60 protein-coding genes and 1 tRNA gene (2 of these 61 running past the window's edge) are annotated in these 55,759 nt (G+C 74.0%); 30 read left to right on the top strand and 31 right to left on the bottom strand.

Going from position 1 to position 55,759, the window contains the following annotated elements; all coding sequences use genetic code 11:
* Positions 1-435, top strand: the end of a protein-coding gene (locus EV188_RS00580; protein WP_133824321.1) for a protein FdrA. Its footprint begins 1,131 nt before the window's first position; 435 of the gene's 1,566 nt are visible here — the last part of the coding sequence; its start codon lies beyond the left edge, outside the window; its stop codon occupies positions 433-435.
* Positions 432-1,598 (top strand): MSMEG_0565 family glycosyltransferase, encoded by a 1,167-nt coding sequence (locus EV188_RS00575; protein ID WP_133824320.1) that lies wholly within the window; start codon positions 432-434, stop codon positions 1,596-1,598. The genes EV188_RS00580 and EV188_RS00575 overlap by 4 nt, the downstream gene beginning before the upstream one ends.
* On the opposite strand, the gene EV188_RS00570 is transcribed toward EV188_RS00575, so the two are convergent.
* From EV188_RS00570 to EV188_RS00535, 8 genes are all read right to left on the bottom strand, one after another.
* Positions 1,595-1,849: a hypothetical protein gene (locus EV188_RS00570; protein ID WP_133824319.1), complete on the bottom strand. Its 255-nt coding sequence runs from the start codon at positions 1,847-1,849 to the stop codon at positions 1,595-1,597. The two genes, EV188_RS00575 and EV188_RS00570, sit on opposite strands and share 4 nt — an antisense overlap.
* Positions 1,850-2,197 carry a DUF6247 family protein gene (locus EV188_RS00565; protein ID WP_133824318.1) on the bottom strand — a complete coding sequence of 116 codons (348 nt, stop codon included), beginning with the start codon at positions 2,195-2,197 and terminating at the stop codon, positions 1,850-1,852.
* Positions 2,198-2,247: 50 nt separating this feature from the next.
* On the bottom strand, positions 2,248-2,625 hold the full coding sequence (locus EV188_RS00560) for a nitrile hydratase accessory protein (RefSeq protein ID WP_133824317.1): 378 nt from the start codon (positions 2,623-2,625) through the stop codon (positions 2,248-2,250).
* Positions 2,622-3,215 carry a nitrile hydratase subunit alpha gene (gene nthA, locus EV188_RS00555; protein ID WP_133824316.1) on the bottom strand — a complete coding sequence of 198 codons (594 nt, stop codon included), beginning with the start codon at positions 3,213-3,215 and terminating at the stop codon, positions 2,622-2,624. The genes EV188_RS00560 and nthA overlap by 4 nt, the downstream gene beginning before the upstream one ends.
* Positions 3,212-3,901, bottom strand: a complete 690-nt coding sequence (gene nthB, locus EV188_RS00550) for a nitrile hydratase subunit beta (RefSeq protein ID WP_133824315.1) — start codon at positions 3,899-3,901, stop codon at positions 3,212-3,214. The genes nthA and nthB overlap by 4 nt, the downstream gene beginning before the upstream one ends.
* Positions 3,902-3,966: 65 nt before the next feature.
* Entirely contained in the window at positions 3,967-4,440 is a 474-nt protein-coding gene (locus EV188_RS00545) for an MSMEG_0572/Sll0783 family nitrogen starvation response protein (protein WP_243741384.1), read from the bottom strand.
* Between the two features lie 81 nt (positions 4,441-4,521).
* Positions 4,522-4,791 (bottom strand): hypothetical protein, encoded by a 270-nt coding sequence (locus EV188_RS00540; RefSeq protein ID WP_133824313.1) that lies wholly within the window; start codon positions 4,789-4,791, stop codon positions 4,522-4,524.
* A 1-nt stretch (position 4,792) separates the two neighbouring features.
* Positions 4,793-6,139, bottom strand: coding sequence for an FAD-dependent oxidoreductase (locus EV188_RS00535; RefSeq protein WP_133824312.1), 1,347 nt, complete (start codon positions 6,137-6,139; stop codon positions 4,793-4,795).
* Positions 6,140-6,278: 139 nt separating this feature from the next.
* On the opposite strand from EV188_RS00535, the gene EV188_RS00530 reads away from it, so the two are divergent.
* Entirely contained in the window at positions 6,279-6,881 is a 603-nt protein-coding gene (locus EV188_RS00530; protein ID WP_133824311.1) for a helix-turn-helix domain-containing protein, read from the top strand.
* Here the strand turns inward: EV188_RS00530 and EV188_RS00525 are convergent.
* The 7 genes from EV188_RS00525 to EV188_RS00495 are packed head-to-tail and all read right to left on the bottom strand — an operon-like array spanning position 6,812 to position 14,488.
* Positions 6,812-7,594 (bottom strand): oxamate carbamoyltransferase subunit AllH family protein, encoded by a 783-nt coding sequence (locus tag EV188_RS00525; protein ID WP_133824310.1) that lies wholly within the window; start codon positions 7,592-7,594, stop codon positions 6,812-6,814. The genes EV188_RS00530 and EV188_RS00525 overlap by 70 nt on opposite strands.
* Complete coding sequence (locus EV188_RS00520; RefSeq protein WP_133824309.1) at positions 7,591-8,988, bottom strand: YlbE family protein; 1,398 nt, start codon at positions 8,986-8,988, stop codon at positions 7,591-7,593. Before EV188_RS00520 ends, EV188_RS00525 begins: the two co-directional genes overlap by 4 nt.
* Positions 8,985-10,496 (bottom strand): argininosuccinate lyase, encoded by a 1,512-nt coding sequence (gene argH / locus EV188_RS00515; RefSeq protein WP_243741382.1) that lies wholly within the window; start codon positions 10,494-10,496, stop codon positions 8,985-8,987. Before argH ends, EV188_RS00520 begins: the two co-directional genes overlap by 4 nt.
* Positions 10,493-11,467, bottom strand: a complete 975-nt coding sequence (locus EV188_RS00510) for a 1-aminocyclopropane-1-carboxylate deaminase/D-cysteine desulfhydrase (protein WP_166659660.1) — start codon at positions 11,465-11,467, stop codon at positions 10,493-10,495. The genes argH and EV188_RS00510 overlap by 4 nt, the downstream gene beginning before the upstream one ends.
* Positions 11,464-12,795, bottom strand: coding sequence for a class-II fumarase/aspartase family protein (locus EV188_RS00505; protein WP_133824307.1), 1,332 nt, complete (start codon positions 12,793-12,795; stop codon positions 11,464-11,466). Before EV188_RS00505 ends, EV188_RS00510 begins: the two co-directional genes overlap by 4 nt.
* Positions 12,780-13,703 carry a DUF7714 family protein gene (locus EV188_RS00500; RefSeq protein WP_133824306.1) on the bottom strand — a complete coding sequence of 308 codons (924 nt, stop codon included), beginning with the start codon at positions 13,701-13,703 and terminating at the stop codon, positions 12,780-12,782. Before EV188_RS00500 ends, EV188_RS00505 begins: the two co-directional genes overlap by 16 nt.
* Positions 13,700-14,488 (bottom strand): phosphosulfolactate synthase, encoded by a 789-nt coding sequence (locus EV188_RS00495; RefSeq protein ID WP_133824305.1) that lies wholly within the window; start codon positions 14,486-14,488, stop codon positions 13,700-13,702. Before EV188_RS00495 ends, EV188_RS00500 begins: the two co-directional genes overlap by 4 nt.
* A 64-nt stretch (positions 14,489-14,552) precedes the next feature.
* Here EV188_RS00495 and EV188_RS00490 point away from each other — a divergent pair, with 64 nt between their 5' ends.
* Positions 14,553-15,530 carry an AIR synthase related protein gene (locus EV188_RS00490; RefSeq protein ID WP_166659659.1) on the top strand — a complete coding sequence of 326 codons (978 nt, stop codon included), beginning with the start codon at positions 14,553-14,555 and terminating at the stop codon, positions 15,528-15,530.
* A 5-nt stretch (positions 15,531-15,535) separates the two neighbouring features.
* On the opposite strand, the gene EV188_RS00485 is transcribed toward EV188_RS00490, so the two are convergent.
* Complete coding sequence (locus EV188_RS00485) at positions 15,536-15,856, bottom strand: hypothetical protein (protein ID WP_133824303.1); 321 nt, start codon at positions 15,854-15,856, stop codon at positions 15,536-15,538.
* An 86-nt stretch (positions 15,857-15,942) separates the two neighbouring features.
* Here EV188_RS00485 and EV188_RS00480 point away from each other — a divergent pair, with 86 nt between their 5' ends.
* Positions 15,943-16,335 carry an OsmC family protein gene (locus EV188_RS00480; RefSeq protein ID WP_133824302.1) on the top strand — a complete coding sequence of 131 codons (393 nt, stop codon included), beginning with the start codon at positions 15,943-15,945 and terminating at the stop codon, positions 16,333-16,335.
* On the opposite strand, the gene EV188_RS00475 is transcribed toward EV188_RS00480, so the two are convergent.
* Entirely contained in the window at positions 16,336-16,857 is a 522-nt protein-coding gene (locus tag EV188_RS00475; RefSeq protein WP_133824301.1) for a hypothetical protein, read from the bottom strand.
* A gap of 107 nt (positions 16,858-16,964) precedes the next feature.
* Here EV188_RS00475 and EV188_RS00470 point away from each other — a divergent pair, with 107 nt between their 5' ends.
* Positions 16,965-17,729: a bestrophin-like domain gene (locus tag EV188_RS00470; RefSeq protein ID WP_243741500.1), complete on the top strand. Its 765-nt coding sequence runs from the start codon at positions 16,965-16,967 to the stop codon at positions 17,727-17,729.
* 4 nt (positions 17,730-17,733) lie between these two features.
* Here the strand turns inward: EV188_RS00470 and EV188_RS00465 are convergent, their stop codons facing one another.
* Complete coding sequence (locus EV188_RS00465) at positions 17,734-19,287, bottom strand: thiamine pyrophosphate-binding protein (RefSeq protein WP_133824299.1); 1,554 nt, start codon at positions 19,285-19,287, stop codon at positions 17,734-17,736.
* A gap of 98 nt (positions 19,288-19,385) precedes the next feature.
* On the opposite strand from EV188_RS00465, the gene EV188_RS00460 reads away from it, so the two are divergent.
* Together EV188_RS00460 and EV188_RS00455 are read left to right on the top strand one after the other, a co-directional pair.
* Complete coding sequence (locus EV188_RS00460) at positions 19,386-19,913, top strand: pyridoxamine 5'-phosphate oxidase family protein (RefSeq protein ID WP_166659658.1); 528 nt, start codon at positions 19,386-19,388, stop codon at positions 19,911-19,913.
* Entirely contained in the window at positions 19,910-21,103 is a 1,194-nt protein-coding gene (locus EV188_RS00455) for an FAD binding domain-containing protein (RefSeq protein WP_133824297.1), read from the top strand. The genes EV188_RS00460 and EV188_RS00455 overlap by 4 nt, the downstream gene beginning before the upstream one ends.
* A 4-nt stretch (positions 21,104-21,107) precedes the next feature.
* On the opposite strand, the gene EV188_RS00450 is transcribed toward EV188_RS00455, so the two are convergent.
* Positions 21,108-21,875, bottom strand: coding sequence for an SIR2 family NAD-dependent protein deacylase (locus tag EV188_RS00450; protein WP_133824296.1), 768 nt, complete (start codon positions 21,873-21,875; stop codon positions 21,108-21,110).
* 128 nt (positions 21,876-22,003) lie between these two features.
* On the opposite strand from EV188_RS00450, the gene EV188_RS00445 reads away from it, so the two are divergent.
* Entirely contained in the window at positions 22,004-22,525 is a 522-nt protein-coding gene (locus tag EV188_RS00445) for a hypothetical protein (RefSeq protein WP_133824295.1), read from the top strand.
* On the opposite strand, the gene EV188_RS00440 is transcribed toward EV188_RS00445, so the two are convergent.
* A complete protein-coding gene (locus EV188_RS00440; RefSeq protein WP_133824294.1) occupies positions 22,522-22,956 on the bottom strand; it encodes a DUF6194 family protein in 435 nt (144 codons plus the stop codon). The two genes, EV188_RS00445 and EV188_RS00440, sit on opposite strands and share 4 nt — an antisense overlap.
* Before the next feature lie 234 nt (positions 22,957-23,190).
* Here EV188_RS00440 and EV188_RS00435 point away from each other — a divergent pair.
* Positions 23,191-23,263, top strand: a tRNA-Arg gene (locus EV188_RS00435).
* Between the two features lie 99 nt (positions 23,264-23,362).
* Here the strand turns inward: EV188_RS00435 and EV188_RS00430 are convergent.
* The 3 genes from EV188_RS00430 to EV188_RS00420 form a co-directional block, all read right to left on the bottom strand.
* Positions 23,363-24,034, bottom strand: coding sequence for a hypothetical protein (locus EV188_RS00430; protein WP_133824293.1), 672 nt, complete (start codon positions 24,032-24,034; stop codon positions 23,363-23,365).
* A gap of 126 nt (positions 24,035-24,160) precedes the next feature.
* Positions 24,161-25,198, bottom strand: a complete 1,038-nt coding sequence (locus EV188_RS00425) for a Kelch repeat-containing protein (protein ID WP_133824292.1) — start codon at positions 25,196-25,198, stop codon at positions 24,161-24,163.
* A gap of 107 nt (positions 25,199-25,305) precedes the next feature.
* A complete protein-coding gene (locus EV188_RS00420) occupies positions 25,306-26,802 on the bottom strand; it encodes an SNIPE associated domain-containing protein (protein ID WP_208113924.1) in 1,497 nt (498 codons plus the stop codon).
* A 591-nt stretch (positions 26,803-27,393) separates the two neighbouring features.
* Between EV188_RS00420 and EV188_RS00415 the strand changes: the two genes are divergently transcribed.
* From EV188_RS00415 to EV188_RS00405, 3 genes are all read left to right on the top strand, one after another.
* The gene (locus EV188_RS00415; RefSeq protein ID WP_133824291.1) at positions 27,394-28,041 is read left to right on the top strand and encodes a hypothetical protein; all 648 of its coding nucleotides are present in this window, start codon (positions 27,394-27,396) and stop codon (positions 28,039-28,041) included.
* Between the two features lie 257 nt (positions 28,042-28,298).
* Entirely contained in the window at positions 28,299-30,638 is a 2,340-nt protein-coding gene (locus EV188_RS32350) for an Hsp70 family protein (protein WP_243741379.1), read from the top strand.
* Between the two features lie 31 nt (positions 30,639-30,669).
* Complete coding sequence (locus EV188_RS00405; protein ID WP_133824290.1) at positions 30,670-31,161, top strand: protein-tyrosine phosphatase family protein; 492 nt, start codon at positions 30,670-30,672, stop codon at positions 31,159-31,161.
* On the opposite strand, the gene EV188_RS00400 is transcribed toward EV188_RS00405, so the two are convergent.
* Positions 31,130-31,993, bottom strand: a complete 864-nt coding sequence (locus EV188_RS00400; protein ID WP_133824289.1) for a PhzF family phenazine biosynthesis protein — start codon at positions 31,991-31,993, stop codon at positions 31,130-31,132. The two genes, EV188_RS00405 and EV188_RS00400, sit on opposite strands and share 32 nt — an antisense overlap.
* Positions 31,994-32,250: 257 nt before the next feature.
* Between EV188_RS00400 and EV188_RS00395 the strand changes: the two genes are divergently transcribed.
* The 6 genes from EV188_RS00395 (at position 32,251) to EV188_RS00370 (ending at position 35,100) form a co-directional block, all read left to right on the top strand.
* Positions 32,251-32,529: a hypothetical protein gene (locus EV188_RS00395; protein ID WP_133824288.1), complete on the top strand. Its 279-nt coding sequence runs from the start codon at positions 32,251-32,253 to the stop codon at positions 32,527-32,529.
* 77 nt (positions 32,530-32,606) lie between these two features.
* Positions 32,607-33,104 (top strand): type 2 periplasmic-binding domain-containing protein, encoded by a 498-nt coding sequence (locus EV188_RS00390; RefSeq protein WP_133824287.1) that lies wholly within the window; start codon positions 32,607-32,609, stop codon positions 33,102-33,104.
* On the top strand, positions 33,101-33,292 hold the full coding sequence (locus tag EV188_RS32095) for a hypothetical protein (RefSeq protein ID WP_133824286.1): 192 nt from the start codon (positions 33,101-33,103) through the stop codon (positions 33,290-33,292). Before EV188_RS00390 ends, EV188_RS32095 begins: the two co-directional genes overlap by 4 nt.
* A 109-nt stretch (positions 33,293-33,401) precedes the next feature.
* Entirely contained in the window at positions 33,402-33,581 is a 180-nt protein-coding gene (locus EV188_RS00380) for a hypothetical protein (RefSeq protein ID WP_133824285.1), read from the top strand.
* 74 nt (positions 33,582-33,655) lie between these two features.
* Positions 33,656-34,237, top strand: coding sequence for an RNA polymerase sigma factor (locus EV188_RS00375; RefSeq protein ID WP_243741377.1), 582 nt, complete (start codon positions 33,656-33,658; stop codon positions 34,235-34,237).
* A complete protein-coding gene (locus EV188_RS00370; protein ID WP_133824284.1) occupies positions 34,234-35,100 on the top strand; it encodes a hypothetical protein in 867 nt (288 codons plus the stop codon). Before EV188_RS00375 ends, EV188_RS00370 begins: the two co-directional genes overlap by 4 nt.
* Before the next feature lie 7 nt (positions 35,101-35,107).
* Here the strand turns inward: EV188_RS00370 and EV188_RS00365 are convergent, their stop codons facing one another.
* From EV188_RS00365 to EV188_RS00355, 3 genes are read right to left on the bottom strand one after another with little or no spacing between them, the layout of a single operon-like run.
* Positions 35,108-35,884, bottom strand: a complete 777-nt coding sequence (locus EV188_RS00365) for a FadR/GntR family transcriptional regulator (protein WP_133824283.1) — start codon at positions 35,882-35,884, stop codon at positions 35,108-35,110.
* Between the two features lie 35 nt (positions 35,885-35,919).
* Complete coding sequence (locus EV188_RS00360) at positions 35,920-36,699, bottom strand: SDR family NAD(P)-dependent oxidoreductase (protein ID WP_133824282.1); 780 nt, start codon at positions 36,697-36,699, stop codon at positions 35,920-35,922.
* 19 nt (positions 36,700-36,718) lie between these two features.
* Positions 36,719-38,182, bottom strand: coding sequence for an aldehyde dehydrogenase family protein (locus EV188_RS00355; RefSeq protein ID WP_133824281.1), 1,464 nt, complete (start codon positions 38,180-38,182; stop codon positions 36,719-36,721).
* 234 nt (positions 38,183-38,416) lie between these two features.
* Between EV188_RS00355 and EV188_RS00350 the strand changes: the two genes are divergently transcribed.
* The 7 genes from EV188_RS00350 to EV188_RS00320 all read left to right on the top strand — a co-directional run bounded on the left by EV188_RS00350 (position 38,417) and on the right by EV188_RS00320 (position 48,001).
* Positions 38,417-39,091 carry a GntR family transcriptional regulator gene (locus EV188_RS00350; protein WP_133824280.1) on the top strand — a complete coding sequence of 225 codons (675 nt, stop codon included), beginning with the start codon at positions 38,417-38,419 and terminating at the stop codon, positions 39,089-39,091.
* A 7-nt stretch (positions 39,092-39,098) separates the two neighbouring features.
* Positions 39,099-41,213, top strand: coding sequence for a hydantoinase/oxoprolinase family protein (locus tag EV188_RS00345; RefSeq protein ID WP_133824279.1), 2,115 nt, complete (start codon positions 39,099-39,101; stop codon positions 41,211-41,213).
* Positions 41,214-41,232: 19 nt separating this feature from the next.
* Complete coding sequence (locus EV188_RS00340) at positions 41,233-43,413, top strand: hydantoinase B/oxoprolinase family protein (protein ID WP_133824278.1); 2,181 nt, start codon at positions 41,233-41,235, stop codon at positions 43,411-43,413.
* A complete protein-coding gene (locus tag EV188_RS00335) occupies positions 43,413-44,531 on the top strand; it encodes a 3-isopropylmalate dehydrogenase (protein WP_133824277.1) in 1,119 nt (372 codons plus the stop codon). Before EV188_RS00340 ends, EV188_RS00335 begins: the two co-directional genes overlap by 1 nt.
* A gap of 167 nt (positions 44,532-44,698) precedes the next feature.
* Positions 44,699-45,751 carry a thiamine pyrophosphate-dependent enzyme gene (locus EV188_RS00330; RefSeq protein ID WP_243741376.1) on the top strand — a complete coding sequence of 351 codons (1,053 nt, stop codon included), beginning with the start codon at positions 44,699-44,701 and terminating at the stop codon, positions 45,749-45,751.
* Between the two features lie 10 nt (positions 45,752-45,761).
* On the top strand, positions 45,762-46,739 hold the full coding sequence (locus tag EV188_RS00325) for an alpha-ketoacid dehydrogenase subunit beta (protein WP_133824276.1): 978 nt from the start codon (positions 45,762-45,764) through the stop codon (positions 46,737-46,739).
* Between the two features lie 14 nt (positions 46,740-46,753).
* Positions 46,754-48,001: a dihydrolipoamide acetyltransferase family protein gene (locus EV188_RS00320; protein WP_133824275.1), complete on the top strand. Its 1,248-nt coding sequence runs from the start codon at positions 46,754-46,756 to the stop codon at positions 47,999-48,001.
* On the opposite strand, the gene EV188_RS00315 is transcribed toward EV188_RS00320, so the two are convergent.
* On the bottom strand, positions 47,987-48,487 hold the full coding sequence (locus EV188_RS00315) for an Lrp/AsnC family transcriptional regulator (protein ID WP_133824274.1): 501 nt from the start codon (positions 48,485-48,487) through the stop codon (positions 47,987-47,989). The genes EV188_RS00320 and EV188_RS00315 overlap by 15 nt on opposite strands.
* 128 nt (positions 48,488-48,615) lie before the next feature.
* Here EV188_RS00315 and EV188_RS00310 point away from each other — a divergent pair, with 128 nt between their 5' ends.
* Complete coding sequence (locus tag EV188_RS00310) at positions 48,616-49,509, top strand: CHAD domain-containing protein (RefSeq protein WP_166659657.1); 894 nt, start codon at positions 48,616-48,618, stop codon at positions 49,507-49,509.
* A gap of 10 nt (positions 49,510-49,519) precedes the next feature.
* On the opposite strand, the gene EV188_RS00305 is transcribed toward EV188_RS00310, so the two are convergent.
* Together EV188_RS00305 and EV188_RS00300 are read right to left on the bottom strand one after the other, a co-directional pair.
* Positions 49,520-50,209 carry a TetR/AcrR family transcriptional regulator gene (locus EV188_RS00305; RefSeq protein WP_133824272.1) on the bottom strand — a complete coding sequence of 230 codons (690 nt, stop codon included), beginning with the start codon at positions 50,207-50,209 and terminating at the stop codon, positions 49,520-49,522.
* Between the two features lie 29 nt (positions 50,210-50,238).
* Entirely contained in the window at positions 50,239-51,249 is a 1,011-nt protein-coding gene (locus tag EV188_RS00300; protein WP_133824271.1) for a 2,3-butanediol dehydrogenase, read from the bottom strand.
* Positions 51,250-51,457: 208 nt separating this feature from the next.
* Here EV188_RS00300 and EV188_RS00295 point away from each other — a divergent pair, with 208 nt between their 5' ends.
* The 3 genes from EV188_RS00295 to EV188_RS00285 all read left to right on the top strand — a co-directional run bounded on the left by EV188_RS00295 (position 51,458) and on the right by EV188_RS00285 (position 55,073).
* Positions 51,458-51,982, top strand: coding sequence for a DUF1097 domain-containing protein (locus EV188_RS00295; protein ID WP_133824270.1), 525 nt, complete (start codon positions 51,458-51,460; stop codon positions 51,980-51,982).
* 86 nt (positions 51,983-52,068) lie between these two features.
* The gene (locus tag EV188_RS00290) at positions 52,069-53,622 is read left to right on the top strand and encodes a class I adenylate-forming enzyme family protein (RefSeq protein WP_133824269.1); all 1,554 of its coding nucleotides are present in this window, start codon (positions 52,069-52,071) and stop codon (positions 53,620-53,622) included.
* Positions 53,622-55,073: a class I adenylate-forming enzyme family protein gene (locus tag EV188_RS00285; protein WP_133824268.1), complete on the top strand. Its 1,452-nt coding sequence runs from the start codon at positions 53,622-53,624 to the stop codon at positions 55,071-55,073. The genes EV188_RS00290 and EV188_RS00285 overlap by 1 nt, the downstream gene beginning before the upstream one ends.
* Positions 55,074-55,080: 7 nt before the next feature.
* Here the strand turns inward: EV188_RS00285 and EV188_RS00280 are convergent, their stop codons facing one another.
* A protein-coding gene (locus EV188_RS00280) for an RNA polymerase subunit sigma-70 (protein ID WP_133824267.1) crosses the window boundary here: on the bottom strand, positions 55,081-55,759 show its 3' portion. The gene runs 311 nt beyond the window's last position; only the last 679 of its 990 coding nucleotides appear in the window; its start codon lies beyond the right edge, outside the window — the gene reads right to left on this strand; its stop codon occupies positions 55,081-55,083.

The following is a 55,759-nucleotide window of genomic DNA, read 5'->3' as shown; positions in this document are numbered from 1 at the left end:
GACAAGGCGCTCGCCGTCCCCGCCCCGCCGTCGAGCCACGTGTGCCTCGACCTCGGCGAGGAGGAGTACACCCAGGGCCGGCCGCACCCGATGATCGACCCCGAGGCGCGCCTCGAGCACCTGCGCGAGCAGGGCGCCGACCCCGAGGTCGCGGCGATCGTGCTCGACGTCGTCCTCGGCTACGGCGCGCACCCCGATCCGGCAGGCGAGCTCGCCGGCGAGTGCGCCCGCATCGTCGCGGGCGGCGGTCGGGTCGTGGTCTACGTGCTGGGCACCGAGGGCGACCCGCAGGGCCTCGCGGCCCAGCGCCGCGCCTTCCTCGACGCCGGCTGCGTGGTCACCGAGACCGCCGCGCGTGCCGCCCTCGCAGCCGCGGCGATCGCGCGCCGCGACCCGTCGATCGCCGAGCTCGCACCGTTCGGGATGGCCCCGTGAGGGAGCTCGCCCTCGTCACCCACTCCACCTCGCCGCGCGGCGGGATGGTGCACACGCTCGCGCTCGCCGAGGCCCTGCAGGCCGCCGGGCAGCCGGTGCACGTCGTGAGCCAGGGCGACCCCGCGGCCGGGCTCTTCCGGCCGACGACGGTGCCGTTCACGGTGCTGCCGGCCCCGCCGTCCGGCGGCTCGCTGACCGACAAGGTGTTCGCGTCGATCGACCGGCTCACCACCGCCCTGGGCGATCTCACCGACCGGTTCGACGTCCTGCACACCCAGGACTGCATCGCCGCGCGCGCCGCCGCCCGCGTCCGCGACGCCGGCGCCGACGTGGCGGTGGTGCGCACCGTGCACCACGTCGACGACTTCACCACCCCCGCGCTGGTCGACTGCCAGCGCGCCGCGATCCGCGAGCCCGACCGGGTGCTCGTCGTCAGCGAGCAGTGGCGGCGGATCCTGCGCGACGAGTACGGGCGCGAGGCCACGGTGGTGCCCAACGGCGTCGACCCCGACCGCTTCCCGCCGGTCTCCCCCGAGCGCGTGGCCGAGCTGCGCGCGTCGATCGGCGCGCAGGACCGGTTCCTGTTCCTCGGCGTCGGCGGGGTCGAGCCGCGCAAGGGCACGCACGTGGCGTTCGAGGCCCTGGGCCGGCTGACGGCCACGATGCCGCACCCGCCGATGCTCGCCATCGTCGGCGGGCACTCGTTCCGCGACTACGCCGCCTACCGCGACGAGACCCTCGCCCGCCTCCCCGACCTGGGCCTGGAGCTGGGGCGCGACGTCGTCCTGCTCGGCACGCTGTCCGAGGCCGACCTCGGCGCCTGGTACCGCAGCGCCGACGCGCTCTGCTTCCCCTCGCTGTCCGAGGGCTGGGGCCTGGCGGTGCTCGAGGCCATGGCCGCCGACCTGCCCGTCGTCGCGGGCGACCTGCCGGTGTTCCGGGAGTACCTGCTGCACCACCACAACGCGCTCATGCCCCACTCCGGGGACAGCGTGGCGCTGGCGCGGGCGATGCAGGAGATGTACGCCGACCGCGCACTGCGCCGCCGGCTGCGCACCGGCGGACGCGAGACGCTGGCCCGCTACACGTGGGCCGCGAGCGCCCGCCGCCACCTCGCGGTCTACGACGACGTCCGCGCGGGCGTCGGCCACCCGGCGGGTTAGGCCCACCACTGCACGAGCAGCAGGTGAACCTCCTGCTGCCCCTCGAGGATCAGGTACACGAGCTGGCCGGCGTCCTCGGGACCGAAGGCCTGTCGACGCACCGCACCGTCGGGGTTGTCGCCGTGCTGGGGCTCTCCGCTCCAGGGTGATTGCACCAAGTTATCCAGGACCGCGGCGTACGCGTCGAGAGCCTCGACGGGCAGCGCGGCGACCTGCTCCCGCACCACCGGATCGGGAACGAGGCGGTACACCTACCGCCCCAGCCGCTCCCGGATGAGCGCCCGGTGGTCCTCGATCGAGGTCGCTGCCGGGTTGTGCCCGGTCCGCAGGATCTCCTCGGCCTTGGCCAGCATCGCGCGATATGCGCCGGGCGACCGGGCCTCGAGGTACACCGTGTGACGCCACTTGTTGATCAAGCCATGGACCTCGGCGAGGTCCTGGGACTCCTTCGCGCGCTCGAGCGCCGAACTCCACTCCTGGTCGAACTCCGCGGCCAGGTCGCTGCTCAGAGCCGCCCGGATCGCGTGCGGCTCCGCAGGCGGCGGACCCGGGGGCGGCGCGGACGGCGACGCCGAGGGGTCGGGCGCGGCGGAGGCCATGACTCGGATGCTACGACCCGCCCCCGACATCCTGGGGCAGTTCCGGCGGACTAGTGACCGTGCCCGTGCCCGTGCTCGTCGTCCCGGTGGTCGTGACCGGCCGGGCGCGCGGCGAGCTCCGTCGAGCGCGCCGCGACGTCGTCGCCGCCCAGCGCCCCGCCGTCGACGAGCACGTCCTCGAGGGCATCGAGCCAGCAGGCGTAGTAGCGGAACTCCGGGGCCCCCGGGCCGCCCGCGCCGTGCTCCGCCTCCCACGCCGCGATCCGGGCGACGAGACGGTCGCGGAACGCGTCCCACGTGAAGGCGCCCGCGTCGGCCAGCGACACCGCCATCCCGAACGCGCGGCTCTCCCACGGCTCGGCGAACACCAGCTCGCCGTTGGCCCGCGGCGGCGCGGCCGGGCCCGCGGTGTCGAGCACGGCGGTCACGGCGCCGCCACCACCGCGACGCCCACCATCGCGTCCCGCGTGACCAGCGGGGTGAGCGCCTCGGCGTCCCACCCGTCGGTGCCGGCGGGGCGCTGCGGGAGCACGAGGTAGCGCACCTCGGACGACGAGTCCCACACCTCGATCTTCTTGTCCGCGGGCACGTCCAGGCCCATCTCGTGCAGGACCTTGCGGGGCTCGCGGACGACGCGGGCGCGGTAGGCCGGGTCCTTGTACCAGCTCGGCGGCAGGCCGAGCACCGGCCACGGGTAGCACGAGCAGAGGGTGCAGACGACCACGTGGTGGACGTCGTCGGTCTGCTCGAGCACGACGATGTGCTCGCCCTGGGGGCCGCCGAAGCCGAACTCCTTGATCGCGGCGGTGCCCTCGGCGAGCAGGCGCTCCTTGTACTCCGGGTCGGTCCACGCCGCGGCGACGACCTTGGCACCGTTGAGCGGGCCCACGTCCTGCTCGTAGGTCTTGATGAACTTGTCCATCACCGCGGGGTCGATCAGCCCCCGCTCCACCAGCAGCGACTCCAGCGCCTCGGTGCGCTGCGCGGGCTCGGGACGACGGGTCGGGGCGTCGGTCACCGGTCGGCCTCTTTCTCGGAGATCTTGGCTAGATAGCTCTCGAACAGATCGACGTGCAGGGTGAACGGCTCCGCGTCGTCACCCCAGAGCTCGGTGGACGGGAAGCCGACGGTGTAGACGTACTGCGGGTTCTCGCCCTGGAACACCGCGTGGGTGTCGGGCAGCAGGTGGCCCGGGCGCACCGCGGTGACCGTGCCGCGGCGGCCGCGCACGTAGCCGGGGAGCTTGGACGGTCCCTGCGGGCGGGGGGTGTTCGTGGTCCGCACCGCGTCGCCCGCGGCGAAGGCCGGCGGCCCGTCGATCTCGCGCAGCGAGCCCGGCCCGGTCGGGGCGTAGTCGGGCTTCTGCGGCTCGGGGAACGCGGGCTCCTCGACGTCGTCGCCGGCGAGCGTCCGCGCCCGCGCGTCGACCGCCCCCGGCGCGAGGATGTTGCTGTCCTGCAGCATCAGCTCGGCGGCGTTGAGCCAGCGGCCGTAGTAGCCGTCGGCGAGGTACGACACCGGGTCGAGGCGTTCGAGCGCGTACCGGAACGCGTCGAGGTTGCGCCCCGAGATGCGGCCCATGGTCAGGATCGTCATCGCGAAGCTGCGGCCCTCCCACGGCTCGGAGAACGGCGGCTCGTCGGGCGTCGGGACCTTGGCCGGACCCCACCCCGGCGACCCGCCCATGTCGGCCAACGGATCCACGGGAACTCCTCACTCGCACCGGAGCCGGGGCGGCGCCGGACGCGCCGCCCCGTCGCCACCACCGGTCAGACGGTCCAGGTCTGCATCACGAGCGCACCTTCGCGCCGCGCGGTCAGCTGGGCGTCGAGGACGTCCAGCGGGTTGATCGGCTTGACGCCCTCCATCATGTCGACCTCGCGCATGCCGTAGAGCATCGCCGCCGAGAACCGACAGGCGTAGACCTTGCCGCCCTCGTTCATGAAGGTCGTCAGCTGCTTGTTGTAGCCCAGCGCCCCGGGGAACGCCTCGTCGCCGACCTTCGGGAAGCCGCGCGACGCCGACGCCATCAGCGAGCCTGGCCCGAAGAGCACGATGCTGGTGTCGAAGCCCTTCCGGTTGACCCGGGTCGCGGTCAGCATGTTGACCAGCCCGACGGAGCCCTCGAAGGGCACCGTGTGCATGAAGATGTAGGCCTTCTCGCCCGTCTCGGCCTGGATGTCGTCGAAGACCTTGTCCTCGTAGTCGACGATCGCGTCGCCGGGGCTGACACGTTCACCCACGATCTGGACCACTGGTACCCCTCGTCTCTGTCTGCGGTGGTGCTCCCGGCGGGTGGGTCCCGCCGCTGTCCGGTGGGGCCGTCAGACGGCCGGGTCGCGGGGCGCCGGCGGCGGCGCCCAGGTCTGGCGGTGGCTGCCGGGCATCGCGCGGAGGATCCGGTGGCGCAGGGGCCACGGGAGCGCGCGGTAGACCGGCGCGAACACGCGCAGCCACGCGAGCTCGAGGGGCCCGTGCGGGCGGCGCGGCCCGCGGGTGCCCGGGTAGCGCTTCGCGAGCTGCTCGTGGGCGCCGACCATGAGGTAGTGCTGGGAGTTCTCGCGCAGCCAGCGGGAGAACGACGAGCGGGCCATCTCAGAGCTTCCCGGCCTTGCGCAGCTCGTCGAGCCCGTTGGTCGCCGCGACGACGATCGGCTCGTTGAGCGCCCCGATCGCCGGCGAGTAGACGTTCTCCATCGTCGACAGGTCGTGGAACGTGAAGCCGTGCTTGACGGCCATCGCCAGGAAGTCGGCGCGCTCCTTGATGCCCTCCTGGCCCACCATCTGCGCCCCGATGAGCCGCAGGCTGCCGGGCTCGGCGAGCAGCTTGACCTTCACCGGCTTCACGCCCGGGTAGTAGCGCGCCCGCGAGATGCCCTGGGCCTGCCCGAGCACGTACGGGATGCCGAGCGCGGTCGCCGTGGTCTCGCCGAACGACGCGCCGCCGATGACCCACTTGCCCGCCGGCGTGCCCCACGGCACGTAGACGGCCTTGTAGGCCCGGGTGCCGCCGCCCGCGTTGACGCCCGCGGTCTTGCCCTGCGCGTAGGCGTGGCTGCCGGTGAGCCCCTGCAGCGGCACCCGCGTGAGCCCGTGCGGGACCTCGACGGCGTCGCCGGCGGCGAACACGCCGGGCACCGAGGTGGCCATCCGCTCGTCGACGACGATCCCGCCGGTGGAGCCGATCTTCAGGCCCGCCGCGGCGGCGAGGCGCGCGTTCGGCGTCTTGTGGGTCGCGACGACGACCAGGTCGCATGGGAGCTCGCCGTCGGAGGTCGCCACGGCGCTGACGTGGCCCTGCCCGACGAAGCCCTTCAGTGTGGTGTTGAAGTGCGCGACGACCCCGAGCTCGCGCCACGACTCCTCGACCGGCGCCATGATGTCCGCGTCGGCCATGTCGGCGAGCGGCCAGGGGTTCGGGTCGATGAGGTGGGTCTCGATGCCGCGGTGGGCCAGCGAGGTGGTCATCTCGACGCCGAGCGGGGTCGCGTGGACCACCACGGCCCGCTTCACGGAGTCGAGGACCTTGTCCCACTCCATCGCCGCGCGGATGTTCTTGACGTAGTAGAGGCCCTCGAGGTCGCCGCCCGGGACGCCCGGGTCGGCGTACTCGAACCCCGTGGCGACGATGAGGGTGTCGTAGCCGACGGTGCCCTCGCCCGTGACCTGCACGGTCCGCGCGGCGGTGTCGATGCCGGTCACCGACGTCTCGTAGTGGACGTCGATGCCGACCTGGACGTACTGCTCCTTGGTGGCCAGGAACAGCCGCTCGAAGTCCGGGATCTCCTGCCCGTGGACGTAGGGGATCCCGCAGGGGCTGTAGGCGACGTCCTCGAACTCGGTGTAGACGACGACCTCGGCGTCCGGGTCGGCGGCCTTCACCCCGCCCGCGGAGCCCAGGCCGGCGGCACCGCCGCCGATGATCACGGTCTTGTGCGGCACGCGGACCCTTTCGTCTCGACGCCCTACGATGCGTGGCTGCGAGCCGGTCGACGCCGCGCGCCGGATCCGACATGATGTCCACCAAAGTTGATGCGTGTTGACCATACTGACCGCGTCGTGCGTGTCAAGGAGTAGCGCCATGGCCCGATCAGCAGCCGAGCCCACGGGCCCTGCCGAGACGCCGCCGGTCTGGGAGACGGTCGTCGACGCGATCGGCCCGAAGGTGCGTGACCTGCGCCAACAGGCCGGTCTGTCGCTGCAGCAGCTCGCGCGCCGCGCCGATGTCTCGGCCGCCGCCATCCACAAGGTCGAGCGCGGCGACATGGTCCCGACGATCACGACGCTGCTGAAGCTCGCCGACGCCCTCGAGCGGCCCATCGCCCACTTCGTCGGCGACGAGGCGCCCACCGCCGTGGCGAGCGTGGTCGCGGCGGGGGCGGGTGCGGAGACCACCGGCGACGGCACCACGCGGACGGCGATCACCGCCGCGCCGGAGCGCTTCCGGCTCGGCGGCGCCGCGGTCGTCGTGGACGCCGGCGCCGAGGGCACGTCCGGCGGGCCGCAGGCCGGCGAGGAGCTGGTGCACCTGCTGGAGGGCGCGCTCGAGGTCGAGGTGGCCGGGGAGCGGCACGTCCTGGGTGCGGGCGACACCATCCAGTTCCCCGCCGACCGTCACACCCGGTGGCGCAACCCCGGACCGGCGTCGGCGCGCGCGGTCTGGCTGACCACCCGGGGCAGCTGACCCAGGCCCAGCGCCATCCCCGCCGCGAGGTGCCGGCCCGAGTCGGCGCCGAGGGCGTGCAGGCGCGCCAGCGCGCGCGACGCCGCGTCCCGGTCGCCGGCGGCCACCGCGCCCAGCCAGTCGTGCGCGGGCGCGACCGACTGCCCCCGGGCGGCCCAGGCCAGGAACGCCCGCGCGACCTCGGTGGTCGGCACCGACGCGCACACCGCCGTCAGACGCTCCTCCACCGCCGGCCCGCCCGCGGCCCGGTCGACGAGGACCACGCCGGCGAGGACGTCGTCGCCCGCCGGGGTCAGGCCGGGGCCGCGCCCGCCGACGGCCCCGACCAGGGCGTCGAGCCCGGAGCCGAGGGCCCGCGCCGCCGCGACGATCACCTCGCCCGGCACCAGCGCCTCCCGGACCAGCGCGTCGTCCCGGGCCGCGAGCTCGAGCGGGCCCGGCGACGTCCCCCACCACACCGCGCCCGGCCCGCGCAGCGCCCACTGCCGGCCGGCGAGCCGGCTCCCGTCGCCCGTGACCGCCTCGCCCACCCGGCACGGCGGCAGCGTCGTGCAGCGGACGTGCACCGGTCCCGGCTCGACCCCGGGCGCCACGAGCGCGACCAGGGCGTCCCCGAACCGCAGGTAGGCGGCCTTGCGGTGCACCGACACGACGCGCCCCGACACCGGCCGGCGCAGCAGCCCGGCCGCGCCGAGGCCCGCGTCGACGATCACCCGGCCAGAGCGTAGAGCGCCTCGGTGAAGCACTCCAGCGGTGCCGTCGCGACCCCCGCGCCGACCTGCCCCTGCCCCGAGGACGCCGCGAGGATCCCGGTGTTGACCTTCGGGGTCACGCCCGTCGCCACCACCTTGCGCAGGTCCACCCCGACCGGCGTCCCGGCGAACCCCGCGGCGGGCAGCGTGAACCGGCTGCTCGACCCCACGCAGATGCGCCGGAACGCGTCGGTGGCCGCGGCGGCGTCGGCCATCGAGCCGCCGAGGAACGCCGCGACGGCCGGGGAGTTCGCGGCGGCGGGCCCGCCGAGCCCGACGAGCTCGAGGACGGCGCTGTCGCCGATGTCGGGCGCGGCGTCGTCCGGGCCGAGGCCGGAGTAGTAGAGCGCGTCGCCGACCGGGGGCGCGGCCGTCGTGTACCAGCGGTCGGAGCCCGGCAGGCGGATGCCGAACGTCGTGCCGTTGCGGGCCATCGACGTGACGATCGACGAGCCCGGCACCTGCGCGGCCCACAGCGTCAGCGCCTTCGCCGCGGCCATCGCCGGGGTGAGGAAGAACAGGTGGTTGCCGGCGAGGAAGTCGGCGAAGGGGGCGCGGACGTCGTCGGGCAGGGCCGCGACGTGCCCGAGCCAAGTGCGCGCGAGCAGGTTGGTGGCCGCCTGGGTGCGCATGTGCAGGTCGTCGCCCATGGCGATGCCCTGCGCCGCGACGGCGAGCACGTCGAGCGGCCCGGTGCGTTCCAGGATCGCCGCGAGGGCGGGGCCCGCGACGTCGCGCAGCAGCCGCAGGCGGGCGATCGCCGCGTCGGTGTCGCGCCCGAACCACGGCACCTCGCCCGGGCCCTGGTTGATCGGCGCGAACGCCCGCACGGGGCCGGGGCCGTCGTCCGGGGTCAGCTCGACGACCAGCACCGGCGCCGACGGCCCGACGGCGCTGGCCATCGGCACGACCATGTCGTGGTGGTTGGCGGGCTCGAGACGGACCCCGCCGTCGGCGAGCAGGCGGTCGGCCTCGCCGACGTCGGCGGCCCACCCCTCGGCGACGGTCGCGGCGCGCATCGAGCGGCGCAGCGGGTCGCAGGCGTGCGCCCAGTCGACCGCCGGGCCGCAGTGCAGCAGCATCCGCCCCTCGACGCCGGGTACGACCTCGTCGGCGCGGCGCACGGCGGTCAGGAACGGCACGCCGGTGTCGAGGCGGCGCAGGACCTCGGCGTTCGCGGTGTCGATCGCCGGGTCGGCGTACAGGCGGGTCAGCGCGCGCACGGCGTCCGGGTCGCCGCCGGCGGGCGGGCGCCAGTCGACGTGGGTGACGGTGCCGCCCTGCGCGCGGACGGCCTCGGCGAACATCGGCAGGCCGACGTTGACCACGGCGATCTCGTCGGGCAGGACTCTCATCGGGTCTCCTCCATCGCGGGGCTCGTGGCCTGCCGGACGGTCGCCAGCAGGGCGGTCTCGGCGCCGTCGAACGCGGCGAGGCGCTCGCGGGCCCGCGCGTCGAGGTCGTCGAGGCGGGCGGTGAGGTCGGCGGTCATCCGCGCGACCGCGGCGGGCGCGGCGCCGCCCTGGGCGTCGCGGGAGAGCACGATCCGCCAGGGGTCGAGGGCGCCGGTGAGGTCGGTCCCGGCGAGGCCGAGCGCGTGGCCGGTGTGCTCGACCGCGGCCCGGTCGAGCATCTCGCCGGTGATCTCGACGCCCGGAACGCCGGCCTTGCTGGCGGCGCGCACGGCGCGCCCGACCACGAGGTAGGCGGTGCGGTAGTCGACGTCGCAGGTCTGCACGAGGTGCTCGGCGAGGTCGGTGGCCTGGCTGTACCCGCCGCGGACCTCCTCGGCGAGCCGCTCGGCGTTGACGCGCAGGGTGCGCACGACGCCCGCGGCGAGGCGGGTGATGCGCAGTGTGAGGTCCAGGGCGCGCGGGACCTCGCCGTACGCGTAGATCAGGTTGTCGCTGCGCGCCGACGGGCTCTTGCTCACCGCGAGGAACCCCGACAGGCGCCCGATGAGCACCCCGGAGGCGCCACGGATGATCGAGAGCGAGTACGGGTTGCGCTTCTGCGGCATGAGCACGCTGGCGCGGGTGAAGCCGTGGTCGAGGTCGACGTAGTCGAACTCGCTCGACGACCAGATCTCCAGGTCCTCGGCGAGCTTCGACAGGTTCGACACGAGGCTCGACGCCACCGCGAGCACCGAGATCAGGCCGTCGACCTGCCACATCGCGTCGCGCGTGTGCTCGATGACGCCGTCGAACCCGAGCGACTCGGCGACGAACGCGCGGTCCTCCAGCAGGCGGGTGCCGTTGACGCAGCCGGCGCCGCCCGGGCTCGTGTCGACCCAGTCGAGCTCGGCGAGCAGGCGCTGCCCGTCGCGCACGGTCGAGTAGACGAACGACAGCAGGTAGTGCGCGAACGTCGAGGGCTGGGCGTGCTGGAGGTACGTCTGGTCGGGCATCACCGTCTCGGTGTGCTCCTCGGCGCGCGCCACGGCGTCGCGCCCGAACCGGACGGCCTCGGTGACGAGCTCGGCGATCTGGTGGCGGACGTGGAGGCGGAGCGCGATCCGCACGGCCTCGCGACGCGGCCGCCCGGCGTGCAGCCAGCCCGCGACGTCGCCGAGCTGCGAGACGAACCAGGCCTCGCGGGAGTTGTAGGGCTCCCCCAGCTCCGGGTCGTAGGGGAACTCCTCGGCCGGCGTGGCCTGGGCGACCAGCAGCAGCTCGAGCAGCGCCCGCTGTGCCGTCGGTGGCACGAGGCCGCGGCGGGACAGGTCGAGCACGTGCGCCATGTCCGCGAGGTTCAGCCCGCGGTGCAGGAACGGGGCGTCGGCGTTCTCCAGCGCGAACCCCGACGCGACGAGCTCGGGCGCGGGGCCGCCCACCGGCGGGCCCTCGTCGCGGTAGGTGCTCACGGTGCTCCATCCGTCGTATGTGAGCGAACTTCGGTGCTATGGCCCGGAAGTTCGCTCACAGGGGAGAGGGCGGACACGAGGCCGCCGGTGAACCACAGCAGGGCGGGGTCGGTCCCTAGATGTTCGACCGCCACCGCCGCTGCCTTCGCGCCGTAGGTGTCGTCGAGGAGCACGCCCTCGGTGCGCAGGACGAGGTCGGCGGCGGCCCGGTCGGCGGGCGACGCCACCCCGAAGCCGGGGCCGCGGGCGTCGACGATCGTCAGCTGCTCCGGGCGCGGCGGCGTCGAGCCCCGGAGCGCCGCGGTCTCGTGTGCCAGTCCCAGCACCTTCGCGGTGATCTCCTCGGGCGGGCGGCTCACCGACGCCCCGAGCACCTGCCAGTCGGTGCCCGCCAGCCCCGCGAGCAGCCCGGCGACGCTGCCGCCCGAGCCGACGGGGAGGACGACGGTCGGCGCCGCGGGCTCGCTCCACTGGTCGACGACCTCCGCCGCCGCGCACGCGAACCCCAGCGCGCCCATCGGCGTCGACCCGCCGCGCGGCACCGCCAGCGGCCGCCGCCCCTGGCGCGCGAGCTCGGCGCCGAGACGCTCGACCTCGCCGTCGACGCGGCCCCGATCCGCCGAGCCGAGGGGGTGGATGCGCGCGCCGGCGGCCGTCGCCAGCGCCAGGTTCGTCGTCCCGTGCGGGTCGCCCCACACCACCAGCTCGCAGTCCAGCCCCGCGACACGCGCCGCCTGGGCCGCGGCGGCGACGAAGTTCGAGTCGGGCCCGCCGCCGGTGACGAGCACGTCGCCGCCGCGGGCGAGGGCGTCGCCGAGCAGGTGCTCGAGCGCGCGGACCTTGTTGCCCGCCACGCCGAACCCGGTGAGGTCGTCGCGCTTGGTCCACAGCGGCCCGCAGCCCAGGACCGCGCGGAGCCGGTCGGCGCGCACGAGCGGGGTGGGCAGGACGCCGAGGGGGAACCGGGTCACGACACGCCCCGCGCCACGACGGCGTCCACCATCGCCACCGCCACCCGGTCCGCCGGGCGCGCGAGCCAGCCCCGGACCTCGTCACCGCCGGCGATCCCCCGCGCGGCGAGCTCCTCGGCGAGGTCGCCGCCGCCCGCGAGGATCTCCTGCAGCAGGTCCTGCGCGGCGTGCTTGCCCAGTCGCGGGGAGAGCGCCGCGAGCACGCGCTCCGAGCCGAGCCGGTCGCCGTGGCGTGCGAGGTTCGCCGCCATCGCGTCGACGTGCACCTCCAGCCCGTCGAGCAGGCTCCGCGCCAGCGACAGCGCCGTGCCGACGAGCAGGCAGACCTCGGGCAGCGCCGCCCACTCGGCCTTCCACCCGCGCCCGTCACGCTCGTGGGCGGCGACCATGCCCTCGAGCAGCACGCCGGCCGACGACCGCGCCAGGCGCGCGAGGGTGTCGAGGTGCTCGCTGACCTCGGGGTTGCGCTTGTGCGGCATGGTGATGCTGCCGACGGCGGTGGGGGTGGTGAGTTCCCGGAGCTCGCCGATCTCCGGGCGCGCCAGCTCGTAGACCTCACCGCCGATGCGCGCCAGGGTGCCGGCGACCATCGCGAGCACGCCCCCGAACTCGGCGACCCGGTCGCGGCTCGTCGTCCACGAGATCCCCGGGTCGTCCAGCCCGAGCTCCGCGCAGAACGCGGCGCGCACGGCGAGCGGGTCGACGCCCTCGTCGTCGTGGAAGGCCAGCGCGCCCACCGCGCCGGCGAGCTGGCCCACCTCCCAGCGCGCGCGGCCCTCGACGAGGCGCTGCCCGTGCCGGCGCAGCTCGTCGGCCCATGACGCCGCCTTGAGCCCGAAGGTCACCGGCGCCCCGGGCTGCCCGTGGGTGCGCCCGGCGATCGGGGTCGCCCGGTGGGTGGCGGCGAGCTCCAGCACGCGTTCCTCGAGCACGCGCACGTCGCGGCGCGCGATCGCCCCGACGTCGCGCATCACCGCGCCGAACCAGGTGTCGGTGACGTCCTGCACGGTCGCGCCGACGTAGACGTGCTCGCGCGCGGTCCCGGGCAGCACGGCCTGCAGGCCCCGGATCAGCCCGAGCGTGGAGTGCGACGTCGCGCGGGTCTGGGCGGCGACCGCGTCCCAGTCGAGCTCCTCGACCCGCGCCCGGAGCGCGATCTGCTCGGCGGCCTCGGCGGGCACGATCCCCGCCCGCGCCTGCACGCGGGCGAGCGCGACGAGGATGTCGAGCCACGCCTGCCAGCGGGCCTCCTCGCCGAGCAGCGCGGTGAGCTCGGGCGTGGTCCAGAGGTGGGCGTAGACGGGCGAGTCGGTCAGGCGGGCGACCACCGGGGCTCCTCCCGCAGCGCGAGCCGGCCGAGCGCCTCGCGGACGTGCTCGAGCGACGACCCCCACGGCACCGACACCCACCGCGTCGTCCCGTCCGGTCCCTCGACCGTGCCCTCCGCGAGCTCCTCCTGCTGCAGGCAGCACTTGGTGAGCACCGCCCCCGGGCCCTCGGCTGCGATCGCGGTCAGCGGGCAGGTGTCCGCCCCGGGCGCCTCGCGCCCGTAGAACCACCGGTGGATCTGCCGGGAGCGCTCGCAGCCCAGGAGCGTCCAGTCGGCCTCCGGCGGCCGCTCGTCGAGGTACGACACGGCAGCCCCGGGCACCTCGCCCCCGCCGCCGCGGCACGGCAGCAGGTAGTGCTCCGCGGGGTGCGCCGCGGCGAGGTCGGCCAGGTCGACGGCGTGCGGCGTGATCGCGATCGGCGGGAGGTCCTCGGAGAGCTCGAGCACGCGGCGGGCCTGGTCGGCGAGCTTCGCGGGCCGCGGCGGCACCACCTCCCGCACGGTGACCGGCAGCGGGCGGGCGTCGAGGATGAAGTTCACGTGCTCGTAGCGGCCCTGCACGACGACCGCGCGGTACCCCGGCGCCTCGGCCGCCGCGGCGGCGAGCAGCGTGGGCACCGCGGTGTCGAGCTCGGGACGGTGCAGCAGGACCGTCTCCTCCGGCCCCGCCAGCAGCCGGACGTCGACGATCGGGCTGAACAGCTCGTCATCCCCGGCGCGGGTCACGGCGAGCAGCGCCACCGGCCCGTCGTCGGTGTCGGGCGGGCGCACCACCAGGAACCGCGTCTTCCAGTACGCCTCGCGACCGAGGTAGCGCGCGCGCAGCGTCTCCTCGTCGTAGGGCAGCGGCGCCCGGGCCACGGCGACGCCGCGGTAGCGGCCGGGGACGAGATTGGGCGAGCTCATCGGCTCAGCTCCGCCGAGATGACGGCGCCGACGGTCGCCTCGGCCGTGTCCGAGCGCAGCCCCAGACGCAGTGTCTCCAGGCCCAGGACGTCGTCGAGCGCGATGTTGCCGAGGTTCACGTCGGGACCGAAGCGACGCACGAACCACGCCTGCTGGTGCGCGCGCGGCGCCTCGAACACGAGGTGCGCGGGCCCGACCGCGTCGGCCAGGGCGTCGACGACGTCCTCGCGCACGCCGCCGTCCGCGGCGAAGATCCCGACCGTGCCGCTCTGGCGGCCCTCGGCGACGACGAGGTGCGCGCCCGCCTCCCGGTCGGCGGCGGCCTCGTCGCGCCACTGGTCGAGGGTGTGCTGCTGGTCGGGGTCCTTGGCGCCGACCTCGGTGATCACGGCGAAGCGGTCCGCGGCCTGCCGGACCAGGGCGCGCTTGTCGGCGACGGTCATGGGCACCGTCCCGCGCGAGACCTCGACGTGGCGGAACCCGACCCCGCGGGCCCACGCCAGGCACTCCTCGGCGACGCCCTGCGCCCAGGCGATCTCCAGCAGCGTGCCCCCGAGGCACGACGCGACCCCGTGCTCACCGAGCACCGCGAGCTTCTCGGCGATCCGCGGGTCGACGTAGGCGGTGCCCCAGCCGGTCTTCCAGATGTCGACGAACGCCCCGGCGCCGGCGAGCAGGTCCGCCGCCGACGCCGGGCTCACGCCCGGGTCCAGGACGTGGGTGAGCCCGACCGTGCGGGGTGCGGACGACCGCGACGGCAGCGTCAGGAAGCTCGGGGTCGCCATGAGCCGATGTTAGATCACATAATGGATGACCACACACCATCGTTGACGACGGGACGTGACCCCGGTGCCTGCTGCCGAAGCCCCTGCGCGCGACCTCACCGCGCTCGCCCACCGCGTCGCGACCCATCCCGGCACGCGGGGGAAGGCCGCGATCGGGCTGGTCAGCGAGGTCTTCGGCGGCGCGGACTGGCTGCGGGGGCCGGGTGACGACGGGGCGGTCGTGGAGACCGGCGGCGGACGGGTCGTCGCCTGCGGCGAGGCGCTGTGGCCGCCGTTCGTGGCCCGCGACCCCTGGGGCGCCGGGTTCGCGGCGGTGCTCACCAACGTCAACGACGTCGCCGCGATGGGCGCCGAGCCGCTCGGCATCGTCAACACGGTCAGCGCGTCGGAGGGTCACGCCCGCGCCGCCCTCGAGGGCATGAAGCGGGCCTGCGCGCTCTACGACGTCCCCGTCCTCGGCGGCCACCTGACGAGCCACGACGGGGAGCCGTCGGTGTCGGCGTTCGCGCTGGGCTCGGTGGACGCGCCGCTCTCGACCACGCACGTCGCAGCAGGCCAGAGCCTCGTCGTCGCCGCCGCCCTCGACGGCGCCATGCGTCCCGACTTCCCGTTCTTCCCCGCGTTCGAGCAGCGCGGCGAGCGGTGCGCGGGCGACGTGCGGGTGCTCGCGGCGCTCGCGCGGTCCGGGGCCGCCGTCGCGGCCAAGGACGTCAGCATGGCGGGCCTCGTCGGGTCGCTGGCGATGCTGCTCGAGTGGGGCACGTTCGGCGTGGAGGTGGACCTCGACGCCGTGCCCGCGCCCGCCGGTGTCGACGTCGGCGACTGGCTGACCTGCTTCCCGAGCTTCTGCTTCCTGCTCTGCACGCCCGCGGGGCGCGAGGCCGACGCGGTCGGCCCGTTCCACGAGCGCGGGCTCGAGGCCGCCGTCGTGGGACGCATCGACGACACCGGGCTGGTGCGCCTGCGCCGCGGCGACGAGGTGGCGACGGCGTTCGACCTCACGCGCGAGGGCGTCACCCGCCTGACGCGGGACGACCGGTGAGGGCCTCAGAGGGCGGCGCACCGGACCGGCGCGCCGCGCAGGGCCACGTCCGAGGCCAGGGCGAACAGGCGGATCACGCGGTCCGGACACCGCCACACGTGGTCGGACGCGAAGTCGAGCCACGCCTCCGGGGCCAGCACCTCGGCGCCCGTGTAGTCCAGCTCGCCCCAGGTCACGGCGATCTCGAACAGGTCGAGCACGGCGTCGGGGTCCGTCTCCACCGCGAGCAGCCGGTCGTGGTGGGCGCTGCGCCGCACCGACGGGGCGCAGCCGCAGTGGACGGCGCCGAGGTCGCTCGGCAGCGGAACGACGACGGAACGGGCCATGGGGACCTCCCCGACCAGGAAGCGGCTGTGACCCGAGCCACTGTGCTCCGCGGTGTTGCACCGGTGTTGCACGCCGGTGCGACGCGGTGAAACAGCGGTCCGTCGGCGCCGTCTGGGAGGGCGGCATGCGCTGCACGGTCGACGCCGGGGGCTTCCCGCTCACGGTCGACGAGCCGCCCGAGGCCGGCGGCACCGGGCAGGGTCCCCAGCCCACCGAGCTGCTGCTCGGCGCGGTCGCGTCGTGCTTCACCCTGGCCGTCGCGCACAGCGCCGCCAAGCGCGGGATCGACCTGCGCGGGCTGACGGTGACCGCGACGGGCACCTACGACGGCCCGCGCTTCACCGCGATCGCCGTCGCGGTGCACGCCGACGCCCCGCAGGGCGAGGAGCTCGAGCGCCTCGCCACTGCGGCCGAACGGGTCTGTTACGTCACCAACACCCTGCGCGGGAGCCCACCCGTCGAGGTGGTCGTGGGGTGATCAGGCGGCGAGCTTCGCCGCCTTCTTGTCCACCTTCGCCTCGGCCTGCGCCGCGCGCTTGTCGGCCTTGCGGACCGCCTTCTCGGCGCGCTTCTCCGCCTTCTTCTCCGCGCGGCGCTGACCGTTGCCCAGCACGAGCGCCGCACCGATGCCGAGCATCCAGATGTCCTTGGCGATGGGGGTGCCCTGCTGGGTCGGGCGCAGGTTGCCGTCGTGCATGCCCGGCGTGCGCAGGTAGAGCCCCAGCATCCCCGCGGAGAAGCCGGTCAGCGCGAGGCCGGCGAGGCGGCCGGGGACGAACGGCGCGAGCAGCGTGGTGCCGACGGCGATCTCCCCGGCGGCGAGGGCCTTGAGGAACGTGGGCGGGTCCATGTCCTTGAGGAAGGGGTAGGTGCCCGACGCGAAGCCGTGCAGCCCGGCTGCGGTCTCCTCGTCGCCGGACCACTTCTGGAGGCCCGAGTTGAGGATGAAGGCGCCGGTCGCGAGACGCTGCGGCACCTGGGCGAGGTCGAGAGAAGGCATGGCCTGATCGTGCGCCCGTGCCCGCGGGCGCGCAGAACCGGGGTCGGCACCGCGATCACCCGCTACGCTCCGCGCGTGCCCGCCGAGCACCTGGACCAGCGGTGACCATGCTGCCCGTCTGGCTGCTCTTCGTCCTGCTCGTCGTCGTGGGCCCGCTGCTGGTCACGGGCCTGCAGGTGCTGGTGCGCCGGCACTGGCCCCACCTCGCCGAGGGCGAGCACAACGACGTCGCCGGCTACCTGATCGCGATCGTCGGCGTCATCTACGCCGTGCTCCTGGCGTTCGTCGTCGTCGTGACGTGGCAGCAGTTCAGCCAGGCGAGCGAGGTCGTCGGCCAGGAGGCGAGCGCGCTGCGCGGTCTCTACCGCGAGAGCGTCGCGTTCCCGCCCGAGGTCCGCGCGCGGATCCAGGCCGACGTCCGCGACTACGCGACCGCGGTGATCACGCAGGAGTGGCCCGCGATGGGCCGCGGGGAGCCCGGTCACCCGGCGGTCGCCGCGGTGCTCGACCGCACCGCCGCGGACCTCGCCGCCCTGCCCACCGACACGCCGATCCAGCAGCAGTACGTCACCGTGGAGGCCGACCGGTTCGCCGAGGTCGTGTCGTACCGCTCCCAGCGCCTCGACTTCGTCGGGCAGGGCCTCCCGGGCGTCATGTGGGTGGCGCTGGTGCTCGGCGGGGTGGTCACGATCGCGTTCGGGATGATCTTCGGGCTCCGCAGCACCGCCCTGCACCTGTTCATGACCGGCAGCCTCGCGGCGACGATCGGCGTGCTGCTCTTCGTGGCCATCGCGATCGACCAGCCGTTCCTCGGCGACGTGGCGGTGCAGCCGACGCCGCTCCAGCGCGTCCTCGACGACTTCGCCCGCTGAGCCCTCACCCGCGGGTGGCGGCGAGGACGGCGGCGTAGCACCCGGGGTCGATCCGGGCGTCGACGAGCCGTGGTCCGCAGTGAGCCCCGGCCAAGACCGCGTCCAGCTCCGGGCGCGACGTGACGGTGTCCGCCGGCATCCCCATGGCGCGGGCCACGGCCGCGAAGTCGATCGCGCCGTAGCGCACCGCGTTCGCCGCGCCCTGCCCGGCGGTCTGCTTGATCTCGATCAGGCTGAGCGCAGCGTCGTCGAACACGACGACGGTGACGTCCAGGTCCAGCCGCACCACCGTCTCGAGCTCGGCGAGCGTCATCCCGAGCCCGCCGTCGCCGACGAAGCACACCACCGGCTCCCCCGGGCGGGCCAGCGCCGCCCCGATCGCGGCCGGCAGGGCGAACCCCATGGTGGCCAGCCCGTTCGAGATCAGGACGCGGCGCAGGGCCCGGGCCGGCCACAGCGGCATGGCGACGAGCATGTGCGCGCCGGCGTCGACGGTCAGCGTCGTCGCGACCGTCGCGTGCTCGGCCACGGCGCGCACCACGTCGTGCGGCGAGAACCCTGACCCGGCGGGCTCGAGGGCGTCGAGGGTGCGGCGGCGGTGCTCCGTGGCGGCCTCGGGGTCCCAGCGCGGGTCGAGGACCTCGAGCAGGGCCGGCAGGGAGCGGTCCAGCGGGCCGACGACGATCTCCGGCTCCCCGAACCACCGCCCGTCGACGGGCCCGGGGTGCAGCATCACGACCGGCGCGTCGTGGGACCAGGCGGACGGGATCGGCTCGACGGGGTCGACGCCGAGTGCGAGGACCAGGTCCGCGGCCTCGAGCAGCGGCCGCTCGAGCACCCCGCCGGTGAACAGCCCCGCGCTCGCGTCCTCGGGGACCGCGCCCTTGGCCTGGTAGGTGCCGAGCACGGGGACACGCGCCGCGAGCTCGGTGAGCCCGGGCGCGTCGACGCCCGCGGGCCCGACGAGCACCACCGGCCGGCGCGCTCCGCGGGCGAGGGCGAGCGCCCGGTCCAGGGCGGCAGCGTCGAGCTCCGGGACCGGGTCGAGCGGGGGCGGCGGCCCGCCGTCGACGGTCGGGTCGAGCTGGAGGTGCACGCCGCCCGGGCCGCGCCGTGCGAGGGCGACCGCCGCCTGCGCCACCGCCGCCGGCTCCCGCGTCCCGAGCGTGCCCGACCACAGGGCCAGCGGGCGGGTGGCCGCCTCCTGGTCCAGGCGCTGGTGGGCGACCCGCGCCGCCGTCGCGCCGGGGACGGCGTCGCTGACCAGCAGCAGCGGCGACCGGTCGAGCGTGGCCTGCGCGAGTCCCGTCGCGGCGGCCGTGACGCCCGGCCCGCGGGTGACGACGGCGGCGCCGACCGTCCCGGTGAGCAGGCCGTGGGCGCCGGCCATGATCGCCGCGGCGGTCTCGTCATGGGCGAGGACGAAGCGCAGGCCCTCCTCCTCGGCCGCGCCGACGACGTCGAGGTTCGCCCCGCCCCCGGGCACGCCGAACAGCACCGGCGTCCCCGCCTCCCGCCAGGCCCGCGCGAGGTGGACCGCCAGTGATCGTGCCGTCATGGGACTCCTGACCAGGCTCGACAGATCGTTGTGCACCCGATCACAGGAACCTACGCTCGGCCCGGAGGATCACGCCCACACCGTCGCGGGAGGCCGTCGTGGCCATCAGGGTCGCCAACATCAAGGACGTCTCCCAGGGCGTGCAGCCCGGGCAGTTCACGGTGGGTGACCGCCACGCCGTCGGACACCTCGGCGAGCTCGACGACACCTACCGCCAGCTCCTCGACCGCCCGGTCACGGCGACCGTGGCCGTCCTCGGCAGCGACGGGCTGCCCAACCTGACGCCGGTGTGGTTCGACTACGAGGGCGAGCTCGTGCTCCTCAACCTCGCGCACCACCGCAAGAAGGTGGACTGGCTGCGTGCCAACCCGCACGCGACGTTCCTGCTCATGAACCCCGACGACCCGTACCACTGGCTCTCGATCAAGACGACCGTGCACCGCGAGATCGCCGAGGACCACCCCACCGACGGGCAGCGGGTCACCGACCAGCTCAACAAGATCTGGCGCAAGTACACCGGCGACGACGGCGAGTACGGGCTGCGCGACGCCTCGGTGAACGAGAGCCGCATCCTCTTCGAGCTCTCCGTCGACAAGATCGCCACGTTCGGCGTGCCACCGACATGACGCTCCGGGTCGCCGTCGTCGGCGGCTCGATCGGCGGGATCACCGCCGCCCTGCTGCTGCGCGACCTCGGCTGCGACGTGCAGGTCTACGAGCGCTCGCGCTCCGAGCTCGACGCCCGCGGCGCGGGGATCGCGGTGCTCGACGCCACCGTGCGCTACTTCCTCGAGCGCGGCGGCGTCGACCCCGACGGGTTCTGCTCGCGCACGTCGGCGATCCGCTACCTGTGGCCGGACGGGTCGTGCCGGCACCGGATCGACCACGGCTACCGCTTCTCGTCGTGGAACGCGATCTACCGGGAGCTGCTGGCGCTCCTCGACGCCGACCGCTACCACCTCGGCCGCGAGATGACCGCGTTCACCGGCGACGACGCCGGCGCGCGGGTGACCTTCGCCGACGGCGCGACCGAGCACGTCGACCTGCTCGTCGCCGCCGACGGCATCAACTCCATCACCCGCGACCGGCTCTTCCCCGACGCGACCTCGCGCTACGCCGGCTACGTCGCCTACCGCGGCACGCTGGCCGAGGAGAAGCTGTCCGACGCGACGTTCGCCGAGCTCCGCGACGCGATCACCTACCAGGTGATCACCGACAGCCACATCCTCGTCTACCCCATCCCGGGCCCCGGCGGGACGACCGTGCCGGGCGAGCGGCTGGCGAATTTCGTCTGGTACCGCAACGTGGTCGACGGCGAGCCGCTGGACCGTCTCCTGGCCGGCCGCGACGGGCAGGAGCGCCGGGTGTCGGTGCCGCCGGGGATGCTCGCCGACGAGGCGGTCGACGAGTTCCGCGGCACCGCACGGCGCGAGCTCGCGCCGCCGATCGCCGAGGTCGTCGTCGGCGCCGAGGCGCCCTTCGTGCAGGCCGTCTACGACATCGAGGTCCCCGCGATGACCTCCGGGCGGGTCGCGGTGCTCGGCGACGCCGCGTTCGCGGTCCGGCCGCACGCCGCCGCGGGCACGGCCAAGGCCGCCGACGACGCGTGGGCGCTGGCCGACGCGCTGCGCGACCACGGCGGCGTCGATGGGGGCGACGTCACCACCGCGCTGGCGGCGTGGGAGGACGGGCGGCTCGCCGTCGGGCGCCGCCTCCTCGAGCGCTGCCGGGACATCGGCCGGCGCTCCCAGGTCGACAACACCTGGGACCCCGCCGACCCGACCCTGATCTTCGGGCTGCACGGCCCCGGCCGCTGACGCGTCAGAGCCCCTCGACGAGGCGCGGCAGGATCTCGCCGACGCCGCCGCGCAGCACCACGGTCGCGACGTCGTCGTACGGGGTCGGCTCGCCGTTGACGATGATCACCGCCGCCCCGGCCGCCGCCGCGAGGTCGACGACGCCGGCGGCCGGGTGCACCCCGAGCGAGGTGCCGACGGCGAGCAGGACGTCCGCGTCGACCGCCGCCTGCTGCGCGCGCCGGATGACGCCGGCGTCGAGGTTCTGGCCGAAGGAGATCGTCGCCGACTTGAGGATGCCGCCGCAGTGCGGGCACGGCGGGTCGTCCTCGCCGGCGGCGACGCGCTCGAGCGCCTCCCCCATCGGCGCGCGGACCCCGCAGCTCAGGCACTGCGTGTGGTGCATGGTCCCGTGCAGCTCGACGACGAGGTCGGGCGACGACCCCGCCGCCTGGTGCAGCTCGTCGATGTTCTGGGTGAGCAGGGCGGCCAGCCGCCCGGAGCGCTCGAGGTCGACCAGCGCCGCGTGCGCCGCGCCGGGGCGGGCGTCCCAGATCGGGTGCACCGCGCGCTGCCGCCACGCCTCGCGGCGGACCTCGGGGTCCTCGACGTAGGCCTGGATGGAGGAGAGGCGCTCGGCCGCCGGGTTGCGGGTCCACACGCCCTGCGGACCGCGGAAGTCCGGAATGCCCGAATCGGTCGACACCCCTGCTCCGGTCAGCACCGTCACCCGCCCGGCGCGGGCGAGGAGGGCTGCGGCACGTGCGACGTCGTCCTCGTCCTCGTGGCCCATGTCCCCACTGTCCCCCGACCGGGCGTGGGCTGTAACACGAGCTTCACTTGCCCCGAAACCACCCATGCGACGTCGCGAGCACCTCCGGGTGACGGAACCCCGGCTCCGGCGCGCAAGGGGAGGGTGTCGTGGGGACCCACCGTCAGTCGTCGTCGCGGGTCATCGGCGTGCACAGCCTGCCGACCGCCGTCATCTCGCTCATCAAGGAGCAGGCCGCCGTGCGCGGGCTCTACCGCGACCCGCTGCCCGAGGTGACGCACGCCGTGCGCACCGAGCTGGTCACGGGCACCACCGGCTGGTTCGGCCGCGGGCGCGAGAAGCGCCGGGCCACCGAGCTGCTGCTCACCCCCGACGTCCTCGTGGTCACCGACCGCGACCCCGACGCGCCGGACGCCGACGCGCAGGTCACGTTCCACCGCCTGAACCAGCTCGAGGTCGCCCGCGTCGAGCTGGGCCTCGAGCTGGTCGGCACGCCGGTCGGCGCCACCGAGCGCGGCGCGCGCGTCGTCGAGACCGACGGCGGCCCCGAGATCGACCGGTTCCACCGCGCCCTGCTCGAGGCGTCCGAGGACTCGCGGCGCGTCGACGTCCCGGCCTCGCGCTTCCCGGCCGAGTCCGAGTCGGTCTCGTACTCGCCCGAGTTCCACTAGTCCTCCCGGGACGACGTCCGACGCGGCCGGCGCGCACCCTCCCGCGCCGCCGCGTGGGCGTGGGCCTCGTCGATCAGCCCCTGCACCTGCGGCCACGTCCGGTCCGGGTTGAGGACGCAGACGAAGCCGTACGCGCCGTAGACGGGGTGCGGCATCAGCACGTCGAGCGCGGTGAGGTCGTGCTCGGCGCTCGCGTCGACGACCTCCTCGGCACGCTCCCGCGGCAGCCCGAGGTTCAGGCGGTAGACGCCGGGCCGGTCCAGGTCCGAGGCGGTGTCGTGCGCGTCGGACGTGACGATCGTGGCGAACCCGTGGCGCGGGCGCTCCTCGTAGGTGCCGTCCGGGTCGCAGATCGCGTAGACGTCGCCGTCCGCCTCGATGACCAGCGTGTCGGGGAAGCGCAGAGCGGCCGTGACGATCTCGAGGTCCATGCCCGCAGACGAGCACGTTTCCATGATCGCTCGTCCGCGTCGAGTGGTGCACGTCACACTCGCGAAGAGCGGTGACGACTCCGCCGTCGCTGGTGGCTCAACGGCCGGCGGAGCCGCCCCGACCGCCGGCCGTCGGCCAGCGGTGCCCAACCGTTTCCCGATGTGGCCACCGCACGAAACGGCCCGGCCGGGACGACGATCGCCGGGCGACCCCTGCCGTTAGGCTCCCCCTGGGCCCCCGTAGCTCAGGGGATAGAGCACGGCTCTCCTAAAGCCGGTGTCGCAGGTTCGAATCCTGCCGGGGGCGCCCAGTCCTGGCCGGCATCTGTGGCCACGTTGATGCCGCAGAGTCCGGCCTCACCCACGTACGAAGCGCGGGTTGCATGGCGGAGCGCGATGCGCCCGCTCAGTAGGTGTCGCAGCTGACGTTGACGTACTGGCCGCGGACCGTCTGCGTGTCCACCACACGATCCCCCTCGCGGATCGTGCAGGTGAGCTCGGCGCTCCCGCTGTCGACCCACCCACCGCCGGAGACCATTGCGCCCGTCCCGTCGTCGATCGTCACCGTCTGCCGCCAGGGCGAGGTCCGGTCGCGCTCGGAGTCCATCCCGCCGGTGGAGTTCGTCCAGTTGACGCTCGACAGGGAATCGAGGCCGGTGCTCGTCACCTCGAGCGTGTAGGTGCGCGGGCCGGCGACGTAGGGCTCCGACACGTTCGGCAGCCCGGCATCGGTGAACGCCCGGTCCAACTGGCGCACGTACATCTCGGTGAAGACGAAGGAGAGCACGACCCCGAGGACCGACAGGCCAAGGCCCACCGAGGCCATCACCACGCGGCTGCCGCGCCGCCGACCGACGATCACCGCGGCGATCCCGGTACCGATACCGACCAGCCCGGCGAGGATGCCGCCCTGGTTGAGCACGGGCAGCGGCGAGAGGCCCAGCGTCACCAGCCCGAGGACGAGAGCGGCGATCGCCCACCCGTTCGCCGAGGTCGGCGCCTGAGGCGACACCGGCGGCTGGCCCCAGGCACCGGGAGGCGGCGCCTGGTTCGGCGGGCCCTGGGCTGCGAGGTTCACGGTCGGGGCGTCGAGCGCATCAGCGTGCGGCGTGTGTCGGGGCCGCTCCCCGGCGTGACGGGTCACGCTGCAGACGTCGCAATTGTCCGGTCTGCCGTTACCGTCGGCCGCTTCCGACTCCTGTCGTCATGCGAGGAGTTCGCAGCTCCCGTCCTCGGCGCCGCCGACGACCAGCACGGAGTTGTCGGACAGGACCACCGCGGCGTGTCCCAGGCGTGGCCGGTTCATCGCGTCGAGCGGGCTCCACACGTCGGTGGTGACGTCGTAGGTGTAGCCGTCCGCCCGCACCCCGGTCTCGCCCTCACCGCCGATGACGAGCACGGTGGTCGAGTCGAGCGTCGTGGTCGTGTGGAGGTCGCGACGATCGGGAAGTGGCGCACGGCGGCTCCACCGTCCCGTCGACGCCGAGAAGTGCTCGACGATGTCGGTGTAGGTGTCGGTCTGGTCGCTGCCGCCGACCATCAGGGCGTCCACGTCGAGAACCGCCAGGCACTCGCCTGCGCGGTCCAGGCTGATGTGGGGGACGGCGAGCCGCCCGAGCGGTCGCCACGTTCCCTCGACCGGCTCGAACAGCTCGCAGGTCCGCGCGAGGTACTCGACGGGCACGCCTGCCGAGCCGATCGCCGTCCCGCTGCCCGAGCAGGCCAAGATCGAGCCGTCGGCGAGCGCCGCCACGAAGGCGTGCGCCCGGTCGTAGCCCGGGGTCGGCATCCGGGTCACCGAGCCGTCGGCGAGCGAGATCTGCACGAAGCGGCCCGTGCCGAGCGGGTCCAGCGGTGCGCGTGCTCCGCACACCACGTCGAGGTGGTCGGTCGAGAACCGCGCCCCGTCCGCCGCGGCCAGGTAGGGGTCAACGAGGTGTGACCGCCAGGTGGTCGTCGTGGCGTCCCAGATCTCCAGCCGGACGTCGCCGCCCGCGGGATCGCCGCCGATGAGGGCCGCGCCCTGATCGGTGGCCACCAGTTGCGGCCGCACGTGGACGCCGTGCAGCGCACCGGCGCTGGTCCACTGCCCGGTGGTCTGGTCGTACACCTCGGTGTCGAGCACTCCCGACCCGTCGGCACCCAGCCCCCCGGCGACGAGGACCCGCGCGTCGTCGAGCCTCGTCGCGCCGAACGCCCCGCGGGGAGTCAGCAGCGACCCCGTGAACGTGAATCCCGCCATGCCACGGCCCTCCCCCGGTCGACGTCGTCAGGATCATCCGGCTCGTCGGGGCGCCCCTCACACCACCGGCAGGGCGAACGACGACTCGCCCACGGCTTCCCGGCGGTTCAAGCAGCTGCGCTCGGGGTCGCGACTCTGCCGGTGAGGCGCGAGCTCTGCCGGTACTCCAGCGCCTCGGCGTCCTCCTCGAAGGTCAGGATGTCGCCGGCGAGGCTGAGGAGTTGCTCCCGGACCTCGGTCGGCGTGGCGTAGAAGAACTCGCGGCGCTGGTTGACCTGGTTCACCCGCCGCGCGGCGAAGTGGGCGTGCAGGCGGCTCTCGATCCCGACAGCGTCCTTGGAGAACTGCAGGGCGTGGACGTCGAACCGGAACGGGACCGACGCGTCCCCGAGCTCGCGCACTCGGTCCATCGGGTCGAGGCGGCGGGTCATGCCGATCTTCACGACGTCCGGGCCGAAGGCTCCGATGTTGCTGATGACGTAGACGTAGCCGGCGCGGATGTTGGCCGCCCGGTAGTCGACGTCTTCGATGGCGGCGTCGATCTCGGCGAGCTCGGCGCGCAGACGCTCGATGGCTTCCGTATCCCCTGAGTCGCCGAGCTTGCTCAGGGCGTTGAGATAGTGCTGGCGCTCCTTTTCGAGGCGCGACCGCTCGCGTTCGATCTCCTCCTGCGCCCTGCGTTCCTCGCGGAGCCGGGCCTTCTCCTCCCGCTCGAGCTCCTTCTCGCGTGCGACCTTCTCCAGGTAGTCCGCGGTGAGGGTGAGCTCCTGCAGCCGCAGTGCGTGGTACTGGGGAGTGACGCGGATGTGCACCGTCTTCCCGAGCTTCTCGATGGTCGCGACGACTTTGTTCAGCCGGTCGCACGCTGACTGGAGCTTGTAGGGCTTCAGCCCCCGAACAAGGTTGTCCGCTTCCGCGTTGTAGGCGCGCAGCATGAGCTTGGAGGTCTCACGCACCATCGCTCGGCCCTGGGCGGCCGACCCGTTTACCGTCCAGTCCGTGGCGCCGGTGACAGCGCCTCCGTCCTTCAGGTTCATGGCCTTCATCAGGTCCCGCACCTTGGCGAGCTCGGTCTTGTAGGCCAGCGCGTCGTCGAGGGGGTGGTGGTACTGGTAGACCCCCACCTCCTGAAGCAGGGCTGCCTCCCGGGTCTCGACGACCGACTGCTTCGCTTCTTGCAACTCCGCCGTGACCGTGGCCAGTTCTGCTCGGAGGGAATCGAGCTCGTCCTTGGCTCGGCGCTGCTGTGCCTCAGACTCCTGTAGTGCGCGGTCGGCCTGCTCCCGCAGCTCGACCACAGTCAAAGCACCGAGCCGGCTGAGCTCGTCTCGCAGGAAAGCATTCTCCCGCTGCGCCTCGCTCAGCGTTGAGGCCAGCTCACGAGCGTGCTTCCGCGCGCCGAACAGCGGGACCGCCGACTGCGAATCGAGCTTCGGCGATACAGCCGGCGTCGGCAGCTTCGAGCTCGCCGGTTCGTCGGCCGGCGGCGTGGACGAGGCGTGCGTCGCTGCCGACGGAGTGACTCGCGACTGCTGGACGGGCGCATGCCCTTCTGCTGACGGGTCCTGTCGGGCAGGGACCAAGGGCTCCTCGACCCAGAACACCCACCCGTGAGGAGCAGGACCCCACGACGGATCGGGCTGCCAGCCCGACGGTGGCACCCACCCGCTGGGAGGAGCCGGCCAGTTCGGCGGAACCCTGAACACCTGCGGCACCAACAGCCCCCTGACACCTCGATGACCACGCGTCTGCCACGACCGAAGCCAGCCGGCTCGAGCAGAGCCCTCGCCACGAAGATCGCCAACGACTTCCGAGACGTGACGGTCCGACCGGGTGACCCCGTCCGCAACGGTCGAACGGCCCCGGCGCAGACCGGAGGATGAAGCTGGGTCGGGGCCGCGAGAATCCGCCGCGGCGCCCCTCACTACCATCGCCACGGAGCCACGATTCCGCGCCCGAGATCAGACTTCTGTCATTCCGGGGCGAGGATGCGTGGGCAACTCCGCACCTCACCCGCAGGTGAGTGAATTGTGCCCGGGCCGGTAGCACACCCTTACTCCGCAGTCATGGTCCCGCATTTCCGGACCCGCGGACGATATTCCTGGGCCCGACCCCCGGCGACGCGATCGACGACAGCAACGTGTCCGGGGGCGGTGCGAGCGCACGGCGCGACCACCTCACACCAGGAGAGAACCATGACCAGCACGCAGTCCTCCGGCGGCCACTACTCCGGCGGCCACTATCCCGGCGGCCAGGGCGACCCCGCCTGGGGACCACCCTCACCGCCGACCGGCTATCCCCCGCCGTCCCCTCCGCCGCCTCCGCACCGGCGCAGCGCGCTCCGCGTCGTCGGCATCATCGCCGCGGTCCTGGTCGGTGTCCCCGTCCTCTTCTTCGTGATCGCGCTGGTGGTCGCGCTCGTCCGCGGCCCGTCGGTCGCTCCCGCCACGGGCCCGGGGTCGACCGGTTCGCCCGGTCCGGGGCCCGTCACGTTGCTCCAGCTCAAGAACGGCGACTGCTTCAACTCCGCACCGATCCCCGCCGACGGGTCGACCGTCGGCGTCGACGAGGTCTCTCCCGTCTCGTGCTCGAGCCCGCACACCCGCCAGGTCGTGAACACCCTCGCCTACCCGAACCTGACATGGGAGGGCGGCGCCGAGGCGCAGTCCGGTGAGCAGTGCACGAACTCCTTCCGGACCGATCTCCGCAACGACGTCCGGAACGACGATCGCTACATGCCCGCACGGATGCACGGTGTCGTGACCTCGCTGGGCAAGAACTCCGTCTACGTGGCCTGCGTCATCGCGACGGAAGCTCCCACGACGGGGTCGGCACTGAACTGAGGCCGCGGATCAGATCGAGGAGCTCGAACAGCAACTCGTTCTCCGTGTCGACGAAGCGACCAGCTCGCTACGCTTGTCGGGTTCGAATGGCCGAGAACGGTGCGATCCACGTCGACGCTCCGTGAGAGTTCGACCACGACTTGTGTAGCGGACAGGAGAACGCCGGGGAGGAGTTCGGCGCACGTCCGAATCATCTGAGGGTCCGAGCACGTCGCGCGCGGCTACAGAACTCGCGAGAGAGGCGAGGGGGAAGACCGGTGGGATACGGGCTCGGTGTCGACCTCGGCACCACGTTCACCGCCGCTGCGGTCGAGCGCCACGGGCGCGTCGAGATGGTGACGCTCGGCGACCGGTCGGCGGCGGTGCCGTCGGTGGTCCTCGTCCGCGACGACGGCACGATCCTCACCGGCGACGCCGCCGATCGCCGCGCGGTGACGGAGCCCGACCGCGTCGCCCGCGAGGTGAAGCGACGCCTCGGTGACCCGATGCCCCTGGTGCTCGGTGGGAGCCCGTACGCAGCGGCGCACCTGATGGGTCGGCAGCTGCGCGACGTGGTGACGCTGGTGAGCGAGCGCGAGGGCGGCGCCCCGGACGTGGTGACCCTCACCCACCCCGCGAACTGGGGTCCGTACAAGAGGGAGCTGTTCAGCCAGATCCCGAGGACGGCCGGCCTCGGTCGGGTCCGGATGCTCTCCGAGCCGGAGGGGGCGGCCGCGCACTACGCCGCCAACGAGCGGCTCGAGGAGGGCGCGCTCGTCGCCGTCTACGACCTCGGCGGCGGGACGTTCGACGCCACGGTCCTGCGCACGGTCGGCAAGGGCTTCGAGATCCTCGGGACGCCCGAGGGTCTCGAAGGGCTCGGCGGGGTCGACTTCGACGAGGCCGTGTTCGACCACGTCGACCGCAGTCTCGGTGGTCCGCTCTCGACCCTCGACCCGTCGGACCCGCACGACACCAGCGCCGTCATCCGCCTGCGCCAGGACTGCGCGCGGGCCAAGGAGGCCCTCTCGGCCGACACCGAGACCACGATCCCGGTGATGCTGCCGAGGCTGCAGACCGAGGTGCGCCTCACGCGCGGCGAGGTCGAGGAGATGATCCGGCCCTCGATCAGCGCGACCATCGAGGCGCTGAACCGGGCGCTGCTCTCGGCGGGCGTCGCGCCCGACCACCTGAGCACCGTGCTGCTCGTCGGCGGCTCGTCACGCATCCCCTTGGTCTCGCAGATGGTCTCCGCGGAGCTCGGCCGCCCCACCGCGGTCGACGCCCACCCCAAGCACGCGATCGTGCTCGGCGCCGCGGCGATGTCCGGCCGCGGCCACGTCGACGACCGCGGCCTGTTCACCGGGCCACGCAGCGGAGCCGCGCCGCTGACGACGACCATGAACCAACCCGGCACCGGCCCGAGCGTCGGTGGACCCCCGACGGGGCCACACGGCGCACTGCGCCCACCGACGGGCCCCGTCCCGACCGGTCGGACCGCCGCCCGCCCGATGGTCCCGCCGATGCCGCCGGCCGGGCTGGGCCCGCCCCCGGCACTCGCCGCCCCGGGCACTCCGGCCGCAGGAACCCCCGCCTCGGCCCCGCGCGGGTCGGGCTCGACGAACGGCCCCCGGGCGGTCTCCGCAGGCCCCGGCCGCACGGTCACGATGTCAGGGCGCTGGCTGATCGCGGCGGCCGCGGTCGTGCTGGCGCTCGTCGTGGCCGGGCTCGCGGTCGTGGTGCTGGTGGCGGGGCCGCCGGCGGCGGCGAGCGAGACGACCCTCGAGCCGGTGAACACCGCCCAGGCCAATCCGTTCCTGCCGCAGGCCGGCGGCACCGACACTCCCGGCGTCGCCTCGCCCGACGCGGCAGCCGGCCCGGTGGGGGGCCACACCCCGGGTCTGTTCGGCGGCAGCGGGAGCAACACGTGTCAGCGCGACGGGATCGCGGACTTCCTCGCCGGCCACCCCGATGTCGGCGCGGCGTGGGCCCAGGCCGAGGGGATCGAACCGAGCCAGATCGGTGACTTCCTGGCGCACCTGAGTCCGGTGGTCCTTCGCGCGGACACCGCGGTGACCAACCACGGGTACGCCGACGGGCACCTCACCAGCCGTGCCGCGATCCTCCAGAGCGGCACCGCGGTCCTGGTCGACGGGTACGGCACCCCACGGGTCAAGTGCTACTGCGGCAACCCGCTGTCCGAACCTCCGCGCGACCTCTCGATGCGGTTCATCGGAACGGCGTGGCCGACCTTCGTGCAGAGCAATGTCGTGGTCGTGCGGCCCGCGCCCGTGCTCCTCGACGACCTCACCGTCGTCGACGTGGCCACCAACGATGTCTACGTGATCGACGCGCCGCCGTGGCGGTACGGATACGCGTCCGCGGCGGGCCCGGGGACGGGCTCGGTGACCTCGAGCCCCGACACGACGACCACGACCACGACTCCGACCAGCACCGCCACCACCACGACGACCACCACGACCACCACCGCCACGACGGACCCCGCCACCACGACGGCTCCCACCCGGACGACGACCAGCGCCTCGCCGGCGGGCACGGCGACGAGGCCCGCGAGGCCGTCGGGCGGGACACCGGGATCCTCTCCGACGCCAGGCTGACCACCACACACCGTCCGGCACAGTGGACGGCATGGCGGCCCGAGACGAGACCGACGACTGGCGGGGAACCGTCGTCCTCCCCGGGGGCACCGTCGTCCGGGGTCGGGGGGTGCAGAACCCGCTGCCCGGCGGACGCGCCCCGGAGTTCGGGCTCTACCTCGGTGTCGACTACGAGCCCGCGTGGCCGCACCGGAGGCTCGACTGGCCGGACTTCGGCCTGCCGATCGACCCCCTCGACGCCGCCCGCGGGATCGAGCAGCTCCACCGGGACGCCCGCGCGGGGCGGCGGGTCGAGGCGGCGTGCCGCGCCGGGAAGGGGAGGACCGGCACCGTCATCGCGTGCCTCGCGATCCTCGACGGCCTGCCGCCGGACCACGCCGTGAACTGGACGCGACGCCACTTCCACCACCGCGCGGTGCAGACCCCGTGGCAGCGACGGTGGGTCCGGCACTTCCCCGAGCTCGTCGAGGACCCAGGTGCGCCGGCGCGGATCACCGGCCGTCGAGCTCGAGGTCGCCGCTGATCACGGTGACGGTGGTGCCGCCGACCCAGAGCTCGTCACCGAGGCGGTCGACGTGCACGCGTCCGTCGCGCCCGAGGCAGCTGCCCTGGGTACCGACGTAGTGCGCCGGCAGGCGTCCGGAGAACACGAGCCAGCGGGCGAGGGCGGCGTGCAGGCTGCCGGTGACCGGGTCCTCGCGGACCACGTCGGCGTCACCGATGAAGGCGCGGACCTCGACCGAGGAGGGATGCCCGGCGGGGTAGGTCGCGGCGACGCCCACCGATCGGAAGCCGGCCAGCAACCGGGGCGCGAGGCGGAGCACCGTCGCGGGCTCGCGCAGCAGCAGCCCGACCCACCCCGGTCCGTTGTCGATCCATCGTGCCTCCACCGCGGCCGGGTCGAGGCCGAGCGCGTCGAGCAACGGGGCGAGCTGATCGGCGTCGACCGGTCCCTCGCGGATCAGGGGCGGTGCCGCGAACGCCAGCCGACCGTCATCGTCACGCAGCCGCACCAGCCCGATCCCGCACTCCTGGACGAGCCCCTCGACGGGGCCTGGACCGCGGCGGGCCTGCAACCAGGCGTGCGCCGACCCGAGCGTCGGGTGCCCGGCGAAGGGCAGCTCCCGATCGGGGGTGAAGATGCGCAGCCGGTAGTCGGCCCGCGGGTCGGTGGCGGGGAGCAGGAACGTCGTCTCGCTGAGGTCGGTCCACCGCGCGACGGCCGCCATGGTGTCCTCGTCGAGGTCGTCGGCGTCGTGCACGACCGCGACGGGGTTGCCGGTGAGGGACCCGGCTCCGAAGACGTCGACGTAGTCGACGTGGTGACTGTTCGTCCTGCGCCGGCCGGGAGCCATCGGTCGCCACCTCCTCGCGTCGACGGTCATCGTGCGGCATCCCGTCGTCGCCGGTCACGCCCCGACGGGTCCGGATGCCGCGGCGAGGGCGGCGTCGGCTGCTCCACGTGCACCACCGCCGCCCGGCAACACGCCCCACTTCCGCGCTCCGGTTAACGGTGGCGAGCGGCGTGGCGATCCGAACCAGCAATCACCTCGAGACCAGCGGGTGACGCCCACGGGCCACCCCCGGCTCACCGCTGTCACGAGGAGTCCCCGTGCACGACGTCCCTGCGACGGACCCCGAAGGCCTGCCGGTCGAGGCCCGCACGACGCGACCGGCAGCGCTCGGTGACCACCTGGTGTGGCACCAGGAAATGATCTGTCCCGGCGAGCGGTGCCGTGGACGGGTCCGGGCGTTCCCGCCCGGGGCACTCGTCGACGACGGACGGCGGGAACGTCGCCACTGCCCGGAATGTGGCACGGGCGTCGTGGCGCCCGCCTTCTACCTCGACGGGACGCAGGCGCGGCGCCGACCGGACACCCGGCACCCGTGAACCCCGACCGGGGTGTAACACGAGGAGCGGCGCCGTCGCTGAGGCGCCGTGACCGAACAACGGCGGGAGCCCGGGCGATGACGCGGGCATTGCCGGACCGCAGGACCGGCCCCCGGGACGGCGTCGGCCGGGGACCCTCCGCGGACACCGCGCGCGCACTCCGGCGCGTCGAGCCCGGCCGGCGTCGGGAGCTCGTCCAGTTCCTCGCGCGTCTCGGCGATGCGTTCGCGGCCGGGGACCTGACCGCGATCGCGGCGTGCCACGTCCCCCCGCTGCTGTACGTCACCGAGTGGGGCTCCGCCGTCTTCACGTCCACCCGGGAGGTCGCCGAGGGGTTCCGCCAGGTCGTCGACGACCACCGGCGTCGTGGACTGGTGTCGCCGACCTCCGTGGTCGAGACGGTGTCCACTCCGGCGGCCCGGATCGTCGAGATCGGGGTCCGCTGGACCTTCCACGACGCGGAGGGGCGGGCCCTGCTCCACGACCGGTACCGCTATCTGCTGCGACGGGTCGACGGCGAAGGCCTGCTGATCAACGCGGTGATCGTGCTCGGCGGCCGGTCGGTGGCGCCGTGAGCAGCGAGACACCGATCTATGACGCCACCTGCCGGGACGTGGGGTCGCCGGACGACACCGACGAGTCCGCGGCGGTCGGTGAACGGTCCGCTCGGCCGACCGAGCCCCTGGCGACCGCCGACGACGACGCGGTGACCTCGGACCTCCGGCTCGGCGGTGCTCCGGCGGGCGAGGCGGAGAGGTCCTGACCGGCTCGGGTGTAACGGCCTGCCGCGTGGTGTCGCTGGCTGGAGGTGGGCCCGCGCGCGACCCGTCGGGGGGTGCGCGGGCCGATCCGGCCGAGAGGGGTGTGCTGTCGTGGCGGTCCGGCGCACCCACGGGCCCGAGGTGCTGCTGCCCGGGCAGGAGCAGCGGCGTTCGCTGGGACGTCCTCGGGCCGGCCCGGGCGCGCGGCGCCAGGGCCCGTCCCGGGGCTCCGAGCCCGTCCGGCGCCGGCGCGGGGGGCGCCGGACGGGCGCGGCGGGTGCGGTGTCGTGACCGGCCCCGCGCACACCCCGCCGGCGGCCCTGCGACCCGACGACACCCGGCCCGTCGGATCACGGCCTGACCCGGTGCCCGACGACTCCGACGACCTCGAGGACGCCCTGCGCAGGGCGATGAGCGGCGACTCGGCGGGGTTCGTGGTGCTCTACCGCGAGCTCCAGCCGCGCCTGTTCCGCTACGCCCGCGCGCTGGTCGGGCAGGACGCCGACGACGTCACCGGCGAGGCGTGGCTCCAGATCGCCCGCGACCTCCCGACGTTCTTCGGTGACCTCGACGGCTTCCGCGGGTGGGCCGCGAGCATCACGCGCCACCGCGCGCTGGACCTCATCAAGTCGCGCACCCGGCGCCCCGCCGACCCCCGGGGCCTGCAGGTGGTGCCGGACCTCGCCGACCTCACCGCCGGCGGCGACACCGCCGAGGCGGCGATCGCGGCCCTGTCCACCGCGCAGGCGGTCGAGATCATCGCCTCGTTGCCGCGGGACCAGGCTGAGGCCGTGCTCCTGCGCGCGGTCGTCGGCCTCAGCGCCGAGGCGGCGGGCACCGTGCTCGGCAAGCGGGCCGGCGCCGTGCGTGTCGCGGCCCACCGCGGTCTGAAGACCCTCGCCCGCCGGTTCGACCGGAGCCCGAGCGCGCCGGAGGACTCCCCATGAGCGTGCGTCGACGGCCGTCCCGGGCCCAGGCGGAGGACCTGCTCGACGGCGGGGGCAGCGGACCGCTCCGCGACCTGCTCGCGGCCGCCTCCGGACCGGCGCACCGCGAGGAGGTCGTCGGTGAGGACGCCGCGACCCGCGCGTTCGTGGCGGCCCACGGTGCCGCGGTGACGCTCGGCTCGGTGGCCCCTCCGGCCGACGGTGCCGCCACCCGGCGAGCCCGGTGGCGGACGCCGACCGGGCTGGCCTCCGCGCTCGCCCTCGCCCTGGCCGGCGCGGGCGTCGCCGTCGGCACCGTCGCGGTGGCGCTCCACGACGGGGCCCCGACCGCACCCCCCGCGTCGTCGGTCACCGCTCCGCCGCCGGCAGGGGCCGGAGGCCCCGGGTACCTCCCCGACCCGGTCCGCGTCGCGACCTGTCGAGCCTGGGGAGCCGCCGCCCCCACCCGCGACACCGACCCGGCGTTCGCCGCGCTCGTCGCCGCGGCCGGCGGCGCCGGGAACGTCGACCGCTTCTGCGCGGCGGCCTCCTCCCCCGGCGTCGAGCCGACGAGTGCGCCGACCGCCGGTCCGACGGCACCGGCGTCGAGCACGACGAGGACCTCTCCCGGGGCCCAGGACGCCCCTCGCTCCGGCAGCGCGCCGGACGCCGACACCGCGTCACCGTCCCGGGCACCCGGCGCGTCCCGGGACGACGGCAGCAACGGCACCGGCGGCAACGGCCGCGCCGTGGGCCCGCCGACCGCGCCTCCCGGGCAGGCCGGACGCAACGGCCGCGCCGAAGGCCGGTCCGTCGGGCCCCCGGCCGTCCCGCCCGGTCAGGACCGGGCGAACGGCCGCTCCCCCTCGCGCGGCGCGGGCTAGACGGGCGTCAGGGGTCGACGCGACCGCCGCACTCGCTGACGAGGGCGGCCATGATCTCCCGGTCCTCGTCGCCGACGTGGTCGGCGTAGTACTGGTACAGGCTCTCGCGCGCCAGGCGCGACGCGGCCCGCCCGTCGCCGGCGCTGATCGCGTCGAACACCGCGGTGTGGTGACGGATGGAGCGCAGCTTGTGCGCCTCCTGGTCGTCGGCGTCGAGGATCGTCTGCTGGATCAGCTCGAGGACCGCCTCCCGCACGGCCTCGCCGTAGAGACGCACGAGCTCGTGGCCCGCGGCGTCGGCGAGGATCTCGTGGAACTCCAGGTCGGCGCGCCCGAACTCCGCGTACGAGTGGTGGAGCAGTCCGCGCATCCGCGCCATGTTGCGCTCGAGGGCGACGAGGTGCTCGGGGGTCCGGCGCAGCGCGGCCATGAGGTTGGTCGACGCGTCGATGACCATCCGCAGCTGCACGAGCTGGGGCAGCGAGATGGTCCGGCTCGAGGTCAGCAGGCCCAGCGACCGCCGGATCGGCGCGGAGGTGATCGGCAGGACGAGGGGCCCGCGCGGATCCCGCGGGGCCGAGCGCACGAGCTCGAGGCTCTCGAGGACGCGCAGGGCCTCCCGGACCGACGACCGGGCGATGCCGTAGCGGTCGACGAGCTCCCGCTCGCTGGGCAGCCGGTCGCCCGGACGCAGCTCGCCGGACGCGATGCGCGCCTCGACGTCGTCGACGACGCGGCGGTACGCGCGGTGCTCGGCGGTCGCCGTCCTGCCCGTGTCCGTCATCAGCGCCCCTCCCCGCACGCCACGGTAGCGACGGGTCAGGCCGGCGGGGTGAAGCGGCCGTCGACGGCGGTCCACCCGCCGTCCACGCTCAGGGTGGAGCCGGTGACGTAGCTCGAGGCGTCGGACGCGAGGTACACCACGGCGCCGGCGAGCTCGGACGGCAGCGACCACCGCCCCAGCGCGCCCTTGGTGGCGTAGGCGCGGTACCAGTCCGGATCCGCCTTGATCTGCGCGGTCAGCGGGGTCTCCACCACGCCGGGCGCGACGGCGTTGACGCGCACGCCGGCCTCGCCGAACTCGACCGCGGCGGTGCGCACGAGCGATTCCAGCCCCGCCTTGGTCGCCGCGTAGACGCCCTGGCCCGGCTCCACGGTCCGGGCGCGGATCGAGGAGAACGCGATGATGCTGCCCGACCCGCGGGCGACCATGCGGGCCCCGACCGCGCGCAGCACGTTGAAGGTCCCGCGCAGGTTCAGCCCGACGACCCGGTCGAACTCCTCGGGGCTGTAGTCGAGCAGCCGCTTGCGCACGTTCATCGCGGCGGTGAGGACGGCGACGTCGAGGTCGCCCACCTCGCCGAGGTGGCGCTCGAGGCCGCCGGCGTCGGTGATGTCGAGCTCGACCGCGCCGGCCAGGCCTCCCTCGCCGGCGATGGCGTCCGCGGTGGCCTTCGCGGTGTCCGGGTCGCGGTCGGCGCAGACGACCTCGGCGCCCTGGGCGGCGAGGGCGAGCCCCGCCTCGCGGCCGATCCCGCCGGCGCCGAGCAGCAGCGCCCGGCGGCCCCGGAGGTCGAACAGCTTCTGGTAGTCGGTCACGCGACGCTCCTGGTCCGGGTCACTGGGGGCGGATGACGGCCATGCGTGTCACCGTCAGTTCCTCGATGGCGAAACGGGGGCCCTCGCGCCCGACACCGGAGTCCTTGACCCCGCCGTAGGGCATGATGTCCGACCGGAATCCGGGCACCTCGTTGACGATCACGCCGCCGACCTCGAGCTCCTCGATCGCCCGGAACGCGCTCGCCAGCGAGCGGGTGAACACGCTCGCGTGCAGCCCGTAGCGGGACCGGTTGGCGGTCTGCAGGGCGGTCTCCAGGTCGGGCACCGAGTTCACGGCCACCACCGGGGCGAAGATCTCCTCGCACCAGGCCTGCCGGTCCTCGGGCACGTCGAGCAGGATCGTCGGCTCGAGGGAGCGCTCGACGACGCGCCCGCCGTGCACGATCTTCGCGCCGGCCTGCTCGGCCTCCTCGATCCAGTCGACGACCCGGCGCGTGGACGCCTCGTTGATCAGCGGGGCGATGCGCGTGGCGGGGTCGCGCGGGTCCCCGGTGGTCAGCTCGCCGATCCGGGCGGTCAGCGCGCCCAGGAACTCCTCGCGCACCGGCTCGCACACGATGACGCGCTGCACGGCGATGCAGGCCTGGCCGTTGAAGTAGAACCCGCCCCGCAGCACCGCGTCGACGGCGCGGTCGAGGTCGGCGTCCGCGTCGACGATCAGCGCGGCGTTCGAGCCGAGCTCGAGCAGCGTCTTGCGCGGGGCCGCGTCCCGGGCGATCTGGTGGCCCACGGCGGCCGACCCGGTGAACGACACCGCGGCCACCTCCGGCGCGGTGACCAGGACCTTGCCGACCTCGGCGTCACCGGTGACGACCTGGACCATCGCCGGCGGCGCCCCGTGGGACACCGCGACGCGCCGCACGATGTCGGCGAGCCACAGGGTGGCGAGCGGTGTGGCCGGGGCCGGCTTGCAGATGACCGGGCAGCCCGCCGCGATCGACGGCGCGATCTTGTGCGAGGCGAGCAGCACCGGCCCGTTGAACCCCGCGATGCCGACGACGAGCCCGATCGGCCGCCGCGTCCAGTAGCCGATCATGCCCTCGCCGGAGGCCTGCAGGTCGAGCGGGACGGTCTCCCCGTGCAGGTGCGCGATCTCCTCGGCGGCCGCGGTCCAGGTGAACAGCGTGCGGGAGAACTCGACGGCGCAGTCGGCACGGGTCTTGCCGGTCTCGGCGATGAGGAGCTCGACGAAGGCGTCGGTGTGCGCCGCGAGCTCGCGCTCGACGTCGAGCAGGATCGCCCGCCGCGTCGCCGAGCTCAGGGCGCCGACCTCGCGGCGCACCGCGGCCCCGGCGGCGACCGCGTCGCGGGCGAGCTCGACGGTGCCCACGGGTGCCTGGGTGACGGTCGAGCCGTCGAAGGGGAACACGACGGGCGCGCTCGCGACGTCGGCCCGCCAGCCCCCGCCGATCGGCAGACCGGCGGGGAGGTCGGGCAGCGCGAAGCCCGGGCTCGAGCTCATGGACGGCTCCTCGAGACGACGGTGTCGGGCCGCCGATCTGGTCAGACCAGCAGCGACTCCGCGCAGGATGCAGGGCGCACTCGTCGCAAGTCAAGAGCGGCCGTCGGACCGCTCCGACAGCAGGAAGCCGCCCGTCAAGGGCACCTGACCAGCGGAAACATCCTCGGTGCTTGACTATCGTCCGCGTCACAGTCCAGTCTCCCGCTGCTGTATCCAGTACCGGAGGAGGCGGGCGTGCAGCTGGTCGACGAGCTCGCCGCGGTCCTCCGTGAGCGCATCTACAGCGGTCGCTACCCCGGCGGGGCGCGCCTGCCGCAGGAGAACCTGGCCGCGGAGCTCGGGGTGAGCCGGACGCCGCTGCGCGAGGCCCTCCGGGTCCTCGAGCAGGAAGGACTGATCCGGGTCGCGCCCGGTCAGGGCGCCCGCGTGGTCACCGGGGACGTCGCGACGTTGCTGCAGGCCTACGAGCTGCGGGCCGTGGTCGACGGGCTCGCGGCCCGGCTGGCCGCGCGGCTACGCCCCAGCCCGGCGCGCTGCCGCGACCTGCGGCGCGTCATCGCGACACAGCGCGCGGCGCTCGAGCCGTGGTCGCCGCGGGCCTACACCGGCGCCAACGTCGACTTCCACGAGCAGATCCTCTACCTCAGCGGCAACGAGTTCCTGGTCGGCCAGGCCCCGCTGCTGCGCATGACCGCGCAGGTCTTCGCCCCCGTCGCGCTCGTCGATCCCGCGCGGGCACAGCGGGCGATCGCCGAGCACGAGGGCATCGCCTCCGCGATCGAGGACGGCGCCGAGGACGACGCCGAGCGCCTGGCCCGCGCCCATGTCCAGACCACGATCGACGAGCTCCGCGCCGAGCACGACGCGGACTCCCCCGACGTCCCCGGCCTCCGGTCCACGAAGGAGTGACCCAGCCATGCCCACCTACTACGTCGCCTCGGACATCGGGGGCACGTTCACCGACACGGTCGTCATCGACCAGGACGGCAACGTCGGGCGGTACAAGTCCTCGACGGTGCCCGACAACCCCGCCGAGGGCGTGCTGGACACCCTGGTCGACGCCGCGCAGGAGCGGGGGGTCGACCTGGAGGAGCTGCTCGGGCAGGTCGAGGTGTTCGCCCACGGCACGACGATCGCCACCAACGCGATGCTCGAGGGCCGGGCCCGCCGCGTCGGGCTCATCCAGACCCGGGGCTTCGGCGACACCCTGACGATCATGCGGGGCTTCAAGAGCATCGGGCTCGACGAGGAGGACATCAAGCGCTTCCGGACCCTGGTCAAGCAGCCGACGGCGGTACCGCGCGCGATGACCGAGGAGGTCACCGAGCGCGTCGACTACGCCGGCCGCGTCGTCTGCCCGCTCGACGAGGACGACGTCCGGCGCGCCGTGCGGGCCCTGCGCGATCGCGGCGCCGAGGTGATCGCCGTGGCCCTGCTCTGGTCGTTCGCGAACGACGAGCACGAGCGCCGGGTCGCCGAGATCGTCGCGGAGGAGGCGCCCGAGCTCGGGGTGACGCTCTCGAGCGAGTTCCTCCCCCGCATCGGCGAGTACGAGCGCACTCTCACCACCGCGGTCAACGCGAGCCTGCGCCCGGTGCTCAAGACCTCGCTCGACAGCTTCGAGAACACCCTGACCAGGGCCGGGCTGCGCAGCGGGCCGCTGCTGATGCAGTCCAACGGCGGGCTCGCGACCTTCTCCGAGGTCGAGAAGCGGGCCGCGGCCACGGTCATGTCCGGGCCGGTGGGAGGGGTCATCGCCTCCCAGTTCCTGGGCACGCGCTCGGGGCACCGCAACGTCGTCACCACCGACATGGGCGGCACGAGCTTCGACGTCGGACTGGTCCTCGACGGCCTCCCGGTCATGTCGAACACCACCCTGATCGGACGCGACGAGCTCGCCCTGCCGTCGGTGGCGGTGCGGGCGATCGGCGCCGGCGCCGGGTCGATCGCCTCGGTGCGCAACGGCGTGCTCCAGGTCGGGCCGGAGAGCGCGGGCGCCCGTCCGGGCCCGGCCTGCTACGGCCGCGGCGGCGAGCGGCCGACGGTCGCCGACGCCGACCTCGTGCTGGGCTACCTCAACCCCGAGAACTTCCTCGGCGGGCGGCTCACCCTCGACGTCGAGCGCGCCCGGACGGCGATCGAGACGCACGTCGCGCGGCCCGCGGGGCTCTCGGTCGAGGCGGCCGCGGAGGGCATCAAGACGATCGTCGACTCGCGCATGGCCGACCTCGTCCGCCAGGTGACCGTCGAGCAGGGCTACGACCCCACCGACTTCGCCGTCTTCGCCTACGGCGGGGCGGGCCCCCTGCACGCGTTCTCCTACGGCGCCGAGCTGGGCTGCCCGCAGATCATCGTGCCGATCACGGCCTCGGTGCACTCGGCGTTCGGGATCGGCTGCTCCGACCTGACGATGGTCGAGGAGATCTCGCAGCCGATGCAGACCCCGCCCGGCACCACCGACCACGCCGGGGCGCTCCCGCCGGAGACCCTGGACGCCACCTTCGACGAGCTCGCGGCCCGCGCCACCCGCGACCTCGTGGCCGCCGGCGCCGACAAGGACTCGATCTCCCTCGTCCGTTCCGTCGAGATCCGGTTCCGCGCCCAGATCCACGTCCTGACCGTCACCCTCGACACCGGCGCGGGCGCGCTCACCGCCGCCGACGTGAACGGGATGGTCGAGCGGTTCGTCGAGCAGTACGAGGGCCGCTTCGGCAAGGGCGCGGCGTTCCTCGAGGGCGGCGTGGAGATCACGACGTTCCGTGTCGTCGCGACCAGCCCGGTGCCGCGCGCGGAGCTCACCGCGGTCGCCGACCACAGCGCGGTCGCCGGCGGATCCGCCGCCACCCGCCCAGTCTTCAGCGGCGGGACGTGGCGCGACGCCACCGTCCTGCGCGGCGACCAGCTCCACGACGGCATGACCATCGACGGCCTCGCGATCGTCGAGCTCGCCGACACCACGGTCGTCATCGGCCCGGACCAGGACGCCGTCGTCGACGGCGCCGGCGACCTCGTCATCCAGACCCGCGCCTGAGCATCCCGGAGGACACGAGATGAGCACCCCCACCGCCGGCGTCGACCCCGTCACCTACGAGGTCATCCGCCACAAGCTCTGGTCGATCAACTCCGAGGGCGCCACGACCGTCGAGCACGTCTCGGGCTCGCCGGTCGTCCACGCCACGGACTACAACTTCGGCATCTACACCGCCGCCGGCGAGATGGCGATCATCGGCGTCTACCTGCTGACCCCGCTCTACACGGGCGCGATGGCCGTCCAGGAGTTCCTCGCCCGCTACGACGACATCGAGCCCGGCGACGTCTTCATCATCAACGACCCGTACCTCGCGGCCATGCACCAGAACGACGTGCAGTTCTGCAGCCCCGTGTTCCGGGACGGCGAGATCGTGGCGTGGCTCGGGTGCATGGCCCACCAGGTCGACCTCGGCGGGATGGACCCGGGCAGCTGGTGCACCACGGCGACCGACGTGTTCCAGGAGGGCATCCGCATCCCGCCGGGCCGCATCGTGCGCCAGGGCAGGGTCAACCAGGAGCTCTGGGACACGATCGTCCTCAACTCCCGCATGCACGACACCGTCGCCAACGACTTCCGCGCCTTCCTCGCCGGCCTGCGGGTGGCGCAGCAGCGCTTCGACGAGCTCTGCGACCGCTACGGCACCGACGCCGTGCGCGCCACGATGGAGAAGACGCTCGACAACTCCGAGGCCGACCTGCGCGCGATGCTGCGCGAGCTGCCCGACGGCACCTTCGAGCACACCTCCTACCTCGACCGCCCGGACGGCTCCGGGCGCGAGGGGCACGCGGGGATCGAGCTGCTCGAGGTCCCGTGCGTCATGCGGAAGGCGGGCGACCAACTGACCTTCGACTTCTCCGGCGCCAGCCCGCAGAGCCCCGCGTACGGCATGACGACGCGAGGCGGGCTGCTCGGCGCGGTGGCGACGCTGATGCTCTGCACGTTCGGCGGGGAGATCCCGTGGAACCACGGGATCATGCGCCCGGTCGAGGTCGTCGCGCCCGACGGGCTGTGCGTCACGGCGGTCGAGCCGATGCCCGTGTCCGGCGGCGCGGCCGGGGCGAACTGGACCGCCACCTGTTCCGCGGGCGGGGCGATCGCCAAGATGCTGAGCTTCTCGGAGCGCTACGAGGGCTTCGCCTTCGGCCCGAGCGACGGCTCCTGGCAGCTCTCCCAGTTCGGCGGCGTCGACCAGCACGGGGAGCCGTTCGCCTCCATGTACATGGACTCGCTGCTCTGGGGCGGGCCCGCGTTCTCCTTCCGCGACGGGGTCGACTCCGGCGGCGCCATGGTCATCCTCGGCGGCGGCGCCACCGACGTCGAACAGCAGGAGATGCGCCACCCGCTGCTCTACCTGTGGCGGCGTCAGGTCCCCGACTCCGGGGGCGCCGGCACCCACCGCGGCGGCAACGGCGTCCAGTTCGCGCTGACCCCCATCGACACCGAGGAGGTCACCGGCGTCCTGGGCACCCACGGCGTCGCCCTGCCCAACCGCACCGGGCTCTTCGGCGGCCTGCCCGGCTCGTGCGCCCGCTTCGAGCGCGTCATCGGCTCCGGGGTCCTCGATCGCCTCGGCGCCGGCCGCCCGGTCGGCGACCTCACCGAGCTCGACGGGGACCACGGCGTCCTGCCGGGCGTCTCGCCGGCGGCGCGGATCGCCCACGGCGACGTCTTCGAGTGCACCGTGCAGAACGGGGGCGGGTACGGCGATCCCCTGCTGCGCGACCCGGAGAAGGTCGCGGTCGACGTGGCGGCGCGCGCGGTGAGCGCCGACGCCGCGCACCGCCTCTACGGCGTGGTCGTCGGCGCGGACGGCACCGTCGACACCCCTGCGACCGAGGCCCGGCGCGACGAGATCCGTGCCGACCGCCGCGCGCGGATGACCGCGCCGGCAGGCGGCGGGTCGCCCACCGTGACCGGGGATCCCGGCGGCCGCTGGGGCACGGCCCTGCTGATCTGGGACGACGGCGGGCGGTCGGTCGCGGGCTGCGCGCACTGCCGCACCCCGCTCGGCGACCTCGAGGGCGGCTGGGAGGCCCTGGCCGGGACCCTCACCCTCGGACCCGACGACCTCGGTGGCGGCGTCGACGTCCACGAGGCCCTCGACGCGGTCGCGTACGTGTGCCCGCACTGCGTGACCACGCTGTGGGTGGACACGGAGCCGTCGTCCGGCAAGGCCTGGCGCGACTTCGCGCTGACCTGATGCGGACCCACGATCTCGCCGTCGTCGGCGGGGACGGCATCGGGCCCGACGTGACCGCCGAGGCGCTGCGCAGCGTCCACGCCGCGGCGGGGCACTTCGGCTTCCGCGTCACGACGACCGCGTACGACCTCGGCGCCGAGCGGTGGCTGCGCGACGGCGTCGCGCTCGACGAGACGAGCACCGAGAAGCTGCGCGGCCACGACGCGATCCTCCTGGGCGCGGTCGGGGATCCCCGGGTGCCGCCCGGCGTCCTCGAGCGCGGCCTCGTCGTCGCGCTGCGGGTCGCCCTGCGCCACGCCGTGAACGTCCGCCCGGTGCGGCTCTACCCCGGGGTGGAGAGCCCCGTCCGCGGCCTCAGCCCGGAGCGGTGCGACCTCGTGATCATCCGGGAGAACACCGAGGGGCTCTACGCCGGCGGCGGGTCGACCGTGCACCAGGGCACCGACCACGCGACCGCGGTCCAGAACTCGATCAACACCGTGGCCGCGACCCGGGCCTGCGTCGGCTACGCCTTCCGGCTCGCCCGGGCCCGACGACGGCGCCTGACGCTCTGCCACAAGACCAACATCCTCGTCGAGGCGGGGAAGCTCTGGACGGGCGTCGTCGAGGAGATCGGGAACGACTTCCCCGACGTCGCGCACGACTACGTCCACGCCGACGCCATGTGCCAGCACCTGCCCCTGACCCCCGAGCGCTTCGACGTCGTCGTCACCGACAACCTCTTCGGCGACATCATCAGCGACCTCGGGGCCACGATCCAGGGCGGGCTCGGGCTCGCCGCCAGCGGCAACATCGACCCGACCGGCGCGAACCCGGGCATGTTCGAGCCCGTGCACGGCTCCGCGCCCGACATCGCGGGGAGCGGGCGCGCCAACCCCGCGGCCGCCGTCCTCTCCGCCGCCCTGTGCCTGGCCCACCTCGGCGAGCACGCCGCGGCCCTGGCTCTCGAGGCGGCCGCCGCGTCGGTGCTCGGGGAGCTCCGGGACCGCCCCGACTCCACCACCGGCATCGGCACCCGCATCGCCGAGCGCGTCCGCGAGGTGGATCTCACCGCGCTCGGCGACCCGGCGGCGTCCCTGATGACGGCGATGAGCGCACGATCGGGCATCCGAGAGTAGATCGACAGGACATTCGATCGACCAATACCGCGTCGCTCTGGACAATCGTTCACCGCCCGGGCGATGATGGCAGCACCAGCACGAGACACCGGCGACCTCGGAGCCCCGCGGCGACCCCGCGACCGACACGGCCGCCCCTCACCACCACCCCCGGTAGAGGAGTCACGGTGACACCCCTGCAGTTGCTCACCCCCGACGGCGAGCTGGCCGACGACCCGGCCGCCGCGACCGTCGACGGAGATCTGTGCCGCGGTCTCTACCGCGACATGGTCCTGGCACGTCGTCTGGACGCCGAGGCCTACCACCTCCAGCGCCAGGGCGAGCTGGGGCTCTGGTTGCAGTCGTGGGGCCAGGAGGCGGCCCAGGTCGGGTCGATCCGCGCCCTGCGCGACACGGACTGGGTCTTCCCCTCCTATCGCGACCACGCGGCCGCGATGTGCCGGGGCATCGGTCCCGAGGAGCTGCTCGCGCAGTGGCGCGGCGTCCGTCAGGGCGGCTGGGACCCGGCGCGGTACCGCTTCCACATCTACACCCTCGTGCTCGCCGCCCAGCTCCCGCACGCGGTCGGCTACGCGATGGGCGCCCGGCTCGACGGCACCGACGAGGTCGTCATGACCTACTTCGGCGACGGGTCGAGCAGCGAGGGCGAGGCCAACGAGGCGTTCAACTGGGCCGTGACGCGCTGCGCCCCGGTGCTGTTCTTCTGCCAGAACAACCAGTGGGCGATCTCGACGCCGACCACCGCGCAGTTCGGCGCGCCGCTGCACCAGCGGGCGGCGGGCTTCGGCCTGGCCACCCAGCTCGTCGACGGCAACGACGTCCTCGCCGTCCACGCGGCCACGGCCCGCGCGCTCGACGGGGTGCGGTCCGGCGAGGGCCCTGCGCTGATCGAGGCGGTCACCTACCGGATGGCCGGGCACTCCACCTCGGACGACCCGCGGCGCTACCGCAGCGACGCCGAGCTCGACCACTGGCGCGCCCTCGACCCGGTCGACCGGCTGCGGCGGCTGCTCGACGACCGGGGGTGGGCCGACGAGGAGTTCACCGGCGGGCTGGAAGCGGAGGCCGAGGAGCTCGCCGCCGAGGTCCGCCGGGTGTGTCGCGCCCTGCCCGACCCGGAGCCCGACGCGATGTTCGAGCACGTGCTCGCCCGCGAGACCGCGTCCCTGGCCGGCGAGCGCGCGGCGTACGCCGCGTACTCGGCGTCGTTCGTCGACTGAGGAGGCCGCCGTGCTCACCCTCTCGCAAGCGATCAACCGCGCCCTGCGCCACGGGCTGGAGTCCGACCCCGGCGTGATGGTCATGGGCCAGGACGTCGGCCTGTCCGGAGGGGTGTTCCGGGTGACCGACGGCCTGCAGAAGGACTTCGGCGCCGACCGGGTCATCGACACCCCGCTGGCGGAGGCGGGCATCGTCGGCACCGCGATCGGGCTCGCCATGCGCGGCTACCGCCCCGTGTGCGAGATCCAGTTCGACGGATTCGTCTACCCGGCGTTCAACCAGATCACCTCGCAGCTGGCGAAGCTGCACGCCCGCTCCGGGGGCCGCATCACCGTCCCGGTCGTCATCCGGGTCCCGGTCTCCGGCGGCATCGGCGCGGTCGAGCACCACTCCGAGTCCAACGAGGCCTACTTCGCCCACACCGCCGGCCTGCGGGTGATGGCCCCGGCCACCCCGCAGGACGCCCACTGGATGCTGCGGCAGGCCATCGCGGGCGACGACCCGGTGATCTTCTTCGAGCCCAAGTGCCGCTACTGGTCGAAGGGCGAGGTCGCCGAGAACCCCGACGATCCGCTGGTGCTGCCCGCCGACGCCGCCCGCACCGTCCGCGACGGCACCGACCTGACGCTCCTGACCTGGGGCTCGATGGTCGAGACCTGTCTCTCCGCCGCCGGGGCGGCCGCCGAGGAGGACCGCTCGCTCGAGGTGATCGACCTGCGCTCACTCTCCCCCGTCGACACCGACACCCTCGTCGCCTCCGTGCGCCGGACCGGGCGTGCCGTCGTGGTCCACGAGGCCCCCACGTTCGGCGGGCTCGGTGGCGAGATCGCGGCCGTGCTCGGCGAGCGCTGCTTCACGAAGCTCGAAGCCCCGGTGACCCGCGTCGGCGGGTTCAACGTCCCCTACCCCGCGGCCCGGCTCGAGGAGCACTACCGCCCCGACCTCGACCGCGTCCTCGACGCGGTCGACCGCACCCTCGACTTCTGACGGCCGGAGGCACCGTGAGCAGCGAGACCTTCAGGCTCCCCGACGTGGGAGAAGGCCTGACCGAGGCCGAGATCCTGGCCTGGCACGTCGCGGTCGGCGACGAGGTCGCCGTCAACCAGGTGATCGTCGAGGTCGAGACCGCCAAGGCCGCCGTGGAGCTGCCGTGCCCGTTCGACGGCACCGTCGCCGAACTGCTCGTCGCGGAGGGCGAGACGGTCGCCGTCGGCTCGCCGATCATCGCCGTCACGACGGGGGCGGACGAGCCGCCGCCCGTCACCTCCGAGGACGGGGGCGAGAGCGAGAGCAGCGGCAGCGTCCTCGTCGGCTACGGCACCAGCGCCACGGCGACCCGGCGCCGCCGTCGTCACCCGGCGACGCCGGAGCCGGTGACCGCGAGCCCCGGCGCGGCGCGGCCCCCGGCCACGCCCCCGGTCCGCATGCTGGCCAAGGAGCTCGGCGTCGACCTCGCCGACGTCGCCTTCGAGGGCGACCGCATCCGGCGCGAGGACGTGCGCCGGCACGTCGACGCCCCCACCGACCCGCCCGCGGCCGACAGGACGGGCGACGAGCGCCGCGTGCCGATCAAGGGAGTGCGGAAGGCGACGGCGGCGGCGATGACCGCCAGCGCGTTCACCGCGCCGCACGTCACGGAGTTCGTCACCGTGGACGTGACCGCGATGACGGAGACCGTCGAGACACTGCGCGCCCACCGCGCGTTCGCCGACGTGCGGGTGACGCCGTTGCTGCTGGTCGCCCGGGCGCTGCTGTCCGCCGCGCGCCACTTCCCGGACATCAACGCGCGCTGGGACGAGGAGAACCAGGAGATCGTGTACCCGCACGCGGTCAACCTCGGCATCGCGGCGGCGACCCCGCGCGGGCTGCTCGTGCCGAACATCAAGGACGCCCCCGGGCTGACCCTGGTCGACCTCGCCCGCGCGCTCGCCGAGCTGACCACCACCGCCCGCGCGGGGAGGATCACCCCGGAGCAGATGGCCGGCGGCACGATCACGATCACGAACGTCGGGGTGTTCGGGGTCGACGCGGCCACCCCGATCCTCAACCCGGGCGAGGCGGCGATCCTCTGCTTCGGGGCGGTCCGTCGTCGGCCCTGGGAGTACCGGGGCGAGATCGCGCTGCGCGACGTCACCCAGCTGTCGCTGTCCTTCGACCACCGTCTGGTCGACGGCGAGCTCGGCTCCCGCGTCCTCGCGCGCGTCGCCGCGGTGCTCGCCGACCCGGCCGGCGAGCTACTCCTCGACTGACCCGTCGGCCGCCGCCGCGGGATCGACGGCGACCCGCTGACGCCGGTCGAGGATGATCATGGTCTCGCTGTGCTGGAAGTCCGCGACCGACCAGACGGCGCCGAGCAGCACCTCGCGCAGGTGGTGCTGGTCGCGCACGAGCATCGTCAGCACGAGGTCCCAGCGACCCGTCACCAGCTGGATCGCCTGGACCTCCTCGATGCCCCACAGCAGGTCGATGGTGTTCTCCACCGGGCTGCCCTGGCGCAGCTCGATCGCCACGAGCACCTCGAGCCCGAAGCCGAGCGCCGACGGGTCGACGTCGAGGCTGAACCCGCGGATCACCCCGTGCTCCTGCAGGCGCTCGAGGCGCTCGCCGACGGCCCCGGGCGACATGCCGATCGCGCGGGAGAGCTTGCGCGTCGACGCGCGGGGGTCCGCGCCGAGCAGGGCGAGCAGCTTCCGGTCCACGTCGTCGACGCGGCGCGCGCCGTCACGCTCGGCCATCAGCGACCCCCTCCCGACCGGACGCAGCGTAGCCGCGGGGCGGCGGGTCCCGGGCGTCGCACAGGAGGTCGCCCGCGCAGCCGAATCGAGACCGTCGACGCGGGTCCGCCGATGGTAGGACCATCGCTGTGGCCACCCCCGCCGATGCCGGCGACGTCGTGCTGGAGATCGTGGGGTCCCGGGTGCGAGCGCTGGGGGACACGATCGGGCCGGTCCGGCGCGACGAGCACGACGCGGTCCACCAGTTCCGCGTCGGCGCGCGGCGGCTGCGGACGGTGCTGGCCACCTACCGCCCGGTGCTGCGGCGGGACGTGACCGATCCGCTGCGCGACGAGCTGCGGTGGGTGGCCGGGGTCGCCGGGGCGGCCCGTGACGCGGAGGTGGCCGAGGAGCAGCTCGGCGAGCTGCTCGCGACCGTGCCCGGGTGGCTGGTGCTGGGGCCCGTCGACCAGCGGGTGCACGCGGTGCTCCGCCAGCGCTACCGCCGGGCCCACGACGACCTCCTCGCCGTCCTCGACGGTGATCGCTTCGCCGAGCTGCTCGCCGGCCTGGAGCGGCTCCTCGTCGACCCCCCGCTCACCGCGCGCGCCACCGAGGACGCGGCGCCCGTCCTCGCGCGTTGCGTGCGCCGGGACGACAAGCGCCTGCGTGCCGCCGTCGCGGCGGCGGCCCGGGCGAGCACCGAGCAGGAGCACGCCGAGCTGCTGCACGAGGTGCGCAAGGCGGCCAAGCGGCTGCGCTACGCCGCGGAGTCCGTCGAGGCGGTGCACGGCAAGGACGCCGCCCGCGTGGCCGGCCGGGCGAAGACCGTGCAGACGCATCTCGGCGACCACCAGGACACCGTGGTCCAGCGCGAGGTGCTCCTCGAGCTCGCCGACCTCGCGCACCGGGCCGGCGAGCCCGGGTTCACCTACGGGCTGCTCCACGCGGAGGCGGCCCGGCGTGGCCGTGAGGCGTCGGGCCGTGCCGAGGTGGCGCTGGCCGAGCTCGCCGGCGACGCCGGGTCGTCCTGGCCGCGCTGACCCGCGTCGCCTAGCCGGTCGACGCCGTCTCGAGGACCTTCTCGAGGAGCACCTCAGCCGCCTCACGGGCACGGACGGCGGCCTGGTCGTCGCTCTCGATGAAGGCGGTGATGATCGCGCCCTCCATCAGGAGCATGAACTGCGCCGAGATCGTCTCGCACCGTTCGGGCGGCACACCGGACTCGGCGGCGAGGTCGTGCAGCCATTTCCGGGTCCGGTCCTTGTGCCGGAGGACGGCGACCTGCGCGTGGGGCATGGCCGATCCGACCTCGACCGACGCGTTCTGGTAGGCGCACCCCCGGAAGACCGAGCTCCCGAACCACAGATCGAGCACGTCGAACGGCGCGATCACCGCGACGACGCCCTGCTCGACGAATTCGGCGAGACGGCGCTCGAACCACTGGAAATGGCTCTCCTCGACGGTGTTGAGGGCCGCCCCGACGAGCGCCTCCCGCGACTCGAAATGCGCATACAGGGTCGGTTTCGTGACCCCGACATGGGCCGCGACGTCGTCCATCGACACGGACAGGATCCCGCGCCGGTAGAAGAAGTCGGCCGCGTTGACCAGGATGCGTTCCCGGGTCTCCTCCCGGCGCCGATTCCGGGCCGCGTAGTTCGGCGCCGCCGACCCCGCACTGTCGGCCCCGGTCGGGTGCGATGCCATCACGCCTTCGTTCGTCGTGTCGGGTGAGGAGTCCACGCGAGACTACTGCCGGACCTCGACACCGGTCAGGGCTGGACGATGATCTTGATGTGCTGGTCCTTGTTGCGGAGCAGCTCGTCGAAACCGTGGTCGACGACCTCGTCCAACGAGGTCCGCGCCGTGATCATGTCCGCGGGCTTGATGCGCCCGTCGTCGAGGGCGGCGATCACGCTCGGGTGGACGTTGGCGAAGCCGAGGGTGGCCGCGAGCCTCTTGCCGCCGGTGACGAGGGTGTTGATGTCGAGCTCCACCGGCTCCTCCCAGATCGCCACGTTGAACGCGGTCCCCTTCGGCCGGACGGCCGAGATGCAGGTCGAGATCGTCGCCGGTAGTCCGGACGCGTCGAAGGAGACGTGCGCGCCGAGGCCGCCGGTCGCGGCGCGGACCTCCGCCGTGACGTCGTCGACGGTGGGGTCGAGCACCGCGTCGGCGCCGAAGGCCAGGGCCTGTCGCTTGCGCGCGTCGGCGATCTCGCTGATGCCGACCCACCGTGCTCCGCTGGCCTTGAGCGTGAGCAGCAGGGCCAGGCCGATCGGCCCGGCGCCCGCGATCAGCGCGGACTGACCCGGCCGGTACCCGGAGTCGATCATCGCCTGCCAGGCGACGACCAACGGGTCGATCAGCACACCCACGTCGGTCGGCACCGACGGCGGCAGGACGTAGAGGTTCCGTGCGTCGATCACCGCGTACTCGGCCAGCCCTCCGCCCCAGCCCGACAAGCCGTAGAAGCCCCCGCTGGGGCAGAGGTTGTACGAGCCGTGCCGGCACTGATGGCAGGTGTTGTCCCGGATGTTCGGCTCGACGATCACGGGGTCGCCGACCCGGAGCCCGGTGACACCCTCGCCGATCTCCTCGACCCGACCGGTGAACTCGTGGCCCATCACCACGGGGAGCGTCTCCCCCGTCAGCGGGTGGGGCGCGCCGGGCGGCGGGATCAGGATCGGGCCGCCCTGGTACTCGTGCAGATCGGTGCCGCAGATGCCGCACCACTCGACCTTGATCTTCACGAGGCCCGGCGCGACTTCCGGCTCCGGCACGTCCTCGATCCGGAGATCACCTTTTCCGTGGAACCGCAGTGCACGCACGGAATCGCCCTTTCGTCGATGGCGCCTGTGTCCGGTCAGGACGTGGCTTTACTACCTCGGCAAGCTACCGGAGCGCCGTGCCGTGTCAACCTCTTGACACTTCCTCGCCGATCGGTAGCTTACCGATCCAGTAAAGCCACTGACCGAGGGCGGGTACACGATGAGCGAAACGAACGGGCTGGCCGTGAGCATCGGCGTCCTGGCCGGGATCTCGGTCTTCGTGACCGCGTGGATCGGGATGCCGACCTGGCTGCTCTTCCTCGCCTGGCTGACCTACTTCTTCTGCGGTGGCGGGATCCACGGCCTGAGGCTCCAGCTGGCGACCAACCTGTTCGGCGTGCTCGTCGGGATCGTCGTGCTGGGCGTCGCCGAGCTCGTCTCGGCGCCGCTCTGGGCGGTCGCCGTGCTGGTCACGGTCGCTGCCTTCAGCATCGCGCAGTCCGGTCGGCTCGGCGCGCTCGCCCAGACGCCGGGAGGCTTCGTGGGGTTCGCCATGATCGCGGCAGCAGCCGAGCTCTCCGGGACGACCGTGCTCGCACCGAGTCTCGGCAACCCGATCGTCATGGCCGTCGGGGCCGTGCTGCTCGCCTCCGTCTTCGCCGTCGTGTCCGAACTGGGCGGCAAGGTCCTGTCCGGGCGGGCACCGACGCTCCGGTCACCGGTGGTCGACGAACCCGCGACGTAGCTGTTCCTCGACGACATCTCTGTCCCCATCATCGCTACAGCAGCAATTCCCGACCGCCGCACGAGTGGGTCGAGATCGGAGTGAGCATGCGCGTGGAAGCTGGAGTCCTGGCCCGACGGGCCGCCGAATGGTTCGGTCCGCGTCCCGCGGTGACCACCCCGGCCGGCACCGTGACGTTCGAGGAGCTCAACCGGCGCGCCAACGAGATCGGTTCCGGCCTGCTCGCCCTCGGCGCCGCCCGGGGTGACCGGGTCGGCGTGCTGGCGTACAACACCGCGGAGCTCATGCCCCTGTGGCTCGGCTGCGAGAAGCACCACCTGGTGCGGGCGGTGCTGCACACGCACTTCCCCATGGCCGACCACGTGTTCGCGTTGAACCACATGGAGGCGAGCGTCGTCGTCTTCGACACCCGCTTCAGCGACGACGTCGCCGCCAGCCGTCCCGAGCTGTCGTCGGTGCGTCACTTCGTGGCGATCGGGCCCGACGTCCCCGACTGGGCGGTGCCCTACGCCGACGTCGCCGCCGGCGGCGACGACCGCGAACCGGGCCTCGACGTCGACGAGGACACCCCGTGCTTCCTGCAACTGACCTCGGGCACGACCGGTCGACCGAAGGCCTGGGTGAAGACTTACCGCTCGTGGCAGGCGGTCATCAACCACAACCTGCACCACCTGGACACCTTCGGCCCCGGTGTGCCACCGGTCGGGCCGGAGGACGTCAACCTCCACTTCCACCCGCTGCAGTGGGCGACCGGCTTCCAGACCCTCTACCCCTACCTGGTGCGCGGCGCCCGCAGCCTGCTCGTCGACGACGAGGTGTTCGATCCCGCGGCGCTGGTCGACACCATCGTCGCCGAGCGGGTCACCGGGACCTTCGCGCCCGGGCCGCTGCTGGGGCCGCTGCTCGACGAGGTCGAGAAGCGCGGCGGGATCGATCACGCGCTGCGCCGCGTCGTGGTCTTCTTCGGCACCCCGGACCTGCTCGAGCGCACCTCGGCGCTGCTGGGCCCGGTGTGGGCGCACGCGTTCGGCTCCACCGAGCAGGGCGCCGCCACCACCCGCCTGCTGCCACACGAGCTGATCGGGCGCCCGCAGCGCATCCACAGCGTCGGACGTTCGGGGTCGCCGTTCCTCGAGGTGGCCATCAAGGATCCCGACGGGCGCAACCTCGGGCCGGGCGAGGTCGGCGAGATCGCGGTCCGCAGCGCGATGTCGATCGGCGAGTACTGGGGTATGGCCGACAAGACCGCGGAGGCGTCCTTCGGCGACGACTGGTTCCGGCCCCAGGACGTCGGCTACCTCGACGCCGACGGCTACCTGTACTACTCCGACCGCGCCGGCGACACGATCCACACCGCGCACGGCGCGGTCTACCCCCACCTCGTCGAGGCCCCGCTGCTGGCGCACCGCGCGGTCGCCAACGCCGGGGTCGTCGGGCTCGGCGACCCCCAGGAGGTGGTCGCGGCGGTCGTCCTCAAGTCCGGCGCGAGCGCGAGCCCCGAGGAGCTGCTGGGCAGCTGCTCCGACCTCGCCGACCACGAGCGACCCGCCCGGATCGCGGTCGTCGCCGAGCTCCCCACCGTGCTCGGCGGAGCGAAGGTCCAGCGCGCCGCGCTGCGCACCCAGCTCGAGAACGCGTGATGGCGACGGGAGCGCTCGCCGCCGGTGAGGACGTCCGCGCGGCGTTGCGCGACGCCGGCGACCGGATCCTGGTCCACGACCCCGAGCACGGTCTGACCCGTACCGGCACCGATCTGCTCCAGAACGTTCAGGCCCTGGCCGGCGCCCTCGCCGGCCGAGGGCTGCGCGGCGGCGCCCGGATCGGGCTGTGGTTCTCCAACAGCGCCGCGTCGATCGAGGCCTTCCTCGCCGTCGAGCTCCTCGGCGCCACCCGGATCCCGGTCGAGGCGGCGGCCGCGGCGGGCGAAGCAGCCGCGATCTTCGAAGCTGGCCGGGCCGACGCGGTGCTCGCCGACGCCGACCACGCCCGGCACCTGCCCGGCGCGCTGGTCCACGACCACGACCAGCCGCTGCACGACACACCGTTCCTCGAGGTCGTCGAGGTGCCCGAGGACCAGCCACTGATCATCTACCCACGAGCGGTCACGGCCGGCGAGCTGTTCGGGGTGCCGACCAGCTATCGCAACTGGCGAGCGATCATGCAGGTCAACCAGGATCTCTACCGCCGCGGCGGGTACGGCCCCGGCTTCGACCCCGCCACCGCCTGCTTCCTGACCGTCCAGCAGCTCATGCACGGCACGGGGATGATCGGCAGCTTCCCGTTCCTGTTGATGAGTCTCCCCCAGGTGGTGTTGAGCCGCTTCGACCCCGGCTCGACGCTCGAGGCGATCGAGCGCCATGGCGTCACCGCGACCTTCGCCGTGCCGGGCATGCTCACCCGGCTCGCCGACCGGCTCGAGGCGGACGGGGCACCGGCTCCGCCGAGCCTGCGGCACACCCTCTACGGCGGCGCTCCGATCACCGTCGAGGACCTCGAGCGGGTGCGGCGATGCGTCGGCCCCTCGGTGTGCCAGCTCTACGGCCGCTTCGAGGCCGGGTGGCCGCTGACGGTGCTGACGCAGGAGGACCACGGCCGGCTCTTCGCCGGCGAGCCCGACGTCGTCGGCAGCTGCGGGCGGGCGGTCGAGCGCATCGAGCTGACGGTGCGGCCCGTGCCGGGCGCGGCAGGGTCTGCACGGGACGGCGAGCTCGCCACGCGCAGCGCCATGGTGTCCCCCGCGTACGCCGACGCCGACGGCTGGTTGAGCCTCGGCGACACCGCCCGCATCACCGACCGCGGCTACGTCCACCTCACCGGCCGGCTCGACGGGATGATCAACACCGGGTCGTACCACGTGTACCCGGAGGAGGTCCGCGAAGCGCTGACCTCTCAGCCCGAGGTGCGCGACGCCCTCGTGCGCGGCGAGCCCGACCCGGTGTGGGGTCAGGCCGTCACCGCCTACGTCGTCCCGGAGGCCGCGTCGCCCGATCTCGCCGAGGACCTGCGTCGCCGCACCCGGAACAGCCTCGCGCCCTACAAGGTCCCCAAGTCGATCCGGCTGGTCGACACGCTCCCGGTCGCGCCGGCCTGACGCGTCGTCAGTCGCCCAGCACGTCGGGCAGCCCGAACACCGCCACGAGCGCGGGGTCGTGGAACTTGACCACGCGCGAGACGCCGCCTGCGGTCGGATCCAGCACCACGACGCCGTCGGCACGCAGCGTCCCGGCGGGGTCCCGGCGGTAGACCGCCGCGGCGGGCCGGCCGTTGGCGACGGTCCCGATCATCCGCCAGTCGCCCGGCGTGCCGAGCACGTAGGTGCCCAGCACGTGGAGGCACATCGCGCGGCCCGCCTGCCAGTCGCGGAACGGCGTCGCCTCGAGCGTCGCGTCCGCACGCAGCACCTGTTCGAGCAGGCGGGCGTCGGCGTGCTCGAAGGCCGCCATGTAGCCGTCGAGCAGCGCCCGGGCGCGCGGGTCGGAGGGCTCGAGCAGGTCCTCGGGGTCCGGGTCGACCTCGCTCAGCCGGGCCCGGGCGCGCTGGAGACCGCTCTTGACCGCCGCCGTGGTCGTCTCGAGCACCGCCGCGGTCTCGAGCGCCGAGAACGCGAGGACGTCGCGCAGCAGGAAGATCGCGCGTTGCCGGGCGGGCAGGTGCTGCAGGCCGGCGATCAGCGCGAGCCGCAACGACTCCCTCGCGATCACGGCGCCCGCGGGGTCGTCCGCGGTCGGCGCGGTCCACGTGTCCGGCAACGGCTCCAACCACGCGACCTCGCCCGGG

It is taken from the genome of Actinomycetospora succinea, from assembly GCF_004363095.1.
In the GTDB taxonomy this organism is placed as follows: Bacteria; Actinomycetota; Actinomycetes; order Mycobacteriales; family Pseudonocardiaceae; genus Actinomycetospora; species Actinomycetospora succinea.
This window is presented reverse-complemented; position numbering and strand designations above follow the sequence as displayed.

What these genes read in the sequence shown, in the direction of transcription:
- EV188_RS00565 (WP_133824318.1), bottom strand. Translation starts at nt 2,197, where the DNA reads ATGGCCTCCGCCGCGCCCGACCCCTCGGCGTCGCCGTCCGCGCCGCCC.
- EV188_RS00540 (WP_133824313.1), bottom strand. Translation starts at nt 4,791, where the DNA reads ATGGCCCGCTCGTCGTTCTCCCGCTGGCTGCGCGAGAACTCCCAGCAC.
- EV188_RS00530 (WP_133824311.1), top strand. Translation starts at nt 6,279, where the DNA reads ATGGCCCGATCAGCAGCCGAGCCCACGGGCCCTGCCGAGACGCCGCCG.
- EV188_RS00520 (WP_133824309.1), bottom strand. Translation starts at nt 8,988, where the DNA reads ATGAGAGTCCTGCCCGACGAGATCGCCGTGGTCAACGTCGGCCTGCCG.
- EV188_RS00500 (WP_133824306.1), bottom strand. Translation starts at nt 13,703, where the DNA reads ATGAGCTCGCCCAATCTCGTCCCCGGCCGCTACCGCGGCGTCGCCGTG.
- EV188_RS00495 (WP_133824305.1), bottom strand. Translation starts at nt 14,488, where the DNA reads ATGGCGACCCCGAGCTTCCTGACGCTGCCGTCGCGGTCGTCCGCACCC.
- EV188_RS00485 (WP_133824303.1), bottom strand. Translation starts at nt 15,856, where the DNA reads ATGGCCCGTTCCGTCGTCGTTCCGCTGCCGAGCGACCTCGGCGCCGTC.
- EV188_RS00475 (WP_133824301.1), bottom strand. Translation starts at nt 16,857, where the DNA reads ATGCCTTCTCTCGACCTCGCCCAGGTGCCGCAGCGTCTCGCGACCGGC.
- EV188_RS00470 (WP_243741500.1), top strand. Translation starts at nt 16,965, where the DNA reads ATGCTGCCCGTCTGGCTGCTCTTCGTCCTGCTCGTCGTCGTGGGCCCG.
- EV188_RS00465 (WP_133824299.1), bottom strand. Translation starts at nt 19,287, where the DNA reads ATGACGGCACGATCACTGGCGGTCCACCTCGCGCGGGCCTGGCGGGAG.
- EV188_RS00455 (WP_133824297.1), top strand. Translation starts at nt 19,910, where the DNA reads ATGACGCTCCGGGTCGCCGTCGTCGGCGGCTCGATCGGCGGGATCACC.
- EV188_RS00450 (WP_133824296.1), bottom strand. Translation starts at nt 21,875, where the DNA reads ATGGGCCACGAGGACGAGGACGACGTCGCACGTGCCGCAGCCCTCCTC.
- EV188_RS00440 (WP_133824294.1), bottom strand. Translation starts at nt 22,956, where the DNA reads ATGGACCTCGAGATCGTCACGGCCGCTCTGCGCTTCCCCGACACGCTG.
- EV188_RS00425 (WP_133824292.1), bottom strand. Translation starts at nt 25,198, where the DNA reads ATGGCGGGATTCACGTTCACGGGGTCGCTGCTGACTCCCCGCGGGGCG.
- EV188_RS00415 (WP_133824291.1), top strand. Translation starts at nt 27,394, where the DNA reads ATGACCAGCACGCAGTCCTCCGGCGGCCACTACTCCGGCGGCCACTAT.
- EV188_RS00405 (WP_133824290.1), top strand. Translation starts at nt 30,670, where the DNA reads ATGGCGGCCCGAGACGAGACCGACGACTGGCGGGGAACCGTCGTCCTC.
- EV188_RS00400 (WP_133824289.1), bottom strand. Translation starts at nt 31,993, where the DNA reads ATGGCTCCCGGCCGGCGCAGGACGAACAGTCACCACGTCGACTACGTC.
- EV188_RS00390 (WP_133824287.1), top strand. Translation starts at nt 32,607, where the DNA reads ATGACGCGGGCATTGCCGGACCGCAGGACCGGCCCCCGGGACGGCGTC.
- EV188_RS00370 (WP_133824284.1), top strand. Translation starts at nt 34,234, where the DNA reads ATGAGCGTGCGTCGACGGCCGTCCCGGGCCCAGGCGGAGGACCTGCTC.
- EV188_RS00365 (WP_133824283.1), bottom strand. Translation starts at nt 35,884, where the DNA reads ATGACGGACACGGGCAGGACGGCGACCGCCGAGCACCGCGCGTACCGC.
- EV188_RS00355 (WP_133824281.1), bottom strand. Translation starts at nt 38,182, where the DNA reads ATGAGCTCGAGCCCGGGCTTCGCGCTGCCCGACCTCCCCGCCGGTCTG.
- EV188_RS00345 (WP_133824279.1), top strand. Translation starts at nt 39,099, where the DNA reads ATGCCCACCTACTACGTCGCCTCGGACATCGGGGGCACGTTCACCGAC.
- EV188_RS00340 (WP_133824278.1), top strand. Translation starts at nt 41,233, where the DNA reads ATGAGCACCCCCACCGCCGGCGTCGACCCCGTCACCTACGAGGTCATC.
- EV188_RS00335 (WP_133824277.1), top strand. Translation starts at nt 43,413, where the DNA reads ATGCGGACCCACGATCTCGCCGTCGTCGGCGGGGACGGCATCGGGCCC.
- EV188_RS00315 (WP_133824274.1), bottom strand. Translation starts at nt 48,487, where the DNA reads ATGGCCGAGCGTGACGGCGCGCGCCGCGTCGACGACGTGGACCGGAAG.
- EV188_RS00295 (WP_133824270.1), top strand. Translation starts at nt 51,458, where the DNA reads ATGAGCGAAACGAACGGGCTGGCCGTGAGCATCGGCGTCCTGGCCGGG.
- EV188_RS00290 (WP_133824269.1), top strand. Translation starts at nt 52,069, where the DNA reads ATGCGCGTGGAAGCTGGAGTCCTGGCCCGACGGGCCGCCGAATGGTTC.
- EV188_RS00285 (WP_133824268.1), top strand. Translation starts at nt 53,622, where the DNA reads ATGGCGACGGGAGCGCTCGCCGCCGGTGAGGACGTCCGCGCGGCGTTG.